This window comes from Nocardia uniformis NBRC 13702 (assembly GCF_001613345.1).
Classification (GTDB): Bacteria; Actinomycetota; Actinomycetes; order Mycobacteriales; family Mycobacteriaceae; genus Nocardia; species Nocardia uniformis.
In genome coordinates, this window is record NZ_BDCE01000045.1 from 1 (window position 1) to 56,461 (window position 56,461).

Sequence of the window (56,461 nt, forward strand, 5' to 3'; positions counted from 1 at the left end):
AGGGCCTCCGCTCATGCCGGGAGGGCGCAGCATGAGTGAACGTATGATGTCCGAGGGGCTGGAAGAGGTTGCCGGGCAGGAGAATTCGGCACCCCGGGAGACAATTGTCGATCGTGGGGCAGGGGAGCCCGATCGCCTGCAGCGACTCTGGACGCCGTACCGCATGTCCTACATCACCGGTGCGGCCGCCGAACGCGAAGCGCGCACCGAGGATGCGCCCAAGAAGTCGGGCCACCCCTTCACCGATATCCCGGAGATGGCCGATGACGATGGGCTGATCCTGGCGCGGGGTCAGTGGGTGTACGCGGTGCTGAATCTCTACCCGTACAACCCCGGCCACATGATGGTGGTCCCGTACCGCCGGGTGGCCAACCTGGAGGACCTCACGCCGGAGGAGAGCGCCGAACTGATGGCGTTCACCCAGCAGGCGATTCGGGTCATGAAGAAGGTGTCGCGGCCCGAGGGTTTCAATGTCGGCCTGAATCTCGGTGGCGTGGCGGGCGGTTCGCTCGCCGACCACCTGCATCAGCACATCGTGCCGCGCTGGAGCGGGGACGCGAACTTCATCACCGTTGTCGGTGGCGTGAAGGTGATGCCGCAACTGCTACGGGAAACACGGGCGTTATTGGCGGAGGCATGGAAGGACACCGACTAGCGTGCTGAGCTTCTTCGGTCGCGAAACGTTCGCCAAAGCGACTGCGCCAGTAGGTAGAGCGCTGGTGAGTACGGGGCTCACGCCGGACGCGATGACGCTCATCGGCACGACCGCGACGATTGCCGCCGCGGTCACCCTCTTCCCGGCCGATCACCTGTTCTGGGGAACCATGGTGATCTGGCTGTTCGTCATGTTCGACATGCTCGACGGGGCTATGGCGCGCGCCCGCGGCGGCGGCACCAAATACGGTGCGGTGCTCGATGCGACCTGTGACCGGGTGGCCGATGGCGCCATCTTCGGCGGGCTGGCCTGGTGGGCGGTCTACAGCGAAGGCAGTCGGGAACTGTTCGCCGCGACGCTGGTGGTGCTGGTGACCTCGCAGGTCATCTCCTACGCCAAGGCGCGCGCGGAGGCCAGCGGACTGTCCGCCGATGGCGGGCTCATCGAACGCCCGGACCGCCTGGTCATTGTGCTCGTCGGCGCTGGGCTGACCGGTATCGGTGGGCATTTCGACATCGAGTGGCTCTCCTACGCGGTGTACGCCGCCATGTACATCCTGGCGGTGCTGAGCATCATCACGGTATTCCAGCGGGTCCTCGCCGTGCGCAGTTCGCCCGGCGCACGCGACATCATCGGCCCCACAGTGCACACGCCGGAGGAACCGCAGCGGTGAGAGTCCCCGATTTCACGTCCGCGATGACCGATAAGGCGTACGCGGCCGGGTGGCGGCTGGTGCGCGCCCTGCCGGAGCACACGGCGCGACGGCTGTTCGACGCCGGTGCCGACGCGGTGGCGCGGCGTGCCAATCGCGAGGCGCGTGCCGGTCGCCCGAATCAATTGCGGCGCAACCTGGCTCGTGTGCTGGGTGTCACGCCGGAACAGGTGCCCGATGAACTGATTCGCGACAGCGTGCGCTCCTACGCCCGCTACTGGCGCGAAGCGTTCCGGTTGCCGACCATGGACCATGCGGCACTGGCCAAGTCGTCGCGGCTGCCGCTGGACGGCCGCGAGCACCTCGACGCCGCGCTGGCGCAGGGCCGCGGTGTGGTGTTGGTACTGCCGCACTCCGGGAACTGGGATATGGCCGGAATGTGGTTGGTGCAGAACTACGACACCTTCGCCACCGTCGCCGAACGGCTGCAGCCGGAATCGCTGTTCGAGCGGTTCGTCGAATACCGGGAGAGCCTCGGCTTCGAGGTCTTCCCGCTGACCGGCGGCGAGCAGCCCCCGTTCCCGGCGCTGGCGGAACGCTTGCGACAGAACAAGGCCGTCTGCCTGATGGGGGAGCGCGACCTCACCGGTAAGGGTGTGCCCGTCGACTTCTTCGGGGAACGCACCTGGATGCCCGCGGGCGCGGCCAAACTCGCCATCGACACCGGAGCGCCGCTCATCCCGGTGCACTGCTGGTTCCGGATCGACGAGCAGGGACAAGAAGCCTGGGGTATGCAGACCGGTGCCCCGCTGGACGTTTCGGCCGGGGTAGCGGCGGCAACCCAGGCATTGGCGGACGCCTTCGCGACCAATATCGCCGCACATCCCGCCGACTGGCACATGCTGCAACCGCTGTGGGAAGGCGATTTGTCACAGGCCCGGCTGGACCGAATCGCTGCGGTGCGGCGCGACAGTGCCGCGGGGCACAAGGGGGACAGCGCACTATGAGAATCGGCATGGTCTGCCCGTACTCGTTCGATGTACCGGGTGGAGTGCAAGCCCATGTCGTGGAACTCGCGCAGGTGCTGATCGAGCGCGGACACAAGGTGAGTGTGCTCGCCCCCGCCGCCGATGACACCCCGCTACCGGATTTCGTGGTCTCGGCCGGTCGCGCGGTCGCCATTCCCTACAACGGGTCGGTGGCGCGACTGTCCTTCGGCCCCACCGCCTATACGCGTATCCGGCGCTGGATCGCCGAGAACGATTTCGATGTGCTGCACATTCACGAGCCGAACGCACCCAGCCTGTCCATGCTGGCATTGAAGATCGCGGAGGGGCCGATCGTCGCCACCTTCCACACCTCGACCACGAAATCATTGGTGCTGAGTACTTTTCAAGGCGTGCTGCGGCCGTACCACGAGAAGATCACCGGCCGGATCGCGGTGAGCGAACTGGCGCGACGCTGGCAGGTGGAGGCACTCGGCGGCGATGCGGTCGAAATTCCGAACGGCGTGGACGTCCCCGCCTTCGCGCACGCGCCGCTGCTCGACGGATATCCGAGAGCCGGTGGCACCGTCCTGTTTCTGGGTCGCTACGACGAACCGCGCAAGGGGATGGACGTGCTGCTGGGCGCACTGCCGCATCTGGTGCGCCGCCACCCCGATGTCGAGGTGCTGATCGTGGGGCGCGGCGATGAGGACGACCTGCGCCGCGAAGCCGGTGCGCATGCCGGACACCTGCGTTTTCTGGGCCAGGTGACCGATGAGGAGAAGGCGTCGGCCATGCGCAGCGCCGATGTGTACTGTGCGCCGAATATCGGCGGCGAGAGCTTCGGCATTGTGCTCGTGGAGGCGATGGCCGCCGAAACCGCCGTGGTGGCCAGCGATTTGGATGCCTTCCGCCGGGTGCTGCGCGATGGCACAGCGGGCATGCTGGTGCCGGTGGGGAATTCCGAGCGCCTCGCCGAGGCCCTCGACACCATGCTCACCGATACCGCGCGCCGCGAAGAGTACGTCCGCACCGCCAATCAGGTGGTCGGCGAATACGACTGGCCGGTGGTGGCCGAGCAGATCCTGCGCGTCTACGAAACCGTCACCGTCGGCGATACCCGAGTACGGACCGCCGGATGATCACTTTCTCCGCGACCACCATTCTGGTCCTGGCGCTCGTCGCCGCGCTGATCATCTCCCTCGGCGTCTGGGCCTACACCACCGCCAATCGCCTCGACCGGCTGCACGTGCGCAGTGATCAGGCCCGGCTCGCCCTCGACGCGGCGCTGGACCGACGCGCGGTGGTCGCGCGGGCGGTGGCCACCAATATCGGCCGCCCGCAAGCCGATCCGGAGCTGTACGACCAGGCGCGCCGCCTCACCACGCTGGCCGATCGCGTCGAACGCGCCAATTGGCGAGAGCGCGAAACCGTGGAGAACCAGCTCGCGGCGGCGCTTTCCGCGATCGATATCGCCGATCTGCCGCCGCAGCTGGTCGCCGAACTCGCCGATGCCGAAGCGCGCGTACTCATTGCGCGCCGCTTCCACAATGACGCCGTCCGAGACACCCTCGCCCTGCGTACCCGCCGCTCGGTGCGGCTGCTGCACCTGGGCGGAACCGCCCCGCTGCCCACGTATTTCGAGATCGCCGAACGTGTCACCCCCGCCGCCTCCACCGGCCTGGAGGTGAACACCGTGCGCACCTCCGCGCGCATTGTCCTGCTCGACGAGAACGACCGCGTACTCCTGCTGCGCGGCCACGACCCGCAGGTTCCCGACGTCCCGTTCTGGTTCACCATCGGCGGCGGCGTCGAGCCGGGAGAATCCCTGCGCACCGCCGCGATTCGCGAACTGCACGAGGAAACCGGGTATCGCGCCGACCCAGCCCAGCTCCGCGGACCCTTCTGGCGGCGCGTAGCGGTATTCCCCTTCAACGGCGAACTCATCCGCTCCGAAGAACTGTTCTTCGCCCTGCGCGTCCGCACCTTCACCCCCGAACCCGCGAACCTCACCTTCCTCGAACGCCGCTGCATAACCGGCAACAAGTGGTGCACCCCCGCCGATATCGTCGACCTCGACCGCATGGGCGAAACGGTGTATCCCTATCACCTCGACCAGCTGCTGCCCGAGGCCATCGCGGCGGTAGCGACCGACATCGAGCCGGAGGTCCGCTCCATCCGCTGACCTTCGACGATCGCGATGCACCCGAGCGGCGCGCTTTTGGCCGGAATCCACCTCTGATCAGTAGTGGATCCCGGCCAAAAGCACGCCGGGATGACAGGGTTGTCGACATCGCACGGAGAATCTCAGTTGCTACGAACAGTGCTGCGTTCAGAGACTCCGGTGCTGCCGTGCGGTGTGGCCACCAGTTCCCAGCACGGGGCCGTCAGTGGAAGTAGCTGCTGCGCACCGGCCCGGGGGAGCGGATGGCGAAGCGGGGGCCGGTCGGCCAGGCACCTCGGGTCGCGGCTACGAAGGATGTGAAGACGTCGTCGGGGTCGGGTGGGGCGTCGCCGTCACCCGGATCGGGTGTGCCGTCGGCGCGGCGGATTTCGGCCGCTATCTCGGCTTCGGGCCGCTCGTCGGGAGGCGTGGTTTCCGGGCCGTTATCGCCGATTCGCAGGCTCTCACCCCAGGGTTCGACATTGGTTTGGTGCAGGAAGCCGCTGATATCGGCATTGAGCAGGGGTGGGGTGGTCCAGCAGGTGGCGTGTTCATAGAGGATGCGGCCGTCGGCGCGTTCGCGCAGGGTGGGTTCGAGGGTCTCGTCCAGGGTGCGCAGGTCGTAGGCGACAACCAGGGTGTCGGTCGATTCCGGGGTGTAGGGCACGGCCGGGATCCCGAGCAGGTCGGCCGCCGCCAACCCGACAATGCGGTCGTCTCGGCCGGGCAACAGCGCGACGGTGCGCGGATGGCGATCGGTGGCGGCCAGGACCAGCGCCAAACGATCCAGGGTCTGGCCGATTCGCTCGACACTGTCCTGGGTGTAGGCCCACCGGCCGACCATTCCCGCCGTGAATCCATACGGTGACAACGTTGCCAGGTAGCCGCCGGTCAGGACGAAATGCCAACCCCGCAGATCCTGCTGGTCCAGCGCGGTCGCCCCCGCCGCGATCTCCGCGCGCCGCAACATATCGCGCACCCGCTCGTACGCCGGTTGCCACTGCGCATCCTCCGGCTCCGGAAGCCGCGAGAACTGCTCGCGCGCCCGTGCGATATCCCCGGCGAGCACCGCGTTGAAGACCAACAGATAGCGGTGCGGCCATGGCCGCAGCGCCGAATCATGTTCGGCGAGTAGATCGACCGCCTCCCCGTGGCGGTACTCGCATTCGAGCGCGTAGGCCAGCTCGGTGAGTACGGCCGGAGCGCCCGGCGCGTAGCCCAGGGCGGTGCGCAGCACCGGAACGGCGAGGAAGGAGAGCCCACGCTCGCCGCATTCGGACCCGAAATGGAATAGCGCCACCGGATCCTCGGGTGCGGATACTGCACCGTGGGCCGCCGCCGCGAGATCATCGAACCCGATAATGGTGGCCGCGCGCTCCACGACCGCGGCGAGTTCGGACAAGGGTGCGGTTTCGGCTGCCGGACGCAGGGTGCGCACGGCCCCCGGCGCGTCACCCTCGGCCAAGAGACGGTGGGCTTCATCGAGTTCGAGTGTCATCGTGATCGATCCTGAGTGAGAAACACCTTCGGTGCAACCGGGACAGCGACCGGCGGAAATATCGACTCGCCACATTTTCAGGTCGGGCGTCCAATAGGTGGGACGGGCGGCCGATAGTGCGCGAGCGGACGCGGTGACCGGATTACGGTGAGCCCGATCAATGGTGCCGGGACAAGGATGTCGATATGAAGCTGATGTATGCCCTGTGGGGAGCCGGCCTCGACGAGCGGTTGCACGCGGTGGAACTGCGACGGCGGCTGGCCGATATCGGGGCGACCCAGTTGCAGCTGAATGTGCGTGACGCGGAGGTGGCGCAGGCGCAGGCGCGGCACAGCACCTACGAGGAGCCGATTTCCGCGATTGTCAGCATACGCACCCTCGGCGGACACGAATCTGTTACCGCCACAATGCTTTCGGTGTCCGATCAGGCGAACGGCTGGATTGTCGACGAGCGCACCCCCATTGTTCCGCCGCCGCTCGACAGCGGTGCCCGCGCCGAGGCCCTCGCCAATATCGCCCTGCTGCGCATCCCCGCCGACCTCACCCGCGAGGAATGGCTGCACCGCTGGCACGACCTGCACACCACCGTGGCCATCGAAACCCAGGCCACCTTCGGCTACGTCCAGAACACCGTGCTCGAGCCGATAACCGCCGGCAAGCGGGTGGATGCCCTGGTCGAGGAGCTCTTCCCCATGGCCGCGATGAGCAGTCCGCACGCCTTCTACGGCAGCGGCGGTGACGACGCCGAACTGCAACGCCGCGTGAGCCGCATGATGGACAGCGTCGTCAGCTTCGGCGCACACCTCGATCTGGACCTGGTTCCGACGAGCCGCTACGTCTACGCTCTGAGCTGAGTTCGAGTGTTTCCGTGGGGGATACGGGCGTGCAGGTGCTCGGCGGTGCCCACGCTCGCCCGCGCGCGCATTGCCGAAACGGGCGGGTCCGCTGTAGGCCGCCCGTACTCGACAATCCCGACGCCCTCCTCGCCGATGCCGAAAGGTATGCGGCCCTGGGTATTACGCAGTTCGATATCTCGCCCGACCGCGACCCGGTCGAGTACACCGAACAGGTCGCCGAGCGCATCATTCCGCGACTGGGGGTGTAAGCCCAGCCACCTCTCCGCTATGGTCGGACGCGGCCCGCCGTGTAGAGGATGCGGTGAGCCACGTGTGGAGGTGAATGGTTCTTGTCCTATCTGCTGTACGACTTTCTACTGCCGTATATGGGCCCGTCGGCCGCCGAATACTGGGCGACAATGTTCGTAGTCGGCCCAATCGCTGGATAAATACGTTCTCGCTGTTCAGCGGGCTGTTCTGGCCGGACACGCCGCGCTGAACGAATATACCGACATTTCGGATAACTAGTGGTTTGCTCCACTTATGCCGCACGCTATTGCGCGGGGGATTCGTTATATCGGAACGTCCACCATCGCCCTGGTGGCGATTTTCGCCACGGCAGTTGGCGTCGCGCCCGCCGCGAACGCCGACTGCGGGGTGGCCTGCAAGCAGGAGGCGGCCGTGGGGCTGCTGCCGAGCCTGCTCAGTACCGGCCTGGATGTGGCCGTCACCGCGTACGGCCTGGCTCCCCGGGCTATTGCCGTCGCCATCGTCCCCATCGATCAGTTCCCGGCCTTCGACGCCATCATTACGCGCGAAAGCAGTTGGAATATCTTCGCCGTCAACCCAACCAGCGGTGCCTACGGCCTGCCGCAGGCGCTACCGGCGCACAAGATGGCCACGCACGGCCCCGACTGGATGTTCAATCCGGTCACCCAGATCCGTTGGGCCTATGACTATATGAATGCGCGATACGGGAGTCCGAACGCGGCCTGGGCGTTCTGGCAGGCCAACCACTGGTACTGATCCGCCGGTATCCGGATCGACCGCTATCCGAGTGGCCCGTGTCCGAGCGATACATGCCCGGTGAACCGCAACTGCTTGGCGCGCGGCAGTGGGTGGAACAGGCAGCCGTGAATATCGCGGTACCACATCTCCAATGGGGTGGTTCGTGAATAGCCCAGGCCGCCAACGGTTTCGATGGCCAACCGCACGGTATCGATCAGCGCGTCGGCGGCCACGGTCTTACGGCTGAGGGTGCGCGCGGCATAGGCGTCGGTATTGGGGAAGCCCAGATCGTGGGAATCGGTGAACATGGCGGCGATCAGGTCGGCGGCCGTGGTGTGGGCGTTCATCATCTCGCCCGCCGTGGTGACGGTATGCGCGTCGGCGCGACCGGCGACCAGTTCGGTCGCCAATTCGACAGCGCTGTCGGCGATTCCGAGATAGGCGGCCATGACCAGGGGCAGTGCCGCCCCGATCACCACATTGAGGATCGGCGGCCATACCGCGACCGGGCGGATCATGGCGACGGCGGCATCGGGGACGAAGACATCCTCCAGCACAATGGTGTGCGAACCGCTGGCGCGCAGACCCAGGGTGTCCCAGGTCTTTTCGATCCGCACCCCCGCCGCGCTCAATGGGATGGCGCAGTGCAGCACCTGCGGACCGTCGGGAGCCTCCTCCCAGCGGATACTGGTCACCGCCACGGTGCCCACCTCGCAGCCGCTGGCGGGGGATTTGCGCGCGGTCACGCGGTAGCCGCCCGCCACCCGCACCGCCGCACCGTTGGAATCCACCCAGTCCGATGCCCCGGTGCTGATGAGAATCGCTCCCGCCGTGACCTTTTCGAAGACCGCGCTGGCGTCCATGCCGTGCTTGTGCCGCCAGAGCTGGGCCGCCACCAGATGGGAATGCATGGCGAACGCGACGGCGGTGGAGGGGTCGTGACTGCCCAATTCACGCAGGACGTCACCCAGGTGGCGATGGGTGGCTCCGCTGCCGCCGAATTCGGTGGGAACCAGCGCCCGCGACAATCCAGAGGAGCGCAGGAGGTCGAAGGCGGCGGTCGAGATTTCGCCGCTGCGATCGCGGTCGGCCACACCGTCGTGCAGGGCGGTGCCGACGGCGGTGGCCACGCCGACCCAGTCGATATCGGAGGAGGGTAGGGCTCGGGTGGAGGTCATGTCCGGAAGCTACGAACGTGTGCGCCGCGCGGTTCATGGGCCAGTGCGTTGATACCCGATCGTGGTCGAGGACGGGCACACCACCGGCAAGAGATGGGTCGGCTCACCGTGCGCGCAGCCGGATTGCCGGGCACTACCGTGGTGTGGTGCGCAGGGCCATCGGCCCCGTTCGCCTACGGTTCGCCAGGAGGTCGGCTTCCGCCCGGTCCGGGAGGTGTTTGCGCACCTGCCGCCCTACCTCTCTCCCGCGCACGTTCCGGCCGACTCCATAGCGGTGAGATAGCGGTGAAATGTGACCTGCGCTACTGGGCTGGAGGCTTGCGGTCCAGTCGTGTCCGACTGGCTATCTAGTGGCCTGATGGGGACGCCTAGAATCGGGGTTGTTCGATTCCGAGCGAGACCCGATTGGCCCAGATGACACAGGAGTTTGCCGTGACTACGTCCGACACCACCCCCTCCATCGGCACCGCCCGCGTAAAGCGCGGCATGGCCGAGATGCTGAAGGGCGGTGTGATCATGGATGTCGTCAATGCCGAGCAGGCCAAGATCGCCGAGGATGCCGGCGCCGTCGCCGTCATGGCCCTCGAGCGCGTGCCCGCCGATATCCGCGCTCAGGGCGGCGTCTCCCGCATGAGCGATCCGGACATGATCGACGGCATTATCGAAGCCGTCTCCATTCCGGTCATGGCCAAGGCCCGCATCGGCCACTTCGTCGAGGCGCAGATCCTGCAGTCCCTCGGCGTCGACTACATCGACGAGTCGGAGGTGCTGACCCCCGCCGACTACGCCAACCACATCGACAAGTGGAACTTCACCGTTCCCTTCGTCTGTGGCGCCACCAACCTGGGTGAGGCCCTGCGCCGCATCACCGAGGGTGCGGCCATGATCCGCTCCAAGGGCGAGGCCGGTACCGGCGACGTCTCCAATGCCACCACCCATATGCGCAAGATCCGCGACGAACTGCGCCGCCTGTCCTCGCTGCCCGAGGACGAGTTGTACGTGGCCGCCAAGGAGCTGCAGGCCCCCTACGAACTGGTCCGCGAGGTCGCCGAGACCGGCAAGCTCCCCGTCGTCCTCTTCACCGCCGGTGGCATCGCCACCCCCGCCGACGCCGCCATGATGATGCAGCTCGGCGCCGAGGGCGTCTTCGTCGGCTCCGGCATCTTCAAGTCCGGCAACCCGGCGCAGCGCGCCGCCGCCATCGTCAAGGCCACCACCTTCTTCGATGACCCGGATGTGCTGGCCAAGGTCTCGCGTGGTCTGGGTGAGGCCATGGTCGGCATCAATGTCGACGAGATCCCCGAGCCGCACCGCCTCGCCGAGCGTGGCTGGTAAACGGCAGCGCCGCAACGCTTTACCTCGAACCGCCGGATGGTCCTCGTGGCCGTCCGGCGGTTTTGCTGTTGTACGACAGCATGGTTGCGGGCCGGGTGCCGAACGTCAAGGGCGGCATACATGAAAGCTGTGGGTCGACTGCGGTCGGGCCCGGCTCCGCTACCTGCGCGCATACCTTCCAGCAAACTCAGCTAATTATCTAGGATTGTGCTGCGGCAAATTTACTACCTGCTGATTCCTCGCTAGTGTTCGGCTCAACCACCGGTGAACAGTCGAATCGATAGCTTCTGGCAAGGAGCCCGCATGCTGGAAATTGACCAATTCACCTATGGCTGGTTGACCCCCGTACTGGCCTATTTCATGTCGGTCACCGGATCGTTGCTAGCGCTGCGCTGTATGGTTCGCGCGCGATCCCAAGGCGGCCACGGCGGGTGGGTGGCGATCGGAGCCGTCGCCCTGGGTGGTACCGGCATCTGGGTCATGCATTTCATTGCGATGCTGGGTTTTTCGGTGCGTGATGCCGAGATTCGCTACGACGTGCCGGTGACCCTGTTCAGTGCCGCCGTCGCCATGGGGGTGGTGTGGCTGGGGCTGTTGATCGTGATACACCGGCACGCAGAGGCTTTCGCGGTCATTACCGGCGGCTCGATCACCGGACTCGGCGTCGCCGCGATGCACTACTCCGGCATGTATGCCATGAAAACCGATGTGGCCGTGCGGTACGACCCCTGGATCGTGCTGCTGTCGATTGTGATCGCGATTGTGGCGGCCACCGCCGCGCTGTGGTTCACCCTGCACGTGCAGGGCATCTGGGCCACCATCGGCGCGGCCCTGATCATGGGCATCGCGGTGTCCGGTATGCACTACACCGGCATGTTCGCCATGCACGCCCATCTCGCCGAACATATGCACGCGCCCTCGGGCGCACAGGCGGGGCAATTGCTGACGCCACTGATCGTCGCCGTCAGCATGGTCACCATGCTGACGCTGCTGCAGGTCGGCATCACCGAGGTCGACGAGCCTGATCTGAGCCGTATCCGCGGCCAGCACGCCAGCCGGTTCTGGCCCAGCCGCGGTGGTCTCGGCGGCCGTATTCCCCCGGATGACTTCCCTACCGAGAATTTCGCTCCGCGCCATCGGCTCTGACCGGAACGCCGGTTGCCAGGCTGCGCAGAGCCGCCGCGGTGAATTCGTCCAGCGGATAGAACAATTCGATCGCCAGCTCGGACAGGGTGACGTCGGAGGGTGCGCCGAAGGTGACCATGGTGCTGAACATTCGCAGGTCGCCCATGGGGGTACGGATATGTAGCGGGACCGCGAAAGGACTCGGTGCCGTCGCGGTGGACTCCGATTCCAGGTCGGGAGGTACCGGGTACTGGGAGACCTCGGCGTAGAGGTCACGCAGGATAGGGTCGCCGGTGGCTCGGACCTGGCGAATCAGGCGGTCCAGCAGGAATTCTCGGACCTGGCGGTGGTTGACCAGATGTGCCGTGGACGACGTGCTGCCCGGATGCAGGGCATAGCGATACATATTCGGGGTCGCGGTCAGCAGCTCGTCGGGAACCTCATCCTCGAACAGGCCCATCGCGCCGTTGGTGGTGACCACATTCCAGTACCGGTCCACCACCACCGCGGGGTACGGCTCATGGGCGATCAATATGGCATCCAAGGCGGTGCGCGCCGCCGCCAGTTCGGCATCGTCGAGACTGCTCTCTCGATACTCGGGCGCGAAGCCGCCCGCCAGAAGCAGGGTATTGCGTTCGCGCAGCGGGACTTCCAGGGCTTCACACAGCTTCAGCACCATGGCGCGACTCGGCTGCGCCCGCCCGGTCTCGACACACGACAGATGCCGCGCGGAACTGTCGGCGCTCAGCGCCAGATCGAGCTGACTCAACCGCCGCCGCTGCCGCCACTCCCGCAGCAGGCTGCCCACCGGGGACTGCTGAGCTGATCGCGTCATCCACGCAGGATATCCAGTCGCAGGTGAGGGCTGCCATGACCTCCGAGGTCATTGAGGCCTTGACCGCGGTTCGGCAGGGTTGTCACCATGACGACCACAACGACCCCGACCCCGACGCAGCGCGATACCGGACCGCGATTCCTGCGTACCGCATTGCGGGTAGACGGTTGGGGAACTGGCGTATTCGGTGTATTCCTGCTGGCCACCGCGCCGCTTCTGCGCGAACCGCTCGGCCTGCCGCTGCCCTGGTCCATCCCCTTCGGCATCGCCATGCTCGCCGGTGCGGCGGCGATCCTGCGTATCGCGGTCCACGCCGAGATCCCAACGCGATTCGTGAACACCGTGGTGGCAGTCAATGCCATGTCCGCCCTGGCGATGGTCGTCCTTGTCTTCGCCACCGTGATCCCCCTGACCGCCTGGGGCATCGCCTTCATGCTCACCGGAGCCGCCGTCGTCGCGGTCTTCGCCACCCTCGAATACGTCGGCCTGCGCCGACAGAACAGGTGAACATCATGACCGACACCACCACCGCCGAAACCGAACTCGTCACGCTGCTGCGCGCCCAAGCCGATGCCTGGGCGGCGGGTGACGGCAAGGCTTTCGCCGCGACCTTCACCCCCGACGCGGACTTCGTCTCGGTTATCGGTGAGTTCATCCGCGGCCGAGAAGAACTCGCCCAGGTAATCCAGGAGGGCCTCGACGGCTTCATGAAAGGCACCCGCTGGTCCGAACCCCTCACTCGCACAATCCGGTTCCCCACCCCCGACACCGCCGTCATGGTCACCATCACCCCCCGCCCCGCCAAACCCGGTGTGAACTCCGAGGAACGCTCCATCCAAACCCGAGTGGCGGTGCGCACGAACGGAACCTGGTTGTTCACCAGCTTCCACAACACCCACATCCAGCAATTCCCCCCGGCCTGACCCGCCGATATCGAAATCCCGCGACGGCAGAGCGTCGACGCCGTCGAAAGCTACGCCGCCGCGAGGGGGGCGGCGGCGAGACCGCGAGAACCCGCCACGAATCCCGGCTCGCCGACTTGGGTTCAGCGGACCACGAGATGTTGTCTGTCGAGCGCGAATTCGTCGTCTACGACAGTGACGAAACGATCGACGCGGGCTGGATCAGCGGGGGTGGGGAGCCTGAAAACCCGCCGCCCGGCGCTACGCCGTCACCCGCACCGCCGGGCGGTCGGGATGGTCCCACGCGATCAGGATGTCGGGTTCGATGTCGCGCGACCGCTGATGCTCGCGCAGCGCCTCGATGGTGAAGTGGTCGTCCGGATCGGTGCGGCGGCGGAGCGCGCCGTCGGACATGCGCAGGCCCACCGTCAGGTCGAAGTCCAGGTCACGACCGATGAGCATGGGTCCGGCGATCAGCAGCACCGTATTCAGGGCCGCGGTGCGGATTCGGGCTCGGGCGGAGCGGTCGGTGCGTTCGTCCCAGAGGGCGGGAAGCCAGCGGCTGTGTAGTCGAAGCGGGGTCAGGACTTCGCGTTTCAGGGCGGCGTAATCGAACCAGGCGGTGCGGTAGGTGAATTCGTCGGCGCGGTCGTATTCGAAGCGCAGGGAGGCGGGGCGTACGTAGTCGTGCAGGGAGATGACGGCGCCGGGGCGGCCCGCAGCGCGCAGGCGGTCGGCGATGGCGCGGGCGAAGGGGACCGGGGCGGCGGCATCCGCGCCGTCTATTGCGATCACGGCCGGTTCGGGGAGGGTGCGGGCGCGAGTGGCGACCAGGTCGAGCAGGGCGTCCGGGGTGACGGCGGTGAACTCGGGCACCGGTTCATCATGATCGATGCGGGGGCGCGGAGAACACGCCTGGGCGGCGGCACCGTGTGGCTATCGGCCTCTCGCCGGTTGTTAGCCTGAGCCGGACAAAAGGGAAAGGGCGAATATGGCGACGATCGAAGAGGCCCTCGAAATCGAGCACATCGAGCGCGACATCTTCCGAGGTGCGTCGACCAAGACGCAGCTGCCGCGCACCTTCGGCGGGCAGGTCGCGGGGCAGGCGCTGGTTTCGGCGGTGCGCACGGTGGAGCCGCGGTACCAGGTGCATTCGCTACACGGATACTTCCTGCGGCCCGGTAATCCGGTGGAGCCGACCGTATATCTGGTGGACCGGATTCGCGAGGGGCGTTCCTTCTGTACCCGGCGGGTGACGGGCGTGCAGAACGGCGAGGCCATTTTCACCATGTCGGCGTCCTTCCATGTCGGCGATGACGGCCCGGAGCATCAGGACCAGATGCCGAGCGCGCCGCCGCCGGAGAATCTGCCCGACGCCAAGACGACCATGAGCCCGGAACGCCTGTGGGCCATGCGCGAATGGGAGCACTGGGATATTCGCACCGTGCCGCAGGAGCAACTGTCGCGCCGCGACGGCGCGGCCGCGCAGCAGCAGGTGTGGTTCCGCTACCGGCACCCGCTGCCCGAGGATCCACTGTTCCATGTCTGCACCCTCGCCTACATGAGCGATATGACCCTGCTCGGCTCCTCGAAAGTCCCGCATCCCGACGATCCCACCCAGAACGCCTCCCTCGACCACGCCATGTGGTTCTTCCGTCCCTTCCGTGCCGATGACTGGCTGCTCTACGACCAGCAGTCCCCGTGGGCGGGCTTCGGCCGCGCCCTCACCGGCGGCCGCATCTGGAATCGCGACGGCCAGTTGGTGGCCGCCGTCGTCCAGGAGGGCCTGATTCGCAATCTCCGTGATCCCCACGGAGATTCGCACCCGCACGGCACCAACTGAGGCGATTGTCCGAGATCCCTGACTATTTGCTGGCGACTGGTCTTGGTCAGGGATCTGCCGGGCAATACCATCCATTGGGATGCTAAATGTTTGCCGAGGGTGGGAATTGGGCACTCCGGGGACCGTGTGTACACAATTTGAAAGTGGTGGGGTCCGATGGCGATAGCTGCCGACCATGAATCTCACGAAGCAGATGATATGGCCGAGGGGGTCGTCGGAAGGCCGCCCACAAAGCTCGGACTGGATCGACTGGTCTTCGGCGTCACCGCGATCGGGTCACTGGCCTTCGTGGCCTGGGGCATTCTCGATTACAAGGGTCTCGGCTCCGCGGCTTCCGACGCGCAGTCATGGGTGATCACCAAGACCGGTTGGCTGTTCGTACTGATCGCCTCGATCTTTGTCGTCTACATCATCTGGTTGGCGGCGAGCCGATACGGCAAGATCCCGCTGGGCGCGGACGACGAGGCGCCGGAGTTCCGCACCGTCTCCTGGATCGCCATGATGTTCAGTGCGGGCATGGGCATCGGTCTGATGTTCTGGGGTGTTGCCGAACCGCTGTCGCACTACATGAGCCCACCGCCGGGGACCGCCGAGACGGGCACGACCGAAGCGGTCGAGGTCGCGATGGCGACATCGCTGTTCCATTGGACGCTGCACCCGTGGGCCATCTACGCGGTGGTCGGACTGGCAATCGCATACGGCACCTTCCGCAAGGGCCGCTCCCAGCTGATCTCGTCGATGTTCCGGCCGATTCTCGGGCGGCATGCCGACGGCATCGGCGGGCGCGCGATCGACATGATGGCGATTTTCGCGACGCTCTTCGGTTCGGCCGCATCGCTCGGCCTGGGCGCCCTGCAGATCGGCGCGGGCATGGAGTTCAACGGCTGGATCGATTCGATCGGCAAGGTCGGTCTCGTCGCCATCATCGCCTTCCTGACCGTCGCCTTCGTGGTATCGGCCGTCTCCGGAATCGATCGCGGCATCCAGTGGCTGTCGAATATCAATATGGTGCTCGCCCTGGTGCTCGCGGCATTCGTCTTCGTCCTGGGTCCCACCCTGTTCATGCTCAATATGCTGCCCACCGCGGTCGGTGACTACATCTCGATGCTGCCCGAGATGGCCTCGCGGACCAGCGTGAGCGGCGACTCAGATATGCAGGCGTGGCTGTCGAGTTGGACCATCTTCTACTGGGCGTGGTGGATTTCGTGGACACCGTTCGTCGGAATGTTCATCGCCCGGATCAGCCGCGGCCGCACCATCCGTCAGTTCGTCACCGGCGTTCTGCTGGTTCCGAGCATGGTCAGCCTGGTGTGGTTCGTCGTCTTCGGTGGAGCCGGTATCTATCAGCAGCGCGCGACCGGTGACCTGACCGAGCCGAGCGGAGCCATCGACTCGAACTTCACGCTGTTCCATCTGCTCGAGCACTATCCGATCACGTCGGCGACCGCGGTCTTGGTGATGATCCTCGTCGCGATCTTCTTCGTGTCCGGCGCGGACGCCGCATCGATCGTGATGGGCACGCTGTCGGAGAAGGGCGGTATCGAACCGTCCAAGGCGACGGTGGTCTTCTGGGGTACCGCGACCGGCGCCGTCGCCGCCATCATGCTCGTCATCGCGGACTCCGATGATCTCGGCGGCGCACTCAGTGGATTGCAGGCCGTGACCACGGTCGTGGCGTTGCCCTTCGTGCTCGTGATGGGATTCCTGTGCGTCTCGCTCTACCGGGATGTGCGCACGGATCCGATGATCCTTCGTGAGGAACACGCCGCTCTGCTCATCTCGAGCGCGGTGGTGCAGGGCACCGAGCGTCACGACAGCGATTTCGGGCTCGTCACCGAGCAGATCGACGAGGTCCTCGTGGTGGAGCCGGAGCAGGTAGTCGATTCCCGCACGGCACTGCCGGACAAACCTGTCGACTGATGTCGTGGTGGCCCTGGGTGAGCAGGGCCACACCGCACCCGAATCGTAGGATCGAGGGCGTGAAACCGACCATTGGTGTGCTGGCCTTGCAGGGCGATGTCCGCGAGCACCTGCACGCGCTCGCCGCATGCGGTGCCGAGCCGGTGCCGGTGCGCCGGGAATCCGAACTTGCCGCGGTGGACGGCCTGGTGCTGCCCGGCGGCGAATCGACCGCCATCAGCAAGCTCCTGGAAGTCTTCGATCTGCTCGAACCGTTACGCCTGCGTCTGCGCGACGGCCTGCCCGCCTACGGCTCCTGCGCGGGCATGATCCTGCTGGCCTCCGAGGTGCTCGATACCCGCCTGGATATGCGGGCGCTGTCCGGTATCGATATGACGGTGCGCCGCAATGCCTTCGGGCGTCAGGTCGATTCCTTCGAAACGGATCTGGATTTCGCCGGGCTCGACGGCGGCCCGGTGCGCGCGGTATTCATCCGAGCGCCCTGGGTGGAGCAGGTCGGCGATGGCGTCGAAGTATTGGCGACCGTGCCGTCCGGACCGGCCGCGGGCCGTATTGTCGCTGTTCGGCAGGGCAATGTCATGGCCACCTCCTTCCATCCGGAGGTCACCGGCGACCTGCGCGTGCATCGCCTGTTCGTCGACACTATGGTCCGCCCCCGCGCGCGGGTGTGAACGCGCGTTAGTCTGAACGACAAGTGAACACGTCCCCTGAAAAGAGGAAGTAGGGAATGAGCGGCCACTCCAAATGGGCCACCACCAAGCACAAGAAGGCTGCCCTCGACAGCAAGCGCGGCAAGCTCTTCGCGAAGCTGATCAAGAATATCGAGGTGGCGGCGCGCACCGGCGGTGGTGACCCGGACGGCAACCCGACCCTCTACGACGCCATTCAAAAGGCGCGTAAGACCTCGGTGCCGCTGGACAATATCGAGCGCGCCCGCAAGCGTGGCGGCGGTGAAGAAGCAGGTGGAGCCGACTGGCAGACCATCATGTACGAGGGCTACGGCCCGAGCGGGGTGGCGGTGCTGGTCGAGTGCCTCACCGATAACCGCAACCGCGCCGCGGGTGAGGTCCGGGTCGCGATGACCCGCAATGGCGGCAATATGGCCGACCCGGGTTCGGTGTCGTACCTGTTCTCCCGCAAGGGTGTCGTCACCTTGGAGAAGGCCGGCCGGTCCGAGGACGACATTCTCCTGGCGGTCCTCGATGCCGGCGCCGAAGAGGTCAACGATCTGGGTGAGGAATTCGAGATCATCTCCGAGCCGGGTGATCTGGTCGCGGTGCGCACCGCGCTCCAGGAGGCCGGAATCGATTACGAATCCGCGGAATCCGGTTTCCAGCCCTCGGTGACGGTTCCCGCCGACGCCGAGTTGGCGCGCAAGGTGTTCAAGCTCGTCGATGCCCTCGAGGACAGCGACGATGTGCAGAATGTCTACACCAATATCGACATCTCCGATGAGGTGCTGGCCGAGCTCGACGCCTGAGCCGACGCGGTCTCCACCGGCCCCACAGCTCGCGCTGTCGGGGCCGGTGGCATATTCGGGCATCCGCGATTGCGCGCGCGGCCGTGCGGTAATGTCCGAACCACATGACCAGTGGGGGTCCGGGCTACACCGAGAGGGCGGCTGATGGCTGTGCAGGTACCGCCGACCGCGGCGAAGCCGCCCGTCATGCCGCCGCACGGACGCCGAAGATGGCCGTGGATCGTGCCCGCCGTGGCGCTGTTGCTCGTCGCCGGATACCTCGCCCTGGCCAGCCTCGCCGACAGCCAGGTGCGCAATGCGGGGGGCCGGGAGACGATGGTGCACTACCTGGTCGTCGGTGGCGGTGCGGGCGGATCGGTCACCTACACCATCGGCGATTCCGAGGTCGCCCAGGACGTCGAGGTCACCCTCCCCTGGTCCCGGGAGGTCGCCATCAAGGGCATGCACAGGGTTCCCACCCTAACTGCCCAGAACGGCTCGGAGAACACCAGCATCAGTTGCCGAATTCGCCACGGCGAGACCGTGATCGCCGAGAATTCCGTGCACGGCCCGTTCGCGGTCGCCAGCTGTAGCGGCCCGGTCGACAAATAGGCCGATACCCCGAACGGCCGATTACCCGCACGAAGGCCGCCTTCGCGCGCGAAGGCGGCCTCGGCATTTCGGATTACCGTCGGGCGGTCCGCCCCGAGTAGCGCCGGGCGGCGGGCGCTGGTCGCCATCGGGCCCGGTCGGTGGCAGAATCGCGGCCATGGTCGAGTTGCTCGCGGTGCGGGGGGATATCACCGAACAGGATGTGGATGCCGTGGTGAACGCGGCGAATTCGTCGCTGCTGGGTGGTGGGGGAGTAGATGGGGCCATCCACCGCAAAGGTGGTCCGGAGATTCTTGCCGAATGTCGGTCGCTGCGCGCCTCGAAATATGGTCGTGGATTGAAAACCGGCCAGGCGGTGGCCACCACCGCTGGAAAGCTGCCTGCCCGTTGGGTGATTCACACCGTGGGACCGGTGTGGTCCGCCACGGAGGACCGCTCGGAGCTATTGGCCTCCTGCTATCGCGAATCTCTGCGGGTGGCCGATGAATTGGGGGCGCGTACCGTGGCGCTTCCGGCCATTTCGACCGGCATTTTCGGTTGGCCGATCGACGATGGTGCGCGGATTGCCGTCGACACCGTGCGCGCCACCGAAACCTCGGTTCGGCAAGCGTATTTCGTGCTCTTCACCCCGGACGCCTATGCGGCGTTCGCCGCTGTTCTCGGCGGAAAGGGTTGACCGACCAGTCGTTTACTCCGGTCCGGGATGGCGATTGCGGTCGTGTCGGTGCCCGAGCGGTATGAGCCGGTCCGTTAGACTCTCGAACAGTTGTTCGTGTGCGGCGAGAAAGGTGGTACCCGGGTGATCGCGTCGGTACGCGGTGAGGTGCTCGAGATCGGACTCGACCACGTGGTGCTGGAGGCCGCGGGTGTCGGGTACCGGCTCAACGCCACCCCCGCCACCCTGGCCACCCTCACCCGCGGCGTGGAATCTCGGCTGTACACGGCCATGATCGTGCGCGAGGACTCCATGACCCTGTTCGGGTTTGCCGATACCGAGGCGCGCGATCTGTTCGGGCTGTTGCAGACGGTGTCCGGTGTCGGACCGAAGCTGGCCATGGCGGTACTGGCGGTGCTCGAGCCCGAGGCGTTGCGCAAGGCCCTCGCCGAATCCAATATTGCCGCACTGACCCGAGTGCCCGGTGTCGGCAAGCGTGGCGCGGAACGCATGGTGGTGGAGTTGCGCGACAAGGTGAATCTCGTTCCGGTGCAATCGGGTCCACCCGGATCGCCGGTACCCGACATCACCCCGGTGCGCGATCAGGTGATCGAGGCGCTCGTCGGCCTCGGCTTCCCGACCAAACAGGCCGAACCTGCCGTGGATGCCATTCTCGCCGAACAGCCCGATGCCGGAACCTCACAGGCGCTGCGGGCGGCGCTGAACGTGCTGAGCAAGAACCGGTAGGGCGTGGATATGTTCGACGACGACACCGAATACGGCGAGCACGACGAATCTCCGGTCACCGCAAGCCTTTTGCGTACTGATGGCGATATCGAAGCCAGCCTGCGACCGAAATCCCTCGATGACTTCATCGGGCAGTCGCGCGTGCGTGAACAGCTCGCCCTGGTCCTGCGCGGCGCGAAACAGCGCGGCGGGACGCCCGACCATGTATTGCTTTCGGGCCCTCCGGGTTTGGGTAAGACCTCGATGGCCATGATTATCGCCGGCGAACTCGGCACCGCACTGCGGATCACCTCCGGTCCGGCGCTCGAACGCGCCGGAGATCTGGCGGCCATGCTCAGCAATCTGGTCGAGGGCGATGTGCTGTTCATCGACGAGATCCACCGCATGGCCCGCCCCGCAGAGGAAATGCTCTACCTCGCCATGGAGGACTTCCGCGTCGACGTAGTCGTCGGCAAGGGGCCGGGGGCGACCTCGATTCCACTCGATATCGCGCCCTTCACCCTGGTCGGCGCCACCACCCGCTCCGGTGCGCTCACCGGCCCGCTGCGCGACCGCTTCGGCTTCACCGGCCATATGGACTTCTACGATCCGCAAGAGCTGCAACGAATCCTGCTGCGTTCGGCGCATATCCTCGGCGTCCAGATCGAAGAGAACGCCGCCGCCGAGATCGCGGGTCGCTCCCGGGGCACGCCCCGTATCGCCAACCGGCTACTCCGCCGAGTCCGTGACTACGCCGAGGTGAAGGCCGACGGTCTCGTCACCATCGATATCGCCAATGCCGCCCTGGCCGTCTACGACGTCGACGCCCTCGGCCTCGACCGTCTCGATCGCGCCGTCCTCAGCGCACTGGTCCGCAGTTTCAATGGCGGTCCGGTCGGCGTCTCCACTCTCGCCGTCGCGGTGGGTGAGGAGCCCGCCACCGTCGAAGAGGTCTGCGAACCCTTCCTCGTCCGAGCCGGTCTGGTCGCCCGCACCCCACGTGGCCGGGTCGCCACCGCTGGCGCCTGGGAGCACCTCGGTCTGGTGCCGCCGCCGGACCTGGTCTTCGGCTCCATCGAGGTCCGCGCCCGCGAAAACCAGCCCACCCTGGACCTTTTCGACTGATCCTTCTCGTCGTCCCGGCGGCCCGGCTCCGGTCACACGGCGCGCCTCGTCCCCGTCATTCCGGCGTGCTTCTGGCCGGAATCCACGCTTGTCTCGAGAGTGCGGATCCCGGCCGAGGACATGCCGGAATCGCGGGTGGGGTCAGCGTGCCGAGATGGGGGGTTGTCGCGCCGGGAGGTTCAGTCGATCGTCAGGTCGAGTTCGCCTGCGGTGCAGCCGATCTCGGCCAGCCCGGCAGCCCGGTGTGAAGCACAAGATCTTCGCCCGTGATTCGCCAACTTGCTGCGGGTGGCGGTATGAGCCTGGAAAATGGTCGCGTCAACTGCACGCCAGTGAGTTAGCCGTTTGATCGCCATCACCTCGGAACGACGACCATTCAGGAGCGACCATGGACAGCATCGATAAGAGCCCACTGTTGCGAACGAGTATGCGGGAGTGGCGACTGGCATTGGTGGTGTGGCGAACCCTGGTGCTACAGACGTCGCATCCGGTGGTGGCCGCCGGGGTGGCGCGGCACTCGACCTACCACGGCCATCCATGGCGGCGCTTCCAGCACACCCTGGTCAGTACCGGGCGACTCGCCCTCTCCGACAAGGACACTCTCCGTCGAGAGGTGGCCCGACTGAACCGTTCCCATCTGCGCATCAACGGTCGCGACCACACCGGCAAACCATATTCCGCGCAAGATCCGGCCGCCCGGGGCTGGGTGCTGGTAACCCTGTACGACGCGGTCCTCACCATGCGCCGCCTCGCGGGCGAGCCGTTCACCCCGGCGGAGATGGACCAGCTGTATTCCGAGTTCGGGGAAATCACAGCCGCTTTCGGCCTGCCGCCCGGTTGTCTCCCCGCCTCCGCCGCCGAGGTGCCCGCCTATATCGACAAGGTCATTCGCGATGAACTCGTCTACGACGAACAAACGCACTATCTGTTGCGGCACATGTTGCGGGATGCGCCCGCGCCCGGGCGGATACGTTATCTGGGACCGGCCTGGCGACCGATCCGAGCGGCCATTGCCCGGTTCGTCACCGCACTGACTCTCGCCGATTTGCCGGTCGCTTATCGGGAGCGGTTCGGGCTGCGACGAAAGTGGCGGCACGCGGTGGTTTCGTATGTGGCGCATCGCGGAACTCGCGTGATTGCCACACGGCTGCCGGACCGCTGGCGATACCAGCCGATACCCGACGGCTCCGGCCCCGTCGCGGCCCCGTCCGGGCGCCTGGTGGCGCTGCCCGCGTTGCTGCCGCGGAACCGGGATGCGCGCAAATCGAAACTGAACCATTTCTTCGCGCAGGTGCTGGACCAGACCGGCGACGGTTTCATCGAGCGCAAGGCCCTGCAGACCATGGCGCGCAATGTGTGCCAGCAACTGGAGTTGAGCGAGGAACGCGAAGCGCGGGTTCTCGAGGCTTTCAATGGCTGGTGGGAGCAGATGAGCTCGACGATGGACACCAATGGCGATGGCCGGATCAGCCGTGACGAATTCGTCGACGCGACCATCCGAGGCTGCGATACCGACCCGACCTACCTCGACCGCGGCGTACACCAGGCGATGCGCACCGTATTCCGGGCCGCCGACACCGACAGCAATGGTGTGCTCGATGTCGACGAGTACCGCGTCCTCTTCGGCAAACGCGTTCACCCGGCCGAACTGACGCACGGTTTCCGGCAACTCGATCGCGACGGCGACGGCACCGTCACCGAGGACGAGTTCATTATCGGGTTCACCGAATTCTTCACCGCCCGTACGCGGCTCGCTGCGGGCAACCACCTGCTCGGCGCCCCGTGAGCGCCGTGGACTGAGCGAATCCGGGCGCGTACGGAGACCGCGGCGCACCCGGTGCTCTGTCGACCAGGAATCCTGCCGACACCATCGCGGACCAGCCGATCCCTCCGTCGAGCGTGCGGACCGGTGTGCCGACGGTGCGGTCGGTTTCACCGCGACACGCCGTCCCTCGTGGTTGTACTCGCCGCAAGGGGGTATCCGGCCAGCGATAAGGGAGGTTCACCATGTTGGCTATCGCGGCCGCTGTGTCATTCGGACTCGCATTGCTACTCAATCTGACCGATGCGTCGTTGGGCGACACGTTCGGTGAGAGCACGTTCGTGGTCATCGGGCTAATACTCATCGCATTGCATCTGGGCGGGATCGGCTCCGGTACGCGTGCCGGTATCGGTGGCGGTGGCGGCCGCTCGTGGAACTGGCGGCGCACACGTAGGTGATCGCGCGGTCGTGATCGCGCTCGACGCGGGCGGGGTCACTGTCGGCCATTGACCGAGACGTGATGTCTCACTACCGTGAGTGAGACATCACGTCTCAGTTCTCCTGGAGAACATGGCTAGGGAGCCAGGGCTATGGCCGAGAATGTCGATTCGAAACTACATCCACCGAAGTGGACACCGACCTTCATCCGATGGCACCGCACATCGGTCAGCTGGCGTGAGTCACTGCGTATGTCGCTGGGAATCATCCCGCGGGTGCGCGACCACACCGTGCTCGACTATGTCGCCAACCTGCCCGGTCAGGACGACGTTCTGGTGGCGCGGGTGCCGTTCGCGAAATTCGTCGTGGTGCGCAGCCCGGAGCTGGCGCGGCACGTGCTGGTGAACAACCAGAACAACTACATGAAGAGCCCCGAGTACGACATGCTCGCGGTCGCGTTCGGACGCGGCCTCGTCACCGATCTGAATGATGAACAGTGGCAACGCAATCGGCGTCTGGTGCAGCCGATCTTCGGCAAACGCAATGTGGACGGCTTCGCACCGCTCATGACGTCGGCGGCCCGCGATGCCGTCACCCGCATTCGTGACCTGGCCGAAGCCGACGGCACCGTCGATGTCAGCGCCGAAATGAACCGTCTCACACTCGATATCACCTCGCGGACCATGTTCGGCACCGATATCACCGGGCCCATGTCGGAGGTGGTGCTGGCGCGCCTGCTGCGGTTCTTCGGCCGCGGCTTCATGACCAATGCCAGCCATCCGCTGCACAATGTCGCGACCTGGCTGCACAAGCGCAGCGGCCGCGACGGTATCGCCGAGAACTCACGCTGGCCCATGCGCATCATGCGGGTCGGCGGCTGGCTGGTCGAACCGCGGGCCATGCGCGATCTGCGGCATGCCGAAAGCGTGGTGGACGGCTTGATCGCCGACCACCGCAGCGGACGTATCGATCGCAAGGACAATCTGCTCGCCCTGCTCATCGACGCCTCCGATCCCGAAACCGGCTACCAGTACAGCGATCAGGAGATCCACGACGAGCTGATGACCTTTATCGGTGCCGGAATGGAAACCACCGCAACGGCTTTGAGCTGGGTGTGGCAGTTGCTCGCCGAGCATCCCGAGGCTCGCGACCGGCTCTACGCCGAGGTCACGCGGGTGCTCGGGGACCGGCACGCGACCGCCGCCGATCTCGACAACCTGCCGTGGACCCAAGCCGTCGTCGCCGAAACCATGCGGGTGCTGCCGCCGGTGATCGGGCTCGCCCGCACCGCCAAAGCGGCCGATGTACTCGGCGGCTACCCGATCGAACCCGGCACCACCGTGGCCATTGTCATTCACGGCGTCCACCACCACGCCCGGGTGTGGGACCGGCCCGACGAGTTCGATCCGAGCCGCTACCTGCCGGACAACCTGGAGCGCCCCCAGAAGCGGGCCTCGATACCGTTCGGCGCGGGTAAACGCATGTGCGTCGCGTCGGGTTTCGCGAGTATGGAGGCGGCGCTGGTGGTGGCCACCTTCGCCCAGCACCTGCGCTTCGACGCGATATCGGAACACCGTGTGCGCAGGCAGGTCTCGTTCACCGGCGGGCCGGACGGGCCGCTGCCCATGCGGCCGGTATTCCGGTCCGACCCGAAGTCACTCGGTCGAGCCATCTAGTCTGGCGGTGTGAAGCGGCCTCCCGATCTGCGGCACCGTCGCCGACGCGGTGGTGCCGGACGCTGGCAGGAACACAATTCGACCCGGCAGCACCTCATCCTCGAATCGGCGGTAGCACTGCTCGAGGAAAACACACCGGGACAAGAGGTTTCGGTGCAGCAGATCGCGGCCCGCGCCGGGCTTGCCCGCTCGGTGATCTACCGGCACTTCGACAATCGCGAGGACCTCGACGCCCATATCCGCGCCTTCATTCTGCGCCGGTATGTCGAGCAGTTCGAGTCCGCGCTGGTCCTCGATCCGGCACAATCCGCCGTCGATGCCATCCTCGCGGTAATGCGCACGGTGGTGCGTTGGGCCGGTGCGCATCCGACGCTGTACCGGTTCGCGCGCAGCGGCGCGGTGGCCGGATACGAGGCGGGGGAGTCCACGCTCACCATCGCCCGGCACCGGGTGGCCGACACGATGTGGCAACGCTTCTCGTCGTGGACCGCGGTGCGCGGTATCGATGTCGAGCCATTCCACCCGCTGGTGTACGGCGTGATCGGTCTGGTCGAGGGCGTGGTCACCGAGTACATCGAGTCCCCACGGAATTCGGCGTTCGCGGATCCGGAGCTGATCGCACGCCTGCTCGCCTCCTCGATCTGGCATCTATTCGCCGGTCACGCCGCCGATCTCGGCTACCACTTCGATCGCTCGGCGAATGTGGCCGCGGTACTCGGGGAGCTGTTCGCCGATGCGGCAGGCACCTGCCCGCCATCGACCGCTGAGTGACATCGCCGATGCGGTGTGGGCTGCCGCTCTCCGCCATCCCGGCGTGCGTTCGGCCAGAAGTAACCGAGAACGGCTGTGGCGCTCGCTGGCTGTGTGGATCCCGGCCAAACGCACGCCGGGATGAGGGGGATAATCGACGCCTCGAACTCCGGTAGCGCTGCGGACTCGGAATCCGGAGCGATACAAAGGGTTACTTCCCGAGCGGTCGTCGGGCCTCGAGTCGCGCCCGATCGGCGGCTGTACGGCCCGCATCCCAGCCCTCGGCGCTGCGAATGGTGACCCCACGGCTGCGCGTACGCGGAAACAGCGTGTCGAAGGCCGCGTCGACCGCGATCTGATGCGAAGCCAATACCGGCAATAACCGTTGTGGCTCAGCGGATTCCGCGATGGTGGTCGCGGTGGCCGCCGCCAGTCGCTCGCCGATGCGGGTCGCGTAGGAGACCAGGAACGCCTTGCGGAACGCGCGGCTGCGCGCCTCATCGCCGCGTGTTTCCCGATTGCCGCTCGCGATCATCGCGCGGGTGGCCTGCACGAGCAGGGAGGTGGACAGCAATTCGACCGCGTCCAGATCCGCTTCGTCGCCGACAACGGTGACAAAGCCCCACTCCGAGGCGAAGATGGCGCGGCCGCGATTGGCCTGGGTGACCACATCGATCAAGAGCGCCTTGGCGTCCAGGTACGGCGTTTCCAGCCAAATCCGCCGCGCTCCAGGCAGATCGGCGACGGAGCTATCGGCGTCAACCAGCACCCGATCGAGTGCGTACTTGGTCATCAGCTCCTGCGCCTTGGCCGACAGGGCCTCCGCCTCATCCGGATAGGACGTCGACTCGGCCTTGGCGAGCAGGCCGCGAACGCGACCGAGCACCTTCTCGTCGACGTGATGGCGCACTTCGGCCTGCGGTCGTGCGGTACCGGGCAATGGCGTAATGAGTTCGAGCTTCGGCAGCACGATCAGCACGGCCAGGGCCTCGATTACGGCGGTGAGCGCTTCCGTGCTGGTGAGCATGTGCTTCGCCGCCCATTGGCCCAGATGCGGTGCCGAATCCGACCACCAGGTGTCGGCCGCCAGTTCGCGCAGCTGCGCGAGCCAGGTCTCATCGACGGTGGCGGGCGCGAAGGGTGCGAGATAGGCGGCCATGACGTCGGTCAGGAAGCTGACCGCGAAGGTATCGACGCGGCGGTGCGCGGCGCGAACGACATCCGCGGGCAGCCAACCGTTCTGAAAGGCCCGCGCGATGAGATGCCGACCCGCTGAGTGCGCGCCGAGCTCCACTGCCGAAACGATCGCGTCGACACCGGCGAGCTGGGCGGCGAAGCGGTTCGCGACAGTCGAATCGCCCTGTGCGGTCTCCCCGGCCGCGGCCATGATCGCGTTCGCGATCTGCTCCACGGTCGGTTGCGCCGTGCCGGACACACCGTGTATCGCCCAGAAGTCGGCGCCGCCCTGTCCGGCCCGCCGCTTGGCCGCCCGATGCTTTCGATTCGGCTTACCCACGGCCGTCGACCCCATCGAGCATCGAGCCGCCATCGCCTGTCACGATCACCGACGATATTTCACCGGGGCCCGCATCGGCCTCGGCAGGGCCACTCGACACCCGTTACACGATGGCGACGGCCGAGGCGCACGCCGGTGGTCCGGGTCATCCCTGGTCCGGTCGCCGTCGAAATGAGGGACACCTCCGGATGCGCCGGACCGATTCTCGGGCCTACCGTCGAGCCGCGGAGGTCCCCATGAGGTCGGCAACAATCCCACCGACGGCTATCGGGGCGTACGCCGTGGTCGCGAGGTTCGCCTTCGCGGCTGTGGCCGTGCGCGACAATCCTGTTCGACGAGCTATCGCAACATGCGCTCGCCGAAATCGAGCGCGCCGCAACGGAATTCCAGATAGGCCAGGTCGCCCGAATCGTGGCGGCATTGGCGACGGCGGTACTCGCGACGGCCGCCGCGCTGACCTCTTACCGCGCCCGGGTGCTGACCGCCGATTCGCAATGAGCGGAGTACCTCAAAGAAAGTGGTCGAGCTGGTGGGCGACCAGGTCGAGAAAGGCGTCCACCTCTTCGCGGTGGTAGGACGACGCGCCCTCCGCCGCGATATGAAACGTCATGTGCCGCACATCTTCTGCGGTGAGCCTACTCGGGCCGTCGTGGGCGAGGGTTGCGGCCAAGCGATCCAGGAACGCGCCGACCTCCTCCACCGCGTAGCCGGGTAGGCCGAATGGCGGGGAAGAGAACTGGATACGCAGGACATCGTCGTGGGTGAGGGTCTCCGAATCGTTCACCCCTGGAATACGTCGACGGCCGCGGCGCAGGTACTCCAGTTCGATGCAGACATGATCGAGGAAATCGTCGACCTGCTCCTGGTCGTAGCCGCGATGGCCGAACGGCGGTGTGCCGAAATGAGCTTGGCGGATATCGGCGGCCGATAGGTGATCGCGGCCGAGGAGCGTATCGGCGATGCGCTCACGAAACGCATCCACCTCGGCCGGGTCGTACCCGTGGTGGCGCGCTTTGCCGAATCGTTTGCGGCGGACTTCCTCGGGAGTCACGCGGGCAATTGTGCAATGCGGCCCGCGACCGGCTGTGGCCGAGGTCGGATAACGCCGATCGGTCGCTCAGTCCTTGCGCACGCCATCGATGAGCAGACGCCGAATCGCTTGCGTCATATCGGACATCGCGTTCTCGTCGGGATCGCGCATACCGTGCAAAATGGCCGCCAGAATCATACCGGTGACGGCTCTCGCGGTATTGCGGGTGTCCAGATCGGCGCGCAGGTACCCCATATCGACGCCGTGCTCGAGGTAGCCCGCGGTGAGCATATCGGCGGTATCGAGCAGCCCGTACAGCCGCATTGTCAGTTCCTTGTCGATACCGGTGGCCTGGAACAGCAGCAGCTGTGCCACGCGCCGGTCCTCCAGGAAGATCACGTTCAGCGCCCTGCCGATGCGCTCGATCTGCATCCGGTACTCGGCGAGGCTGGTGGCCGCGTCGGGGGCGTTGTCGGTGCCCAGTGCCTCGACGATGCGCGCGGCCAGATCGTCGATGACGTGATCGATGATGTCGCGCTTATTGGAGAAGTAGCGGTAGAAGGTGCCGTGCCCGATGCCCAGCTCAGTGGCGATATCAGCGATTCCGGTGGCGTGGTAGCCCTGCTCGGCGAATAACGCGAACGCGGCGTCGATGATCTCCTGGCGGAGTTCGGCCTTGCGGCGCTCGATTCTCGAGGATGGCTTCGTCACGAAGCCGATGATACGGTGTTCACAAACGGAATGAGATGTCATTTCGTGATACGTACATCAGTTTCGTGACAGGACCAGCTAGGGAGGTTCGGCGTGGCACCTCAGTACGACGCCATCGTGGTCGGTGCCGGATTCGGCGGTATGGGTGCGGGAATCGAGTTGGATCGGCTCGGCCTGAGCAACTTCGTAATCCTCGAGCGCGAGAGCGATCTCGGCGGCACCTGGCACGTCAACCGCTATCCGGGCCTGGCCGTGGATATCGCCTCGGTCACCTACTCGTACTCGTTCGAGCCCAACCCGCACTGGACACGACTGTTCGCACCGGGCGCGGAGCTGAAGAAGTACGCCGAGCACGTGGCCGATAAGTACGACCTGCGACGCCGCATGCACTTCGACACCGTGGTCGGCGGCGCCCGCTGGGATGAAGAGCAGCAGCACTGGGTCGTCGCCGTCGAGAACGGCGCATCCCTCACCGCGCGCTACCTCATGGCGGCCACCGGCTTCCTCTCCCAGCCCTACACCCCGCCGTTCCCGGGTATCGACACCTTCGCGGGCAAGATCATCCACACCACCGCGTGGGACGACTCCTATGACCTGACCGGTACCAAATCCGCCATTATCGGTACCGGCGCCACCGCCGTGCAGCTGATTCCGGAGGTCGCCAAGCAGGCCGCCGCGCTCACGGTCTTCCAGCGCACCCCGATCTGGGTGGTGCCCAAGGTCGACGCCCCCATCTCACCGCGGGTGCAGTCGCTGTTCGAGCGAGTTCCGTTGACGCAGAAGGCCGCTCGCCTGGCGAACACCGCCATGCTGGAAGCCCTCATGGTCGTCGGCGTCCTGCATTTCAAGCAGGCCAAGCCGCTGAACAAGGCCGCGGGTGTCCTCGCCAAGGCCCATTTGCGGGCCCAGGTGCGCGATAGGGAAACCCGTAAGAAGCTCACGCCGGACTACGACTTCGGCTGTAAGCGGCCCACCTTCTCCAACACCTACTTCAAAACCTTCAACGAGCCGCATGTGCGCCTGGAGACCAACTCCATCGACCACATCGAGCCCGATGGCATCGTGACCGCAGACGGCCACAAGACCGAGATCGACACCCTGATCCTGGCCACCGGCTTCAATCTGTGGGATGTGAACTTCCCGGCCATCGAGATCATCGGCCGCGACGGACTCAACCTCGGAAAGTTCTGGCGCGACAACCGCTTCCAGGCCTACGAGGGCATCACCATCCCGAAGTTCCCGAACTTCATCTGCCTCAACAGCCCGTACTCCTACAGCGGCCTGTCGTACTTCACGACCATCGAGGCGCAGATGAAGCATATGGGCCGCCTGTTCACGGAGATGTTCCGCCGCGGCACTCAGATCTTCGAGGTCACCGAATCGGCCAATGCCGGTTTCCTCGACCGCGTCACCGAGAAGCTCGACTCCTCGGTCTTCTACGGCGGCCAGTGCTCGACCGCGCGCAGCTACTACTTCAACCAGCACGGCGAAGCCGCGCTGCTGCGCCCGACCAGCACACTGAACGCCCACCGCGAGGCTTCGAACTTCCCGCTGGACGACTACGAATACGAAGAAATCTCGGCGTAAACGCCCTAGGGGGTCGTGCGGGCGGCGGGTCGGCGCCGTCCGCACGGCGCGCCTGTGCGAAGAGTTGGGGCCAACCCGATGTGGCAGTGGCCGCGACAGCTGGCAGACTGTGTGGGAAACGCACCCATCCCACCACTTGACTAGGGGCTGACTTCGAGAATGGACCTTCTGCTTCCGCTGCTGTTGGTTGCGCTGCTTGTCCCGATGTTCCTCGGCGTCCGTCGCCAGAAGCGCGAGATGGCCAAGGTTACCGAGATGCAGGAATCCCTGAAGGTCGGCGACCGTGTCACGACCACTTCGGGCCTGTACGGCACCATCGTCGAACTCGACGAGACCACCATCGATCTGGAGATCGCCGAGGACGTCGTCACGACCTGGCTGCGTCAGTCGATTCGCGATGTCCGCACCGACGATGTCACCGACACCGTCGAGGAGACCGCGACCGAGATCGACGAGCCTTCGCCGAATGTCGTCGAGGCACCGGCCGACGAGACCACTCGCCTGACCAAGGACTGACCTTCATCGCGCCCCGTCGCCCCACCCGCACCGGGTGGGCGGTGGGGCAGCGGTGTGTTCACTCGTCCCAACCTTCGATTCCCGCCTAGGAGATACGAACCGTGCCACCTTCCCAAGGATCGGCGCGTTCCTGGCGCCTCCTCGGCGTCTGGGCCGCGCTGGTGGCCGTGATCTACTCGCTGATCTTTTTCACCGGTGATCACTCGCTCACCCCGAAACTGGGCATCGACCTGCAGGGCGGCACCCGGGTCACCTTGACCCCACGCACCCCCGACGGCGGAAAGCCCAGCCAGGACAGCCTGCGCAAGGCGCAGAGCATTATCGAGCAGCGCGTGAACGGACTCGGCGTCTCCGGCTCCGAGGTCGTCATCGACGGTGACAATCTGGTGATCACGGTGCCGGGTGACAGCGGCTCCCAGGCGAAGACCCTGGCCACCACTGCCAAGCTGAACGTGCGACCGGTGCTCGGACAGCCCATCGCCGCGCAACAGCAGGGTGATACGCCGAATCCGACGGAGCCACAGGCCCCGCCGCAGGACGGCACGCCACCGGCCGAAACTCCACCGGCCGAGACCCCGGCCACCGACGCTCCGGCGACGGACGTTCCGGTAGCGCCGGCCAGCGAGGAACCGGCCGCGCAGAACCGGATCTTCCCCGCGCAGAACCCGACACCCACTCCGACGCCGGAACCGGGTAACGGCACCGTTCAGCAGCAGGTGCAGCGGGAGATCGCCGAAGCGAAGGCATTGCGGCAGAGCACCGATCCGCAGACCCAGCAGCTGGCCATGCTCACCATGGACTGCACCAAGCCGGATCCCCTCGCAGGTAATGACGATCCGAACCTGCCGCTGGTCACCTGCAGCACTGACGGAGAGTCGGTATACCTGCTCGACAAGACCCGCCTGGACGGCCAGGAGATCAAGGACGCCACGCCGCAGATGGATCAGGCGCGCTGGGTCGTGAATATCGAATTCAAATCCGCCGGTGGCGAGACCTGGGGTCAGCTGACCAACGAGTACTACCAGAAGCAGCTGGCCTTCGTCCTCGACTCCCAGGTCGTCAGCGCACCCGTCGTACAGGCCGCCGGTCAGTTCAGTGGTTCGACGCAGATCTCCGGATCCTTCAACAAGGACACGGCGACCGAACTGGCGAATACCCTGAAGTACGGATCGCTGCCGCTGTCGTTCACCACCTCCGAGGCCGAAACCGTCTCGGCGACATTGGGTTTGTACTCACTCAAGGCCAGTCTGATTGCCGGTGCCATCGGCATGATCGCGGTGCTGCTGTACTGCCTCCTGGTGTACCGACTGCTCGGCGTGCTCGCCGGATTCTCGCTGCTCATGGCGGGTGCCGCGGTGTACGGGCTGATTGTGCTGCTGGGCCGCTGGATCGGCTTCACCCTCGACCTCGCGGGTATCGCCGGTCTGATCATCGGTATCGGTTTGACCGCGGACTCGTTCGTGGTGTTCTTCGAACGAATAAAGGACGAGATGCGTGAGGGCCGTAGCTTCCGCTCGGCCGTGCCGCGCGGTTGGCAGCGCGCGCAGCGCACCAACCTGTCCGGTAAGACCGTCAGCTTGATCGCTTCGGTCGTGCTGTACTGGCTGGCCGCCGGTCAGGTGAAGGGCTTCGCGTTCACCCTCGGCGTCACCACCGTGCTCGACGTTATCGTGCTGTACCTGGTGACCGCGCCCATGCTGCTGATGGCCTCGCGTTCGCCGTTCTGGGCCAAGCCGTCGGTCAATGGTCTCGGCGTGATGTCGGTGATCGCCCGGGAGCGCAAGGCCGCTGTCGCCGCCGCCGCGGTGAAGGAGGCGTGAGGATGAGCAAGTCGGGTATGGATACCGAAATCGACTACGTCGAACCGACCGACGCGCCGCGTCACGGATTCTTCGAGCGGCTCTACACCGGTACCGGCGGTTTCGAGATCGTCGGTCGCCGGAAGCTCTTCTACTCGATGGCCGCCGCCTTCGTACTGATCTCGCTGCTGAGCATTGCGGTGCGCGGCTTCACCCTCGGTATCGACTTCGCCGGTGGTTCGCGCATTCAGCTGCCGTCCGCGGGCGTCAGCGTCGAACAGGTGGAGACGGTGTACAGCGACACCATCGGCCACGACCCGGTGACGGTGCAGCGAGTCGGTTCCGGCGAGTCGGCCACCATTCAGGTGCGCTCCGACACTCTGGACGCCGCGCAGGCCGATGCCCTGCAGGGTGCGCTGTTCGAGGCGTTCCACCCGGTGGACAACACCGGGACTCCGAGTATCGCGTCGATCAGTATCGCCGAGATCAGTGAGACCTGGGGCGATCAGGTCACCAGGCAGGCGGTGATCGCCCTGCTGGTATTCGTCGTTCTGACCATGATCTACATCGCGATTCGCTTCGAACGCGATATGTCGGTCGCGGCCATCGTGTCACTGTTCTTCAACCTGATCGTCACCGCGGGTGTCTACTCGCTCGTCGGTTTCGAGGTGACCCCGGCCGCCGTTATCGGTCTGCTCACCATCCTCGGCTTCGTGCTCTACGACAACGTGGTTGTCTTCGACAAGGTGGAGGAGAACACCCGCGGTGTCCTGCACCTGAACCGGCGCACCTATGCCGAGCAGGCGAACCTGGCGGCCAACCAGACGATCATGCGCTCGATCAGCACCACCGTCATCGGCATTCTGCCGATTGTCGGGCTGCTGATCATCGCGGTATGGATGCTCGGCGTCGGCACCCTCAAGGACCTGGCACTCGTCCAGCTCGTCGGCATGATCGTCGGCACGTACTCGTCGATCTTCTTCGCGGTGCCGCTGCTGGTGTCGATCAAGGAGCGCTGGGGTCCGGTGGCCGCGCACACGCGGAAGGTGCTCGATAAACGCTCCGGTGTGGCGACCACTCGGGTCGGTACGGCCGCGGCACAGCGCGCGGGTACGGCCGCTCGCTCCGCGGTGCCGGTCGGCGGGGCTTCGGCTCCGCGCTCGCGGACCACGGAGGGGCCGCGCCCAGGAGCGCGCCCGAGCGGGAAACGAACCAAGAGACGGCACTGAGGCCCGGGGGGTTTGCATAGCGTGGGACCGTCCGGAACCGAAGCGACGGAACAGGATAGGGGCGCGCACCGGGCAACGGATGCGGTGCGCGCCACCCAGGTGGGCGGGAGCGAAGTGGTACTGAGCAGTCCAGCGGTCCGTCCCGGTCGGCTCGCGCGCGGTGTGGCCCTCGTGGCGGCGGGCGCGCTCGCGGCCGGTGCCCTGGCGGGTTGCGCCGGGAAGAATCAGGTGCCCTCCATCGGCTACGGCGTCGACGCGGTGGTCGCCAGTTACAACGGCGGCACCACACTCGGCGCGAGTAGTGGTGCGGCAGCGGTGTTTCCGCGGGTGCTGACCGGATTCTTCTATACCGGTCCGGACGGCCAACAGGTCGCCGACACCGATACCGGCACCGCCAAGGAGGTGCCGGGCGAGACGCAGACCATCCAGTACCGGCTCAATCCGGACGGAATCTGGTCCGACGGCACCCCCACCGCCTGTGACGATCTCGTGCTGGCATGGGCGGCGCGCGGCGGTCGTTTCACCACACCCGGTCCGGGCGGGCCGGTTCCGCTGTTCGGCACCGCCAGCACAGCGGGTTACTCCGATATCGAGCGGGTGGAATGTCAGCCCGGCTCCAAGGACGCCACAGTCAGCTTCCGGCCGGGTCGTAAATACGCGGCCTGGAAGACGCTGTTCGCCGCGGGTGAGCTCATGCCCGCGCACGTGGCGGCGTCGGCGGCCAACGTGTCGGACGTGGTGTCCGCGGTGCAGGGCGGCGAGCCGGGTGCCGTCGAGCGCATCGCCGATTTCTGGAACAACGGCTGGACGCTGACGCCCGGCAAGCTGGATGCCTCGGTATTGCCCTCCTCGGGGCCGTACCGGATCGAATCCTTCACCTCCGACGATGGTCTGGTACTGGTGAAGAATGAGAAGTGGTGGGGTAACGCGGCTAAGACCCCACGTATTGTGGTGTGGCCCAAGGACTTCGATCTGAAATCCAAATTGTCGGATAATGCCGTCGGCGTCCTGGATATCGGCGCGGGCTCCCTGGCCGACGCCGAGCTGGGCGGCTTCAGCGTGCAGAACCTGCCCGGTCGCGGTGCCGAACAGTTGGTGCTCTCGACCGGCGGCGTATTCAGCTCCGCCGAGGCGCGCCGCGCCCTGGCGCTGTGCACCCCGCGTCAGGATCTCTACGACAAGCTCGGGCATCCGGACTTCGAGGCCAGTGGTGGGCTCGGTTCCGGACCGCTGAATTCGCGAACCCTGCAACAGGATTCGCTGTACTACCCATCGGTGACCGGTGCTGCGAACCGCTACCTCAATAGTGATGTGGCGGCGGCGCAGCAGGCCCTGGGCGCGGCCCGCGTGCAGAACCCGACGATTCGGATCGGCTATCTCGCTCCGGACGCGCGCCGCGCGCAAACCGTACAACTGATCGCCGACGCCTGTCGGCCCGCCGGTATCACCGTGGTGGATTCCGGCGGCCCGGACTTCGCTCCGGCGCAACTGGCCGAGGGCAGGGTGGACGCTCTGCTGGGTGGGACCGCGTCCCTGCCGGGCCCGTCCGGTTCGCTGCCTGGTGTGGATGCCGCCGCGGCACTACGGGGTGGTCAGGGCCTCAATTTCGGCCGATTCGATAATCCCCGTTACGATGCCATCTCGGATCAGCTTGCGACGGAGGAAAATTCGACGACAGTGCTGAATCTGCTGACCGAGCAGGAAAACCTGCTGTGGAACGAGATGCCGTCGATTCCGCTACTCGCCACGCCGCGCACGATTGCCTTCGGTGACGGTATGGAGAACGGAATCGCCAACCCCGCCAAGGCTGGTGCGGGCTGGAATATGGACCGCTGGGTATTGCAGCGATGAGCCGCGGCGAGGTGATGAGGAGTGGGTGGATTGAGCAAGCATGAGTTGGTGGAGTCACCGGAGTTGGCCGGTGAGCGTGCGGCCCGCGCCGAGGATGCGGTACAGCGGCTGACCCGCTGGCACGATGATTTCCCCACCCCGGGAGTGCGTTTCGCGGATCTGACCCCGGTATTCGCTGATTCCGAGTCCTTCCGCACGGTGCTGGACTGCCTCGCGGGCTGCGCACCGGAGGCCGATCTGGTGGCCGGTGTGGATGCGCGCGGATTCCTGCTGGGCGCGGGTGTGGCCGCATTGCTCGGCACCGGTGTGGTGGCGGTGCGCAAGGCGGGCAAGCTGCCGCCGCCGGTGATCTCGCGGGAGTACACCCTCGAATACGGTTCCGCCGCACTGGAAATCCCGGCCGACGGTATCGACCTCGCGGGCCGCAATGTGCTGCTGCTCGACGATGTACTCGCCACCGGTGGCACCCTGGCCGCGGCGGCGGCGCTCTTCACCGACGCCGGGGCCCACGTGGTCGCCGCCGCCGTGGTGCTCGAACTCGGCTTCCTCGGCGGCCGTGACCGTCAGGGTGATTACCCCCTGACGTCGATCGTCAAGCTCTGACGACGTTATCGTGCGTGACACGGACTGGGATCAGGACACGATACGCGCGATAATTCCGGTGACGACCAGCCAGAATATGGCGGCCAGACCGTAGTTGACGATGATGTCCAGGTCGGCGTTCCCGGTGTTGAACAGCCCCGGGAAGAACAGCGCCAGCGGTTCGGCCCATCCCTTGATAAGGGTGAAGAACCGATTGGTCTGGTCGGCATCGAAGACCAGCATCAGGATGTAGATGGCTTCGATGAGCGCAAACAGGGCACCGATTCCCGAAATAATGCGGGCGCCGGTGCCCCGGTATGTGGTTTGGTACGCGTAAGGCATGTGGTGGGAATGCCCTTCTCTCGACGGTCGAAACTGTCGGGGTCGGGCCACCATCAGGCTGAGAAGCTGGTCATGACCGGCTCGAAGATCGCGCTGTCGGTGAGTCGGAGCCGGATCGCTCCGGCCGCGGGGTGGGTCACGAAAATTCCCCTTGCGCCCTCCCGGTCCGGTCGTTACCTTGGGTAAGTCCCATTGCCGTTGATCGGAGACACACACTTGATTTCTTGAGGTTGCGCCCCTGACGTGGCCCGCGTTCGCGCGCCACATCTTCCTGCGTACCTCCGGGAGTGTGTATGTCTAGTACGTTTGTTATCGCTATTTCCGATCTCACCTTTGTATGGCCCGATGGCACCGGAGTCTTCGACGGTCTGAATGCCGCTATCGGCCCCGGTCACGTCGGCCTCGTCGGCAGCAATGGTGCGGGGAAATCCACCCTGCTCCGCGTCATCGCGGGTGATCTGCACTCGGTACGCGGGTCGGTCACCGCCCCCGAGCGGCTCGGATACCTGCGTCAGGACCTCGGTTTGGCCGCGGGCCAACGCGTCGATGAGGTGCTCGGTATCGCCTCCGTTCGGAACGCGTTGCATCGCATCGAATCCGGTGCGGGAACCGATGCGGAGTTCGATATCGTCGGCAGCCGCTGGGATGTCGAGCAGCAGGCGGTGGCGCTGCTGGGGAAACTCGGATTGCACTATGTCGCCGGTGATGTCGCCGCGCTGGATCGTCGCCTCGATACGCTGTCGGGCGGGGAGACAGTGCTGCTCGGTCTGGTGGCCGAACTGCTCCGCGAACCCGAGGTGCTGCTCCTGGATGAGCCCACCAATAACCTGGATCAGGTTGCGCGGCAACGGCTCTACCAGGTGATCGACCAGTTCTCCGGCACTGTGGTCACGGTCAGTCACGATCGTGAACTGCTGGAACGGGTTTCGACCATCGCCGAACTGCGCCACGGCGAGATCCGGTCCTTCGGCGGTAATTTCAGCGAGTACGAGCGGATCGTCGACGCCGAGCAGGAGGCCGCCCGGGCCGCGATCCGGGATGCACGCGGTGATGTGCGCAAACAGGCACGCGAACTGGTGGAGACGCGTATCAAACTCGACCGGCGCCTGCGGTACGGCCAGAAGATGTGGGATCAGAAGCGGGAACCCAAGATCATTATGAATGAGCGCAAACGCCAGGCCCAGGTGTCGGCGGGCAAACTGCGCAACAATCACATCGGCAAACTCGACGATGCGAAGGATCAGCTGACCCAGGCGCAGGAGCAACTGCGTGATGATCGCGAGATTCGCGTCGACCTGCCCGATACCCGGCTCTACCCCGGGCAGGACGTCATCGATCTCGAGGAGGTGACCCTGGCGTGCGGACCGACGGTGACCCTGAAAATCGCCGGACCGGAACGTATTGCGCTCACCGGCCGCAATGGCGTGGGTAAAACCACGCTGCTGCACCGCATTCGCACCGAACCGCCCAAGGTGCCGTGGCGAATGCTCCCGCAGCGCCTCGATATCTTCGACGAGGAGAAGTCCGTCTTCGAGAACGTGGCGGCCACCGCGCCGCACGTGACGGCGGAACGGATCCGAGCACAATTGGCCCGCTTCCTGTTCCGCGGCGCGGATGCTGACATACTCGCCGAAGCACTATCGGGCGGTGAACGTCTGCGGGCCGCGCTGGCCATGCTGCTGCTGGCCGATCCGGCACCGAAACTGCTCCTGCTCGATGAACCGACCAACAATCTGGATCTGCCCAGCCTGCGACACCTCACCGAGGCGCTGGCCGGGTTCCAGGGAGCGCTCATCGTGGTCAGTCACGACCCGCGTTTCCTCGCCGATATCGGCGCGACCCGCGAGGTCGAGCTGTCGGCGCAGGGGCTCGCCGAAATCCCGTTCGGGTAGCGGGATTTCACCGGCACCGGCGGTGTGTCGTGGTCGCGCGAGCGGTGCGGCGTGGCGGCCGGAGCAATCCGGACGCAACGCCGCACCGAACACGGTAGAAATGGGGGAGGAGTCGCGGTACCGGGCTCATTCGAGGCGACGGCGCACACCGTCGGCGACCCCGACGCGAAACCAGGATTAAAGTTGGTGGTCCGGGCAGTTGCACGGGTCCGATAGGGTGGTCCGATCGCGGCCGGGAGAGGTGGTGTTGCATGACTCAGCATTTGGATCAGGCGAATGCCGAGCAATCGAGTACTGGCGACTCCGCGACCCCGCCTACGCCCAATGTGATGCCCGGTGCCCGCCAGGGCGGCGGGCCGGCCGCCGTTCCCACCTCCGCCTCCCGGCGTGTGCGTGCCCGGCTGGCGCGGCGAATGACCGGTCAGCGTGGTATCGCGGCGGTCAAGCCGGTGCTCGAGCCCCTGGCCAGCGTGCATCGTGAGCTATACCCCAAGGCGAACCTGCAGCTGTTGCAGCGCGCGTTCGACGTGGCCGATGAGAAGCATTCGCACCAGTTCCGCAAGTCCGGCGATCCGTACATCACCCATCCCCTCGCGGTGGCCAATATTCTGGCCGAGCTGGGTATGGACACCACCACGCTGGTGGCGGCGCTGCTCCATGACACGGTCGAGGACACCGGTTACTCGCTCGATGAGCTGACCAACGAGTTCGGCCAAGAGGTCGCGCACCTGGTCGACGGCGTCACCAAACTCGACAAGGTCAACCTCGGCGCGGCCGCCGAGGCCGAGACCATTCGCAAAATGATCATCGCCATGGCCCGCGACCCCCGCGTGCTGGTGATCAAGGTCGCCGACCGGCTGCACAATATGCGGACCATGCGGTTCCTGCCGCCGGAGAAGCAGGCCAAGAAGGCCCGCGAAACCCTCGAGGTCATCGCGCCGCTGGCCCACCGCCTCGGTATGGCGACCGTCAAATGGGAGCTGGAGGACCTCGCCTTCGCGATCCTGCACCCCAAGAAGTACGACGAGATCGTGCGACTGGTCGCCGACCGCGCGCCGTCGCGTGACACCTACCTGGCGAAAGTGCGCGCCGAGATCGTCAATACCCTGGCCGCGAGTCGGATCAGCGCCATTGTCGAAGGCCGCCCCAAGCACTACTGGTCGATCTATCAGAAGATGATCGTCAAGGGTAAGGACTTCGACGACATCCATGACCTGGTCGGTATCCGCATCCTCTGCGACGAGGTGCGCGACTGCTACGCCGCCGTCGGCGTCGTGCATTCGCTGTGGCAGCCCATGGCGGGTCGTTTCAAGGACTACATCGCCCAGCCCCGCTACGGCGTCTACCAGTCCCTGCACACCACGGTCGTCGGCCCCGACGGTAAACCCCTGGAAGTGCAGATCCGCACCCAGGACATGCACCGCACCGCCGAATTCGGTATCGCGGCGCACTGGCGCTACAAGGAAACCAAGGGCAAACACTCCAACGACTCGACCGAAGTCGACGATATGGCGTGGATGCGGCAGCTCCTCGACTGGCAGCGCGAAGCCGCGGACCCGGCCGAGTTCCTCGAGTCGCTGCGCTTCGACCTCAAGTCCCCGGAGATCTTCGTCTTCACCCCCAAAGGTGACGTGATCACGCTCCCGCAGAAGTCGACCCCGGTCGATTTCGCGTACGCGGTCCACACCGAGGTCGGCCACCGCTGCATCGGCGCCCGGGTCAACGGCCGCCTGGTCGCGCTGGAACGCCAGCTCGAGAATGGTGAGGTCGTCGAGATCTTCACCTCGAAGGCTCAGAACGCCGGACCCAGCCGCGACTGGTCCAATTTCGTGGTCTCCCCGCGCGCCAAGGCCAAGATCCGCCAGTGGTTCGCCAAGGAACGCCGCGAGGAAGCCCTCGAAGCGGGCAAGGACCAGATCTCCAAGGAAGTCCGCCGCTCCGGCCTGCCGCTCCAGCGGCTCATGAGCGCGGACGCCATGAGCAACCTCGCCCACGAACTGCACTACACCGACATTTCCGCGCTGTACGCGGCCGTCGGCGAAAGCCAGGTCTCCGCGCAGCATGTGGTGCAACGCCTCATGGCGCAGCTCGGTGGCGTCGGTGACGTGGAAAACGAACTCGCCGAACGCTCCACGCCGTCGACCGTGCCGTCGCGTCAGCGCGGTCCCGGTGATGCGGGTGTCGAGATTCCGGGTGCTCCCGGCACGGTCGCCAAACTCGCGAAATGCTGCACTCCGGTGCCGGGCGACGAGATCATGGGCTTCGTGACCCGAGGCGGCGCGGTCAGCGTCCACCGCACCGACTGCACCAACGCGGATTCGTTGCGCACGGAACCGGAACGCATTATCGAGGTGAAGTGGGCACCGTCCCCATCCTCGGTCTTCCTGGTGGCGATCCAGATCGAGGCCCTGGACCGCACCCGCCTGCTGTCCGATGTCACGAAGGTGCTCGCGGACGAGAAGGTCAATATCCTCTCCGCCTCGGTCATGACCTCGGGCGACCGGGTCGCGATCAGCAAGTTCACCTTCGAAATGGGCGACCCCAAGCATCTGGGTCACGTGCTGAACGTGGTCCGCAATGTAGAGGGCGTCTACGACGTCTACCGCGTCACCTCGGCGACCTGACCTGGTACGGCCGTCACGAAATTCGAACCGGTCTTGCTAGTCTGGGCCGTCCGTTCGAATCCGAGGAGAGTCTGTGTTCAAGGTCAACGAGTACTTCGACGGCACCGTCAAATCGGTCGCCTTCGAAGCCGAAGCCGGTCCGGCGACTATCGGCGTCATGGCCCCCGGCGAGTACGAATTCGGCACCTCGTCGCCCGAGATCATGCATGTGGTCTCCGGTGCCCTGACCGTCAAGCTCCCCGGCGCTGCGGAGTGGGAAACCTTCACCGCCGGTTCGCATTTCAATGTCGCGGCCGATAGCAAATTCAATGTGCGGGTTTCGGTCGACACGGCGTACCTGTGCGAGTACCGCTGAGCCAGCGGGCACGAGATTTCGGACGCGGTCAGGCAGCGGTGCCTCGACCGGGTCCGTTTCTCAGCCGTACACCCACCACCCGGTGCGGTGATCGACGCGAGGGGAGTCGGCAGTCCAGTTGAGCGATACCCGGAAATGCTCCTTCCCACCGCTCCCGGCCTCGACCTCCGATCCGGACGTCATCCGAGCCAACGACTGGACCGCCTTCCGCGAGGTCGATTCGCTCCATTCGCACTGGGCGGTGAAGAACTGGCCGCCTGGGCGTTCCGGGCTCTACTGGTACCTGACGTTCGACAACCCCGAGCTGACATCCCTTGCCGCCCGGTGCCAGGGGCATCTCGAATCGAGCGATATCGACCCGGTTCCGCCCACCGGATTGCACATCACCCTGCTCGGTCTCGGTGACACCGACTCCCTCTCCACCGAGGAACTGGTCACCGTCGCCGATCTGACCAGCGAAAAGCTCACCGACATAGACCCATTCGAGCTGCACATCGGCCCGATCACCGGATCTCGCAGTGCCATAAGGCTTTCCGTCGCTCCATGGGATCCGCTACTGGACCTCCACCGAGTGCTGCGCGAGTGCGCCGCCCGCGTCCTGCCCGGAATCCGTCTGTCGGAGACGTCGTCGTTTCGCCCACATATGGGAATCGGATATCTGAACCGTCGGCAGGGCGCCGCGGATCTCATAGCCGAGGTGTCGCGACTGCGGGACCTGCCCCCGGTGCCGGTGCTGGTACGGCAGGTACATCTGGTCGAGCTGTGGCGTGCGGGACACCGGTATCGCTGGTCCGACCGCGCCGTCGTGCCGCTGCGGGATCGGCCGCACACCACCTGAAGGGCCACATACCCGCCCGGCGTCGCCCATCGTCGCCGTTTCGCGCGGTAGTGTACGACCGCTACCGTCGGAGCCGCCCGAAGTATGTGCCTGGGAGAGATCCATGTCTGTGTCGCGTCGCCGATTTCTGGCCGGGTCCGCGCTGGGGACGGCTGCGGGTGCGCTGCGGCTGCCAGTGGCGGGGGCTTCGGAACCGGGGGTGGTCGGGGTCGGTGATGCCGAGTACGCGGCGCTGACACAGCGCGGGTACAACCGTCGGTTCACCGCGCGACCGCGAAAGATCTTTGTGCCAACCAACGCTGAGCAAGTGCGCACCGCTGTCGCGCGCTCGGTGGGTGATGGGCTGCCGATCGCGGTGCGGTCGGGTGGGCATGGGTTCGACGATTTCGTCGATAGCGAGCGGACGCAGGCGATTATCGATCTGGGCCGAATGGACGCGGTGTCGTGGGACGCGACGCATCGCGCGTTCGCCATTGACGCCGGTGCGGATTTGGGCGCTATCTACGAGCGTTTGCTCAGTGGCTGGGGTGTGACGGTTCCGGCGGGGATCTGTAAGGGGGTCGGCGCGGGCGGACATGTGAGCGGCGGGGGATACGGGCCATTGTCGCGGCGGCTCGGATTGGTCGTCGACCATCTGTACGGTGTGGAGGTCGTCACTGTCGACAAAAGCGGTGCGGCATCGACGGTGGTGGCGACGAAGGACGGCCCGCATGCCGATCTGTGGTGGGCGCATACCGGCGGCGGTGGCGGCAATTTCGGTGTGGTGACACGGTTTCTGCTGCGTTCGCCGGATTCCGATGGCACTGATCCGGCGCGGGCGTTGCCGAAACCGCCGGGCAGCATGCTGTCCACGCGCCTGATGTTGCCCCTGGCCTCCGAGGAATCGTTTCTGCGTTTCGTCGGCAACTACATCGCCTTCTTCGAGCGGCACAGCGCACCCGGTGATCCGTTCACCGGTCTGTACGCCCCGCTGCATCTCAAGCCGGGCATCGCCGGTTCCGATGTGCTGGTTCTGCTCGACGCGGACCGGCCCGACGCTCAACAAATGTTCGACGAGTTCGTCGCCGCGGTGTCGGACGGGGTCATGCCCGCACCGATCCCGCTGCCGACCACCCGGGCCTCCTACGCCGACACGGTCGCGAATGTCTACTACGCCAAGGGAATGCCCGGTTTCCGGGTCAAGGTCAAGTCCGCCTACCTGCGCAAGGCGTACACAACGGAACAGCTGCGAACCCTGTACCGGTATCTCACCGACCTCCGCTTCCTCGGCGAGTCACAGGTGGAATTGCTGCCTTTCGGCGGTGCGATCAATGCGGTGGCGTCCGACGCCACCGCCATGCCGGCGCGGGATTCATTCATGAAGATGCTCATCCACGCCGCCTGGCGCAACCCGGCCGACGACGAACGGTTCGTCGCGTGGGCCCGCGAGATGTTCCGCGAGGTCTACGGCGGCACCGGTGGTGTGCCCGTGCCGAACGAGTCGAACGGCGGCAGCTATATCAACTACCCGGATCCGGATCTGGCCGACCCGCGATGGAATACCTCCGGGGTGCCGTGGCACGCCTGCTATTACGGCGGCAACTACGAACGGCTGCGTGCGAGCAAGGCGCGTTGGGATCCGAATACCGTCTTCGGGCACAGCCTTTCGCTCGACCGACCGCAGTGGTGAGCGAGGTTCAGGTCAGCGCCAACACCCGGCACGGGCCACCGGTACCGCCCACATGTTTGGGAGCGCCCACAATCACCGTCGCGCCCGTCGGCGGCACCTGCGCCAGATTCGCCAACATCTCCACGCCATAGCGGCCCGCCCCGAGAAACGCCGTATGCGCACCGAAGTCACGGCTGGCCGCCGGATCCAAACTCAGTGTGTCCACGCCCGCACCGACGATATTGCGTCGCGTCACCAGGAATTCGGCCGCATCCGCCGCGAATCCCGGTGCGTGCGGACGCCCTTCGGCATCGAGGGCGAGGAATGCGCCCGGATCGGAGAGCCGCCGCTCCCATCCCGAGTACATCGCGACCAGAGCCCGATCGGGAATCTGTCCATGTACGGCCTCCCACCGCGCGATATCGGACACCGTCAATTCCGCGTCGGCATCGGCCGCCGCCTTCGCCGAGATGTCGACAACGACGAGCGGAGCCACCAGGTCGTCGGCCGCGAGCTGCTCGACGGACGCGCCGCCGCGCACCTGGTGCGACGGCGCATCGAGATGGGTTCCGGTGTGCTCCCAGAGCACCAGCGCGTTCTGACCGAACCCGCCATGGTCGTGCCATGCCACCGGCACCATGGTGAACGGCGAATTACCGGGCCATACCGGCAGCTGTGCGGACAGTACATGGGTGAGATCGATCACCGCATTGGCGCGGACCGGAATCGCTTGCGCCACAGCCGGGCCCGACGCCGCGGCAAGTGCTCCCAGGCCGGCCGCACCCAACCACGCGCGCCTGCTGATCCGCGACGTTTCCGCGGATTCGTGGGCAACCCGAACAATCCGAGGCGAACACATCTCGATCAATAACTCCCGCACAACCTCGGACGACGAAACAGCCAGGGGCCAATGCCCTTCGGGAGAAAGATAAACGATCGGTGTGGTGGCGCGGGTGCCGTACCGAAATCAGGGTTAGTCTGCAACGATGCTGATCGTTGCCGGCCACCTGCGAGTCACCGACCGCGCCCGATATCTCGACAGCTGCCGGGAGGTGGTCGAGCAGGCCCGTAGCACCCCCGGCTGCCTCGACTTCAGCCTCGGTGCCGACCTGGTCGCCCCGGATCGGGTCAATGTGTACGAGCGGTGGTCGACCCGGGCCGATGTGGAGGCGTTCCGGGGCGAAGGGACTTCGGGTGGGCTCGACGATCAGATCGTCGGTGCCGATGTGCGCGAATTCGAATATGGGACCGAAACCCGTTTGTAGCGGTGCGCTCCAGTCGTGGTCGCGACGTAAAGTCGCGTCCATGAGTGGTATCGAGATCCGCCCCGTGACCGTGCGGGACCTGCCTGCCGTGGTGGCGCTGCTGGCGGACGACCGGTTGGGGGCCAAGCGCGAGTCGCCCGACGATCTCACTCCCTACCTGGCCGCGCTGGAGCGGTTGTCCGCCGATTCGAATCAGTGCGCGGTGGTAGCGGTGCGCGACGGCGCGGTGGTGGGGACCCTGCAACTCACCGTCATTCCCGGATTGTCCCGACGCGGCGCGACCCGCTCGATTATCGAAGGGGTGCGGGTACACAGTGCCGAGCGCAATGCGGGCCTGGGGGCTGAGCTCATCCAATGGGCCATCGAAGAATCCCGCCAACAGGGCTGCACCCTGGTGCAGGTCACCTCCGACGCCTCCCGCACCGATGCCCACCGCTTCTATAAGCGCCTCGGCTTCACCCCGTCCCACCTCGGCTTCAAGCTCCACCTGTGAACCCGCGGCGCCGGGGTGGTCGACCTGGTTGTGACAGGCCAAGCGGCACGGTGGATTTCGGCTCCGGGCTCGGTGTCGTGACAACACCGCAGCGGTGTCTGCCCACAATCCTGGGTCCGGTGCCCGGCGTGCCGTGCGGCCGGTAGCGGTTCGGCATGTATTAATAGCGCGCATGATCGTTCGCTCGGTATTTGCCGCAGCGGCGGCGGTGATCGCGGTTGTGTTGGGACTGTGCACATTCGTGATTGCTCGCTTCCAGGTGCCGGACCCACTCCTGCGGCTATCGGTGGTGGTCAGTAACTATGGCCTCTATCTGATTCCGTTCGGATTGGTCGGGATCGGGTTGGCGATGCTGGCTCGATTGCGCGCGGGTCGGGTGGTTCGCGCGTTCGGCGCGCTGACCGTGCTGGTGTGCGTGGTCGGTATCGTCGCCGCCTTCGTGCCGGTGGTCGCGTCCTGGCGAGAGGCGCAGCGCCATGGTGCGACGCTGTCGATCGGCGACTACCTGAGCGGCGGATCGAATACCGGCAAACCGGACCCGCGACTCGCCGTCGGCTACCACACCATCGAGGGCGAGGAACTGCTGCTCGATGTGAAGCTGCCGATCAGCGAATCGGCGGCACTGCGTCCGGCGGTGGTGTGGGTACACGGCGGCGGCTGGACCGAGGGTGGCCGCGAGGACGCACCGAAATGGCATCGGTGGTTGAACGACAAGGGATATGCGGTCTTCTCCATCGACTACCGTTTATCCCCGCCGCCGCGCTGGGACCAGGCTCCCGGCGACGTGAAGTGTGCCGTCGGCTGGTTGAAACAGCATGCGGCGGACTACCTGGTCGACCCGAGTCGCGTCATGCTCGCGGGTGGTTCCGCGGGTGGCAATCTCGCATTGCTGGGCGCGTACTCCGACGAGCGGGTGCCGGCCAGCTGTCCGGTCACCGATACGTCGGTGGCGGCGGTCGTGGCCTTCTACCCGCCGACCGACCTGATCGCGGCGGTACGGGACCCCTTGTTGCTGAGTGAGTCTCATGAACTGGTGCGCGATTTCACCGGCGGCACCCTGGAGGAGGTGCCGGACCGCTACGCGGCCGCCTCTCCGGTCCACTATGTGCGGCCGGGGCTCCCGCCGACGCTGCTCATACACGGCACCCGCGACCACGTGGTGCCCTACGCCCAGTCGGTCGAACTCATCGATCGACTGGATGCCGTCGGTGTCCGGAACGAACTGCTCGCCATCCCCTACGGGGAGCATGCCTATGACATCGCCTGGGGCGATTGGGGAACCCAGATCTCCCGAAAGGTGTTCGGCGACTTCCTGAACCGCTACTTCCCGGTCAACTGACGGCGATCAGCGCCGCAGTCCGTGTGCCGCCGCGATGATTCGTTCCATGACCGCGCGCGGTAGCAGCCGCCGCACGGCGAACAGCACCGGGGCATTACTTCCCACGGCGTACAGGGGTTTCGGACGCTGCGTCTCGACGGCGCTGACGATGGTCCGCGCAACCCGTTCCGGTGTAATGCCTTTGGCCTGCTTTTCATCCAACGCGGCCATGAATTTCGTGAAATCCGCGGTGTGCGGCGATCCATCGTCGAGGTATTTGGTTCGACGTTCCCGCAAGCCGGTGTCGATCTGCCCCGGCTCGACCGTGGTGATCCACACGCCGAACGGCGATTCCTCGAACCGCGCCGAGGTCGCGAATCCGCGGATCGCCGCCTTGGTCGCCACGTACGAGGAGCGGTACGGCATGGGGAAGCTCGCCAGCATCGACCCGACCATGATGATCCGCCCCCGTCCGCGCTCCCGCATCCCGGGCAATACCGCCTGTGTAAGTGTCACGGCGCCAAGGACATTGAGCCGGAACAAGCGTGCGATCGCTTCGCGCGGTAGTTCGGCGAGCGGTCCCGCCTGACTCTCCCCGGCATTGTTGACCAGCACGTCGATCGCGCCGAGCCCGGCGACGAACCGATCGATGGAGTGGTCATCGGTGAGATCCAATGCCCGATACTCCACCCCGGGCAGTCGATCGGCTTCGGCAATGGTGTCCGGATTGCGGCTGGTTCCGATCACCTGATAGCCGCGGGCGGCGAGCGCCGCGGCGGTCGCTTTCCCGATACCGGACGATGCGCCGGTCACCACGGCCGTTCCACTCATTGTCGCGCCCCTGACATCAATGCGTATCCCCGCAACACGGTCTCCTCATTGTCGGTGCCAGCCTACCGAGGACGGCGGTCGAGACCAGCGGTAGTCGATTCGGATTGAAAGCTGCAAAACGAATTGTCTGGGCCACGGTGGTGGTGGTGGGTCGTAAATGGGCATCGTCCGGTGACCGCTCGCGTCATTGGGGGCACTTTTGTCTACGATATGACCTTCTATGGCGACATGTTCGGGAGTGTCTGTGACAGATGGCCGTTAATTGTGTACGTTCGGTCACGCCCACTGTGGGAAGTTGATATATTTCGCCAACCCGGCGGGTAGCTGTTCGACGGATGAGGGTACGGGTACATGGTCGACTGGGATTTGCTGAGAAATACCTCCAGCGTGCACATCATGACGCAGCTGGCGCAGGAGCGGGGGCTGTCTGCGAGCGCCTGTCTGGTGGGGACCGGACTACTGCCTGAGGCAGTTGTCGATCCCACCGTCGAGTTCACCGCGCGGCAGGAGCTGGCGGTGGTGCGCAACCTGCTCGCCCGCTGCGGCGGTGAACCCGGCCTCGGTATCGAGGCCGGTAGCCGGTACCACGTGTCCCGCTACGGGCCTTGGGGTTTGGCGTTGCTGAGCAGTCGGACGCTGCGCGAGGCGGTCGAGGTGGCGCTGCGGCATATCGAATTGGCCTTCGTCTTCGGTCGGCTGACCTTCGAGGAATCGAATGGTGAGGCGCGTCTGGTATTCGACGACCACGAGGTGCCCACGGACGTGCGGACGTTCCTGACCGAACGGGTCCTGACCGGTATCCAGATGCTCGGCAAGGAACTGTTCGCCGGGGGAATTCCCATGCGGCGGGTCGCTTTCCGGCATGCCCGTCCGGTCGATGCCGCTCGCCATCGGGAAATGTTCGGGGTGGAACCGGATTTCGGTGCCCCGGCCAACCAGCTCGCCTTCGACAGCGCGTTCCTCGATATCGCCCTGCCGCACGCCAATGAATGGGCGCGCAGTACCTGTGAGCAGCTGTGTCGCGACCTGCTCGCCCGTCGCCACGCGCGTGCCGGTGTCGCGGGCGCGGTCCGAGATCTCCTGGTGCGCAATCCCAGCGCGATCCCGGACCAGGCCGCGGTGGCGGCGGAGCTGTTCATGAGCCCGCGCACGCTGTCGCGGCGGCTGAACGAGGAGGGCACGTCCTTCCGTGCCCTGCTCGACGAGGTACGGCAGACGCTGTCGGAGGAGCTCCTCGACCGCACCGATATGACCACCGAACAGGTGGCCGCCCGGCTGGGGTACGCCGAGGCCGCCTCCTTCATCCGCGCTTTCCGCCGCTGGAAGGGGTGCCCGCCGCAGGAGTATCGTGGCCGCGCCGTCCGCGAGCGGACCCGAACACCCGAACTGGTGTGAGTCACCGCTGGCCGCTTCCGGCAATCAGGTCAAGTGCTGATAGTGCAGCGCTGTGTCGAGAATGAGTGCCACGCCGAGCACGATGAACACGATGCGTACCGACGGCGGCCCGTAGCGCGTGAACGCGCGCACCGCTCGCCGATAGAAGCGTTGAGCGCGGGCTGTTCGTCGGGTCGCGAGGCCGAGTACGAGCAGAGGTAACAGCAGTGCGAGGGCGCAGTAGGCGATAACGATCAGCGGCCACAGCGGTGGCAGCGGGTCGTGGGCGGACAACATGGCGAGGGCGGCCAGATAGGGCACGGCGGTCGGTGCCTTGCCCAACCCGATCGCGATTCCGGCCAGCCCGAGCACCCAGGGCCGACGTCGGATTGTCACGGTCCAGGCCGGTGCGGCACTGCGTGTGGTCGAGGGCAGGCAGGCCGCCATGATCAGCGCGACCCCTATACCCAGCTCACCCCAGTATCTGACCGCCGGTGTGACCCGAAAATCGATCAGCGTCGTCAGAAAGTTCAATCCGAGCACCGCGCACAGACCGAAGGCCGTGGTCACGGCGAATACCCCGGCAATAAAGCTCAGCCCACCGGGGACCGGAGAGCGGCGACCGAGCCGACTGTCGTAGACCACCGCCGTGGTTACTCCCACGAGCAGTACATCCAGGGAGTCCAGGAACGCGAAGAACAGCACGGCCAATAGGAGACTCAGCATGACGTATCGAACATACGCGAGTACCGACGGGTGTCTGCCCCGCGTACCGGCGTTCCGCGTCGCGCCGACATGCCCGGTTACTCCGGAAAGCCGAGTCTGAACACGGTGCCCTGTCCGGCTGCCGACGCGACGGTAATGCGCGCGTCATGGCCTGCGGCGACCTGCGCGACGATCGCCAAGCCGAGTCCGTGGCCGGGGGTCGACCGTGCCGTGGGGGAGCGGTAGAAGCGGTCGAAGACGTGCGGAAGGTCCTCGGCGGCGATACCGGGGCCGTCATCGTGGACCGAGAGCACCCGTCCGGTCAGCTCCACCCGCACGGTCGCCTGTGGCGCACTGAATTTGGCGGCATTGTCGAGCAGATTAGTGACTGCCCGGGCCAGGCGGGCGGGTACGCCGAAGACGGTGGTCGGCTCCATCCGCGCATCGAAAATGATTGCGGGCCAATGTCTGCGGGCGATGTCCAGACAGTCCGCGACCAGGGTGTCCAACCGCAGGTCCTCGCCCGTCTCCGGTACCGCGTCCGGATCGTCGGCCCGTGCCAGGTCGATGAGATCGGTGACCAGCCCGGACAATTCCTCCGCCTGCACCCGCAGTGCCGCGACGGTGTCATCGATCTGTTCCGGGGACAGTCGTCCCGCGCGGCGCAGCAGATCGATATCGGTGCGCAGTGCCGTGAGTGGAGTGCGTAGTTCGTGGGAGGCGTCGGCGACCAGACGCTGTTGTGCCGCACGGGAATCGCGTTCCGCCGATAGCGCCGTGTCGAGTTCGGCCAGCATGGTGTTGATGCTGACGGCGAGCCGGGCGAGTTCGTCGGAGCCGGTGACGGCGATGTGCTGACCGGGGTCACGGGTACGGGCCACCTGTTCGGCGGCGCGCGTCAGTGCCGTCACCGGTGCCAGCGCACGGCGGGCGAGGATCGTCCCCGCCGCGGCGGCCAGTAACGTCCCGGCGGCCGCGGCCGCCAGGAGGGCCCACCCGACCCGATGTAGTCCGGTATCGACGGTGTCCGAGCGCTGCGCGACCTGTACGGCGCTACCGGGGCGCAGCGGTGCGGTGTACATGCGCATCGAATGCCCGTCGACGGTGATATCGCGGAAGTGGGCCGATATCGAACCCGCTGCTACGGACCGTGTTTCGGCATCGACCGGCAGCGCTTGTTCCGGCTCGAACTCGGACTCGATCTGCCCGTCGGCGGCCACCACCTGTACACAACTCGGGGCGGCCAGATATCGACACGGTCCGGAAATGGACGCCACCGACGGTTCGGCCGTGAACTGCCGGGTAATGCGGGTGGCCTCTCGCCGGAGCCCGAGATCGAGCGAACTCTCGAGCTCGTGCCCGACCACCACATATGCCGCGGTGGCCATACCCGCCACCGCCACCGCCAGCGCCAGCACGAAATAGAGGGCGGTGCGTCCGCGTACACCGAGGCGTGTCATGGCGGTCCCAGTCGGTACCCCACACCGCGTACGGTCTGGATAAGTGTTGGCGCGCCCTCGAGTTCGATTTTGCGGCGCAGATAGCGGATGTACACCTCGAGCGAGTTCGACGAGGAATGGCGGCCCCACACGCGCTCGATCAAGGTCTCCCGGGGCAACGCCTGCCCGGTATTGCGCAAAAGCACCTCCAGGAGGGCGAATTCGGTACGGCTCAGCTCTATCGATAGATCGCCGCGCCGCACCGTGTGAGCGGCGCTGTCCAACACCAGATCCGCGCACGACAGCACCGCGCCGTCCTCGGGGTAGGTGCGCCGCACCAGGGCCCGCACCCGGGCCAGCAGTTCGTCGAGATCGAAGGGTTTGGCCAGATAGTCGTCGGCTCCGGCATCCAATCCCGCGACCCGGTCGGCGACGGCATCGCGCGCGGTGAGCAGCAGAATCGGCGTGCGATCCCCGCGTGTCCGCAGCGTCCGGCAGGTAGTGAGACCATCCATGAACGGCATCAGCACATCCAGCACCAGGACCTCGGGCTGCCAGCGGGCAACCTCGGCGAGCGCGGCGGCACCGTCGCCCACCCCGCGGGTCTCGTAGCCTTCACTGTCCAGCGCGCGCACCAGGGCGGCACGCACCGCCGCCTCGTCGTCGACTACCAGAACGCGCATCCCAGGATCATACGGATGACCGTGACCAGTGCCTTCTCATCGAACTCTCATCTCGGGCCGCGAGGGTGGCGGATATGAGATATCGGAGACCGCATCGAACCCGGGCCGCCGTACTACTTGTCGCGTGTTTGGCGGTCGGCGCCACGGCCTGTGATCGTGGCGCTGCACCCGCGCCACAGGTAGACGGCAATCGGGTGGTTATCCCGATCGGCGGGGGAGCGGCCGAGGTGGACACCACCTCGCTGGCCGTCACCGCCGACGCGGACGGACACCGCGTCGAACTGTCCGGCGCGGCCGATGGGCTCGGTACGGCCGGGCCGATTCGGATCGAGGGCGACGCGGCCCGATGGACCTATCCCGATCGGGCCCTGACCGCCACCGCGAGCAATGAGGACGGTCGACTGCGGGTCACCGTGCACAGCGACCGCGACGGGCGGCTGGAGTGGCCGGTCACCGGTGGCGACGCGACGGCGACGGCGCTGCAGATCCCGCGCGGCGAGGGCTTGTCGCTGCCCGTGCGCGACCGGTTCTGGAACGGCCCGGACTCGGGCCTGGTGGATAGCCCGCTCAGTCTGACCTCGGGCCTGACCATGCCGTTCTGGGGCTACAGCCTCGGTGAGCGCGGTGTCAGCTATGTGGTCGGCACCGATATCGGCAGCAGCCTCACCGTGCGCTCCGTGGACGGACGCCTACTTGCTCGCGCCGCACATGATTTCGATGAGCGTGGCGGGACTCGCGATTACACCGTAACCTTCGCCCTCACCGATAACTCCCCGGTCGCGCCCGCCGAGGACTACCGCGACCAGCTCATCCAGCACGGCGAATTCCGCACGCTGCGAGACAAAATCGCGCGTAATCCGGAAATCGAACGCCTGCTCGGTGCCTTCCACGCCTACCTGTGGGGCGACGGCCGCACTCCCGAGGCCATTGCCCAGATGCGGGATCTCGGGCTGAGCCGCATGTGGCTCGGCTATGACGCGGACGAACAGTCCATGTCCGCCGACGCCATCGCAGCCGCCCGCGCCGCCGGATACCTGGCCGGACCCTATGATTCGTGGGCCAATGCCCAAGATCCGGCCACCGCTGACAACCCCTCCTCGCGCTGGCCCGGCCGCACCTGGCCGGACGGTTGCGTGCACGACGCCGACAGTAAGCCCGAGTCCGGCTTCGGTGGACGCGGCTGCTATCTGAGTTCACAAGCTCTCGAACAGGATTCGCGACTGTTCCAGAACCGGTACGCGCAGATGACCGCCAATGGCGCCAACACCTACTTCCTGGATGTGGATGCCGCGGGCGAATTCTTCGACGACTACAGCGCCGACCATCCGATGAACCAGCAGCGCGACCGCGAGAACCGGCTCGCGCGCATGCGCTGGCTGGCCGAGGATCGCGAACAGGTACTCGGTTCCGAATCCGCCGGTGCCTGGTCGGCTCCGGTCCTCGCCTTCGACCACGGCTCCCAGACTCCGGTATCGGACCGGCTGTGGAAATTCGAGCGCGACAAGGAGGTATGGGGCGGTTACGCACCCGCCCGCGCGCCTCGAACCTTCTTCCAGCCCGTCGACCTACCCGACCACCTCGCCGGCGCCATGTTCGATCCGGCCTACCGCGTGCCGCTCTACGAGACGGTGCTGCACGATTCGATCGTCAATGCCGACCGCTGGGAACTGTCGTACTTCAAACTGCCGCAACAGCAGACGATGCGCGCGCTCACCGCGATCCTGAACAACACACCGCTGAACTTTGTCCTCGACCGCGCCACCCTCACCACCCGCGGTGCGGAAATCGCTCGGCTGCAACAGTTCTTCGCACCCCTGCACCAGGCTGCCGGAACCCTGCCGATGACCGACTTCCGCTGGCTGTCCGACGATCGCCTGGTGCAGCGCACAGTATTCGGTGACGGCGTGCTGACGGTGACCGCCAATTTCGGCGACCAGCCGCGGGACGGACTGCCCGGCGGATGCGTGGACGCCGAGTTGGCGAGTGACAGCGCACCACGCCGACTCTGTCCGGCACCGTGAACGAACGGGTGGGCCCCACGTCTCGGGTGCGGCACCCGGTCGGGCTCGACGGAATCATCCGGCTATGTGGGTGCTCGCCGGTGAGACAGCCCTTCTCGCCGTCCTTCTGCTCGGACACGATCGCGTTCCGGCCAAGGGCGGTCTCGGCGTAGCTCTGGATACCGCTGCCCATGGCTCGGTGCACCGCGACCCGTGCTCATGCTGACCTCGGCGCTGCCGCGCGGGAGCGGTCGCGGCCCCCGTGCCATTGCCCCACCGCCGCCGTGGTCCTGCGCATCCCGGGCGCGGACCACCGCGCCGTATCAGCGACTCTCGTCCCCGCTCGACGCGATTTCCGAGTGCGGCGCGGCAGGTGGCGGGGCACTGTGCGCGGTCGGGGCGGTCAGGATCAGGACGGCCGTGGCGGCCAGGACCAAGGAGGTGACGAGCACGGGGATGGTCCAGGGGCGCAGGGGCATCGGGTGGTCCGCCTTCCGGGTGTCGGCGGCGCTGGTCGGGCCGCGTCGATAAGCCGGCGGTGGGGCCGGACCATCGTGGTGACCTCGGCATCATCCACCACGGGACGCTGTCTTGGCTGGCGCATCGCCGATGCGAAACAAATTGGTGGAAGGGGCGACCCGGCGTTCTATACTGATCTGTCCAAAATGTATTAGCGTGGCCGTATGGCGCGACCGAAGCAGTTCGACGAGGAGCGGGCGGTGGATGCCGCCATGCGGGCGTTCTGGCGTGCGGGGTACGACGGGACCTCGACGGAGGCGCTCTGCGCGGCCACCGGGTTGGGACGCAGCAGTATTTACAACACCTTCAGCAGTAAGCACGACCTATTTCAGCGGGCACTGCGGCGGTATATGACCGATAAGAACGCCCATATCTTCGCGATACTCGAGGAACCCGGCTCGGTGCGGGACAGGGTTCGGGCCCTGCTGTGGCTGATCGTCGATGCGCCCGAGGATGATCCGCTGGGCTGCCTGGTGGTGAACTCGACGGTCGAACTGGGCACCCGATATCCGGAGATCGCCCGGCTGCTGCGTGCGGATCTGGACCGTCGGTTGGACGCGCTCACCTCGGCTTTTTCCGCTGGGCAGCGTTCGGGGGAGATCGACAAGCGCAGGGACGCCGCCGCTCTCGCGAATTTCGTCATCACCACCATCAGTGGTATGTGCGTCGCGGCGCGCGGGGGTGCCGATCGCGCGACCCTCGAATCGATTGCCGGGGTCGCGCTGAGCTGCCTCTGATCTCCGCACCGGCCGAGTTCGCGTAGTAGCGGGCTCGCTGTGTCAGGCCTTTGTGCGTGCTCGTTTTGAACTGAATGATACAAAACCGATGAAGGGAACCGTCCGATGCCGCTGGCCGTCTACGTTCTGGGCCTGTCGATCTTTGCCCAGGGCACCTCCGAGCTCATGCTCACGGGCCTACTCACCGGAATGGCAAGCGACCTGAGCGTTTCCATACCTCGCGCCGGTCTGCTCATCTCGGCCTTCGCCATGGGCATGCTCGTCGGCGCGCCGATACTGGCCATCGCGACGCTCCGCTGGCCCCGCCGCACCGCACTGCTCGCCTTTCTCGCGGTCTTCACCGCCGCCCATGTCATCGGTGCTCTGACCTCCGACTACTGGGTCCTGTTCGGCACCCGGGTGGTCGCGGCCTTCGTCTACGCCGGATTCTGGTCGGT

General features: G+C 66.0%; 56 protein-coding genes (1 of these 56 cut by a window edge). 42 read left to right on the plus strand and 14 right to left on the minus strand.

Translation table 11 applies throughout. The features are described 5' to 3' along the window. The first annotated feature begins 46 nt into the window (after nt 1-46). From NU1_RS13980 to NU1_RS14000, 5 genes are read left to right on the plus strand one after another with little or no spacing between them, the layout of a single operon-like run. On the plus strand, nt 47-655 hold the full coding sequence (locus NU1_RS13980) for an ATP adenylyltransferase (protein ID WP_067521692.1): 609 nt from the start codon (nt 47-49) through the stop codon (nt 653-655). Between the two features lies 1 nt (nt 656). Then, nucleotides 657-1,328, plus strand: coding sequence for a phosphatidylinositol phosphate synthase (pgsA, locus tag NU1_RS13985; protein WP_067521433.1), 672 nt, complete (start codon nt 657-659; stop codon nt 1,326-1,328). 23 nt (nt 1,329-1,351) lie between these two features. Further along, a complete protein-coding gene (locus NU1_RS13990; RefSeq protein WP_067521436.1) occupies nt 1,352-2,314 on the plus strand; it encodes a phosphatidylinositol mannoside acyltransferase in 963 nt (320 codons plus the stop codon). Next, nucleotides 2,311-3,435 carry a glycosyltransferase family 4 protein gene (locus tag NU1_RS13995; RefSeq protein WP_067521439.1) on the plus strand — a complete coding sequence of 375 codons (1,125 nt, stop codon included), beginning with the start codon at nt 2,311-2,313 and terminating at the stop codon, nt 3,433-3,435. Before NU1_RS13990 ends, NU1_RS13995 begins: the two co-directional genes overlap by 4 nt. Continuing rightward, nucleotides 3,435-4,478, plus strand: a complete 1,044-nt coding sequence (locus NU1_RS14000) for an NUDIX hydrolase (protein WP_067521694.1) — start codon at nt 3,435-3,437, stop codon at nt 4,476-4,478. Before NU1_RS13995 ends, NU1_RS14000 begins: the two co-directional genes overlap by 1 nt. Nucleotides 4,479-4,680: 202 nt before the next feature. Here NU1_RS14000 and NU1_RS14005 read toward each other — a convergent pair whose 3' ends face one another. Continuing rightward, nucleotides 4,681-5,955, minus strand: a complete 1,275-nt coding sequence (locus tag NU1_RS14005; RefSeq protein ID WP_067521442.1) for a hypothetical protein — start codon at nt 5,953-5,955, stop codon at nt 4,681-4,683. Between the two features lie 185 nt (nt 5,956-6,140). Between NU1_RS14005 and NU1_RS14010 the strand changes: the two genes are divergently transcribed. The 3 genes from NU1_RS14010 (at nt 6,141) to NU1_RS40305 (ending at nt 7,817) form a co-directional block, all read left to right on the plus strand. Further along, nucleotides 6,141-6,809 carry a hypothetical protein gene (locus NU1_RS14010; RefSeq protein ID WP_067521445.1) on the plus strand — a complete coding sequence of 223 codons (669 nt, stop codon included), beginning with the start codon at nt 6,141-6,143 and terminating at the stop codon, nt 6,807-6,809. Between the two features lie 14 nt (nt 6,810-6,823). Beyond that, nucleotides 6,824-7,060 carry a hypothetical protein gene (locus tag NU1_RS14015; protein WP_157552230.1) on the plus strand — a complete coding sequence of 79 codons (237 nt, stop codon included), beginning with the start codon at nt 6,824-6,826 and terminating at the stop codon, nt 7,058-7,060. 331 nt (nt 7,061-7,391) lie between these two features. After that, nucleotides 7,392-7,817 carry an aggregation-promoting factor C-terminal-like domain-containing protein gene (locus NU1_RS40305; RefSeq protein ID WP_245720118.1) on the plus strand — a complete coding sequence of 142 codons (426 nt, stop codon included), beginning with the start codon at nt 7,392-7,394 and terminating at the stop codon, nt 7,815-7,817. 23 nt (nt 7,818-7,840) lie between these two features. Here NU1_RS40305 and NU1_RS14025 read toward each other — a convergent pair whose 3' ends face one another. Beyond that, entirely contained in the window at nt 7,841-8,977 is a 1,137-nt protein-coding gene (locus tag NU1_RS14025) for an acyl-CoA dehydrogenase family protein (protein WP_067521450.1), read from the minus strand. Between the two features lie 432 nt (nt 8,978-9,409). Between NU1_RS14025 and pdxS the strand changes: the two genes are divergently transcribed. Both pdxS and NU1_RS14035 read left to right on the plus strand, forming a co-directional pair. Continuing rightward, on the plus strand, nt 9,410-10,312 hold the full coding sequence (pdxS, locus tag NU1_RS14030; protein ID WP_281221117.1) for a pyridoxal 5'-phosphate synthase lyase subunit PdxS: 903 nt from the start codon (nt 9,410-9,412) through the stop codon (nt 10,310-10,312). 303 nt (nt 10,313-10,615) lie between these two features. Then, nucleotides 10,616-11,458: an MHYT domain-containing protein gene (locus NU1_RS14035; RefSeq protein ID WP_067521454.1), complete on the plus strand. Its 843-nt coding sequence runs from the start codon at nt 10,616-10,618 to the stop codon at nt 11,456-11,458. Here NU1_RS14035 and NU1_RS14040 read toward each other — a convergent pair. Next, complete coding sequence (locus NU1_RS14040; RefSeq protein ID WP_067521457.1) at nt 11,424-12,272, minus strand: helix-turn-helix domain-containing protein; 849 nt, start codon at nt 12,270-12,272, stop codon at nt 11,424-11,426. The genes NU1_RS14035 and NU1_RS14040 overlap by 35 nt on opposite strands. 87 nt (nt 12,273-12,359) lie before the next feature. Here NU1_RS14040 and NU1_RS14045 point away from each other — a divergent pair, with 87 nt between their 5' ends. Both NU1_RS14045 and NU1_RS14050 read left to right on the plus strand, forming a co-directional pair. Beyond that, entirely contained in the window at nt 12,360-12,779 is a 420-nt protein-coding gene (locus NU1_RS14045; RefSeq protein ID WP_067521460.1) for a hypothetical protein, read from the plus strand. 5 nt (nt 12,780-12,784) lie between these two features. Further along, nucleotides 12,785-13,195, plus strand: a complete 411-nt coding sequence (locus tag NU1_RS14050) for an SgcJ/EcaC family oxidoreductase (protein ID WP_067521695.1) — start codon at nt 12,785-12,787, stop codon at nt 13,193-13,195. A 240-nt stretch (nt 13,196-13,435) separates the two neighbouring features. Here the strand turns inward: NU1_RS14050 and NU1_RS14055 are convergent, their stop codons facing one another. After that, the gene (locus NU1_RS14055) at nt 13,436-14,050 is read right to left on the minus strand and encodes a nucleoside/nucleotide kinase family protein (protein WP_067521463.1); all 615 of its coding nucleotides are present in this window, start codon (nt 14,048-14,050) and stop codon (nt 13,436-13,438) included. A gap of 115 nt (nt 14,051-14,165) precedes the next feature. On the opposite strand from NU1_RS14055, the gene NU1_RS14060 reads away from it, so the two are divergent. The 12 genes from NU1_RS14060 (at nt 14,166) to NU1_RS14115 (ending at nt 26,161) form a co-directional block, all read left to right on the plus strand. Further along, complete coding sequence (locus tag NU1_RS14060) at nt 14,166-15,017, plus strand: acyl-CoA thioesterase (protein ID WP_067521465.1); 852 nt, start codon at nt 14,166-14,168, stop codon at nt 15,015-15,017. Nucleotides 15,018-15,215: 198 nt separating this feature from the next. Then, nucleotides 15,216-16,937, plus strand: coding sequence for a BCCT family transporter (locus NU1_RS14065; RefSeq protein ID WP_245720119.1), 1,722 nt, complete (start codon nt 15,216-15,218; stop codon nt 16,935-16,937). Next, the gene (gene pdxT / locus NU1_RS14070; RefSeq protein WP_084521336.1) at nt 16,937-17,608 is read left to right on the plus strand and encodes a pyridoxal 5'-phosphate synthase glutaminase subunit PdxT; all 672 of its coding nucleotides are present in this window, start codon (nt 16,937-16,939) and stop codon (nt 17,606-17,608) included. Before NU1_RS14065 ends, pdxT begins: the two co-directional genes overlap by 1 nt. A 56-nt stretch (nt 17,609-17,664) precedes the next feature. Next, on the plus strand, nt 17,665-18,417 hold the full coding sequence (locus tag NU1_RS14075) for a YebC/PmpR family DNA-binding transcriptional regulator (protein ID WP_067521471.1): 753 nt from the start codon (nt 17,665-17,667) through the stop codon (nt 18,415-18,417). A 144-nt stretch (nt 18,418-18,561) separates the two neighbouring features. Next, on the plus strand, nt 18,562-19,008 hold the full coding sequence (locus tag NU1_RS14080) for an MmpS family transport accessory protein (RefSeq protein ID WP_067521472.1): 447 nt from the start codon (nt 18,562-18,564) through the stop codon (nt 19,006-19,008). Between the two features lie 157 nt (nt 19,009-19,165). Then, nucleotides 19,166-19,684, plus strand: a complete 519-nt coding sequence (locus NU1_RS14085) for an O-acetyl-ADP-ribose deacetylase (RefSeq protein WP_067521475.1) — start codon at nt 19,166-19,168, stop codon at nt 19,682-19,684. Nucleotides 19,685-19,807: 123 nt separating this feature from the next. Beyond that, complete coding sequence (gene ruvA, locus NU1_RS14090) at nt 19,808-20,410, plus strand: Holliday junction branch migration protein RuvA (RefSeq protein ID WP_067521702.1); 603 nt, start codon at nt 19,808-19,810, stop codon at nt 20,408-20,410. A 9-nt stretch (nt 20,411-20,419) separates the two neighbouring features. After that, the gene (ruvB, locus tag NU1_RS14095; protein WP_067521704.1) at nt 20,420-21,514 is read left to right on the plus strand and encodes a Holliday junction branch migration DNA helicase RuvB; all 1,095 of its coding nucleotides are present in this window, start codon (nt 20,420-20,422) and stop codon (nt 21,512-21,514) included. A gap of 388 nt (nt 21,515-21,902) precedes the next feature. After that, complete coding sequence (locus NU1_RS14100) at nt 21,903-23,300, plus strand: EF-hand domain-containing protein (RefSeq protein WP_067521478.1); 1,398 nt, start codon at nt 21,903-21,905, stop codon at nt 23,298-23,300. Nucleotides 23,301-23,521: 221 nt separating this feature from the next. Next, on the plus strand, nt 23,522-23,734 hold the full coding sequence (locus tag NU1_RS14105) for a hypothetical protein (RefSeq protein ID WP_067521480.1): 213 nt from the start codon (nt 23,522-23,524) through the stop codon (nt 23,732-23,734). A gap of 132 nt (nt 23,735-23,866) precedes the next feature. Continuing rightward, on the plus strand, nt 23,867-25,390 hold the full coding sequence (locus NU1_RS14110) for a cytochrome P450 (RefSeq protein WP_067521482.1): 1,524 nt from the start codon (nt 23,867-23,869) through the stop codon (nt 25,388-25,390). Nucleotides 25,391-25,399: 9 nt separating this feature from the next. Then, entirely contained in the window at nt 25,400-26,161 is a 762-nt protein-coding gene (locus tag NU1_RS14115; protein ID WP_067521485.1) for a TetR/AcrR family transcriptional regulator, read from the plus strand. A 190-nt stretch (nt 26,162-26,351) separates the two neighbouring features. On the opposite strand, the gene NU1_RS14120 is transcribed toward NU1_RS14115, so the two are convergent. The 3 genes from NU1_RS14120 to NU1_RS14130 all read right to left on the minus strand — a co-directional run bounded on the left by NU1_RS14120 (nt 26,352) and on the right by NU1_RS14130 (nt 29,439). Next, nucleotides 26,352-27,656, minus strand: coding sequence for a DUF2786 domain-containing protein (locus NU1_RS14120; RefSeq protein ID WP_245720120.1), 1,305 nt, complete (start codon nt 27,654-27,656; stop codon nt 26,352-26,354). Nucleotides 27,657-28,164: 508 nt separating this feature from the next. After that, nucleotides 28,165-28,707 (minus strand): DivIVA domain-containing protein, encoded by a 543-nt coding sequence (locus tag NU1_RS42745; protein ID WP_067521487.1) that lies wholly within the window; start codon nt 28,705-28,707, stop codon nt 28,165-28,167. A gap of 66 nt (nt 28,708-28,773) precedes the next feature. Next, a complete protein-coding gene (locus NU1_RS14130; RefSeq protein WP_067521490.1) occupies nt 28,774-29,439 on the minus strand; it encodes a TetR/AcrR family transcriptional regulator in 666 nt (221 codons plus the stop codon). A 51-nt stretch (nt 29,440-29,490) separates the two neighbouring features. Here NU1_RS14130 and NU1_RS14135 point away from each other — a divergent pair, with 51 nt between their 5' ends. The 6 genes from NU1_RS14135 to NU1_RS14160 all read left to right on the plus strand — a co-directional run bounded on the left by NU1_RS14135 (nt 29,491) and on the right by NU1_RS14160 (nt 36,982). Next, nucleotides 29,491-30,984, plus strand: coding sequence for a flavin-containing monooxygenase (locus NU1_RS14135; RefSeq protein WP_067521492.1), 1,494 nt, complete (start codon nt 29,491-29,493; stop codon nt 30,982-30,984). Between the two features lie 159 nt (nt 30,985-31,143). Continuing rightward, nucleotides 31,144-31,500, plus strand: coding sequence for a preprotein translocase subunit YajC (gene yajC / locus NU1_RS14140; protein WP_067521493.1), 357 nt, complete (start codon nt 31,144-31,146; stop codon nt 31,498-31,500). A 101-nt stretch (nt 31,501-31,601) separates the two neighbouring features. Continuing rightward, nucleotides 31,602-33,320 (plus strand): protein translocase subunit SecD, encoded by a 1,719-nt coding sequence (secD, locus tag NU1_RS14145; RefSeq protein ID WP_067521495.1) that lies wholly within the window; start codon nt 31,602-31,604, stop codon nt 33,318-33,320. A gap of 2 nt (nt 33,321-33,322) precedes the next feature. After that, nucleotides 33,323-34,528, plus strand: coding sequence for a protein translocase subunit SecF (gene secF / locus NU1_RS14150; RefSeq protein ID WP_067521496.1), 1,206 nt, complete (start codon nt 33,323-33,325; stop codon nt 34,526-34,528). 114 nt (nt 34,529-34,642) lie between these two features. Continuing rightward, complete coding sequence (locus NU1_RS14155) at nt 34,643-36,379, plus strand: ABC transporter substrate-binding protein (RefSeq protein WP_067521709.1); 1,737 nt, start codon at nt 34,643-34,645, stop codon at nt 36,377-36,379. A 30-nt stretch (nt 36,380-36,409) separates the two neighbouring features. Beyond that, entirely contained in the window at nt 36,410-36,982 is a 573-nt protein-coding gene (locus NU1_RS14160; protein ID WP_157552232.1) for an adenine phosphoribosyltransferase, read from the plus strand. Nucleotides 36,983-37,012: 30 nt separating this feature from the next. On the opposite strand, the gene NU1_RS14165 is transcribed toward NU1_RS14160, so the two are convergent. After that, nucleotides 37,013-37,303, minus strand: coding sequence for a hypothetical protein (locus NU1_RS14165; RefSeq protein WP_067521498.1), 291 nt, complete (start codon nt 37,301-37,303; stop codon nt 37,013-37,015). A gap of 293 nt (nt 37,304-37,596) precedes the next feature. Between NU1_RS14165 and NU1_RS14170 the strand changes: the two genes are divergently transcribed. From NU1_RS14170 to NU1_RS14190, 5 genes are all read left to right on the plus strand, one after another. After that, a complete protein-coding gene (locus NU1_RS14170; protein WP_067521500.1) occupies nt 37,597-39,195 on the plus strand; it encodes an ABC-F family ATP-binding cassette domain-containing protein in 1,599 nt (532 codons plus the stop codon). 251 nt (nt 39,196-39,446) lie between these two features. After that, entirely contained in the window at nt 39,447-41,819 is a 2,373-nt protein-coding gene (locus NU1_RS14175) for a RelA/SpoT family protein (RefSeq protein ID WP_067521502.1), read from the plus strand. 73 nt (nt 41,820-41,892) lie between these two features. Beyond that, nucleotides 41,893-42,174, plus strand: a complete 282-nt coding sequence (gene ppnP, locus NU1_RS14180) for a pyrimidine/purine nucleoside phosphorylase (RefSeq protein WP_067521503.1) — start codon at nt 41,893-41,895, stop codon at nt 42,172-42,174. A gap of 118 nt (nt 42,175-42,292) precedes the next feature. Then, nucleotides 42,293-43,012, plus strand: a complete 720-nt coding sequence (locus tag NU1_RS14185; protein WP_067521505.1) for a 2'-5' RNA ligase family protein — start codon at nt 42,293-42,295, stop codon at nt 43,010-43,012. A gap of 103 nt (nt 43,013-43,115) precedes the next feature. Beyond that, complete coding sequence (locus NU1_RS14190) at nt 43,116-44,681, plus strand: FAD-binding oxidoreductase (RefSeq protein WP_084521342.1); 1,566 nt, start codon at nt 43,116-43,118, stop codon at nt 44,679-44,681. A gap of 7 nt (nt 44,682-44,688) precedes the next feature. Here NU1_RS14190 and NU1_RS14195 read toward each other — a convergent pair whose 3' ends face one another. Then, the gene (locus NU1_RS14195) at nt 44,689-45,519 is read right to left on the minus strand and encodes a cyclase family protein (RefSeq protein ID WP_067521712.1); all 831 of its coding nucleotides are present in this window, start codon (nt 45,517-45,519) and stop codon (nt 44,689-44,691) included. 127 nt (nt 45,520-45,646) lie between these two features. Here NU1_RS14195 and NU1_RS14200 point away from each other — a divergent pair, with 127 nt between their 5' ends. The 3 genes from NU1_RS14200 to NU1_RS14210 all read left to right on the plus strand — a co-directional run bounded on the left by NU1_RS14200 (nt 45,647) and on the right by NU1_RS14210 (nt 47,757). Further along, nucleotides 45,647-45,925: a putative quinol monooxygenase gene (locus NU1_RS14200; RefSeq protein ID WP_067521509.1), complete on the plus strand. Its 279-nt coding sequence runs from the start codon at nt 45,647-45,649 to the stop codon at nt 45,923-45,925. Between the two features lie 40 nt (nt 45,926-45,965). Continuing rightward, nucleotides 45,966-46,418: a GNAT family N-acetyltransferase gene (locus NU1_RS14205; protein ID WP_067521510.1), complete on the plus strand. Its 453-nt coding sequence runs from the start codon at nt 45,966-45,968 to the stop codon at nt 46,416-46,418. A gap of 172 nt (nt 46,419-46,590) precedes the next feature. Then, a complete protein-coding gene (locus tag NU1_RS14210) occupies nt 46,591-47,757 on the plus strand; it encodes an alpha/beta hydrolase (protein ID WP_067521512.1) in 1,167 nt (388 codons plus the stop codon). A gap of 6 nt (nt 47,758-47,763) precedes the next feature. On the opposite strand, the gene NU1_RS14215 is transcribed toward NU1_RS14210, so the two are convergent. Continuing rightward, nucleotides 47,764-48,567 (minus strand): SDR family oxidoreductase, encoded by an 804-nt coding sequence (locus tag NU1_RS14215; RefSeq protein ID WP_067521514.1) that lies wholly within the window; start codon nt 48,565-48,567, stop codon nt 47,764-47,766. Nucleotides 48,568-48,963: 396 nt separating this feature from the next. Here NU1_RS14215 and NU1_RS14220 point away from each other — a divergent pair, with 396 nt between their 5' ends. Continuing rightward, nucleotides 48,964-49,962: an AraC family transcriptional regulator gene (locus tag NU1_RS14220; RefSeq protein ID WP_212761564.1), complete on the plus strand. Its 999-nt coding sequence runs from the start codon at nt 48,964-48,966 to the stop codon at nt 49,960-49,962. Nucleotides 49,963-49,986: 24 nt separating this feature from the next. Here NU1_RS14220 and NU1_RS14225 read toward each other — a convergent pair whose 3' ends face one another. From NU1_RS14225 to NU1_RS14235, 3 genes are all read right to left on the minus strand, one after another. Beyond that, on the minus strand, nt 49,987-50,667 hold the full coding sequence (locus NU1_RS14225; protein ID WP_067521517.1) for a GAP family protein: 681 nt from the start codon (nt 50,665-50,667) through the stop codon (nt 49,987-49,989). Nucleotides 50,668-50,744: 77 nt separating this feature from the next. Further along, complete coding sequence (locus NU1_RS14230; RefSeq protein ID WP_067521519.1) at nt 50,745-52,106, minus strand: HAMP domain-containing sensor histidine kinase; 1,362 nt, start codon at nt 52,104-52,106, stop codon at nt 50,745-50,747. After that, complete coding sequence (locus tag NU1_RS14235) at nt 52,103-52,768, minus strand: response regulator transcription factor (RefSeq protein ID WP_067521521.1); 666 nt, start codon at nt 52,766-52,768, stop codon at nt 52,103-52,105. The genes NU1_RS14230 and NU1_RS14235 overlap by 4 nt, the downstream gene beginning before the upstream one ends. A 74-nt stretch (nt 52,769-52,842) precedes the next feature. Here NU1_RS14235 and NU1_RS14240 point away from each other — a divergent pair, with 74 nt between their 5' ends. After that, nucleotides 52,843-54,789, plus strand: a complete 1,947-nt coding sequence (locus tag NU1_RS14240) for a glycoside hydrolase (RefSeq protein WP_067521522.1) — start codon at nt 52,843-52,845, stop codon at nt 54,787-54,789. 302 nt (nt 54,790-55,091) lie between these two features. Here the strand turns inward: NU1_RS14240 and NU1_RS41395 are convergent, their stop codons facing one another. After that, nucleotides 55,092-55,247, minus strand: a complete 156-nt coding sequence (locus tag NU1_RS41395; RefSeq protein WP_157552234.1) for a hypothetical protein — start codon at nt 55,245-55,247, stop codon at nt 55,092-55,094. A gap of 204 nt (nt 55,248-55,451) precedes the next feature. Between NU1_RS41395 and NU1_RS14245 the strand changes: the two genes are divergently transcribed. After that, nucleotides 55,452-56,024 (plus strand): TetR/AcrR family transcriptional regulator, encoded by a 573-nt coding sequence (locus tag NU1_RS14245; RefSeq protein ID WP_067521524.1) that lies wholly within the window; start codon nt 55,452-55,454, stop codon nt 56,022-56,024. Between the two features lie 105 nt (nt 56,025-56,129). Next, on the plus strand, nt 56,130-56,461 hold the start of the coding sequence (locus tag NU1_RS14250; protein WP_067521526.1) for a Cmx/CmrA family chloramphenicol efflux MFS transporter. 871 nt of this gene lie beyond the right edge of the window; 332 of the gene's 1,203 nt are visible here — the first part of the coding sequence; the start codon lies at nt 56,130-56,132; the stop codon falls past the right edge of the window.

What these genes read in the sequence shown, in the direction of transcription:
- NU1_RS14245 (WP_067521524.1), top strand. Translation starts at nt 55,452, where the DNA reads ATGGCGCGACCGAAGCAGTTCGACGAGGAGCGGGCGGTGGATGCCGCC.
- NU1_RS14005 (WP_067521442.1), bottom strand. Translation starts at nt 5,955, where the DNA reads ATGACACTCGAACTCGATGAAGCCCACCGTCTCTTGGCCGAGGGTGAC.
- NU1_RS14050 (WP_067521695.1), top strand. Translation starts at nt 12,785, where the DNA reads ATGACCGACACCACCACCGCCGAAACCGAACTCGTCACGCTGCTGCGC.
- yajC (WP_067521493.1), top strand. Translation starts at nt 31,144, where the DNA reads ATGGACCTTCTGCTTCCGCTGCTGTTGGTTGCGCTGCTTGTCCCGATG.
- NU1_RS14065 (WP_245720119.1), top strand. Translation starts at nt 15,216, where the DNA reads ATGGCCGAGGGGGTCGTCGGAAGGCCGCCCACAAAGCTCGGACTGGAT.
- NU1_RS14210 (WP_067521512.1), top strand. Translation starts at nt 46,591, where the DNA reads ATGATCGTTCGCTCGGTATTTGCCGCAGCGGCGGCGGTGATCGCGGTT.
- NU1_RS14060 (WP_067521465.1), top strand. Translation starts at nt 14,166, where the DNA reads ATGGCGACGATCGAAGAGGCCCTCGAAATCGAGCACATCGAGCGCGAC.
- NU1_RS14235 (WP_067521521.1), bottom strand. Translation starts at nt 52,768, where the DNA reads ATGCGCGTTCTGGTAGTCGACGACGAGGCGGCGGTGCGTGCCGCCCTG.
- NU1_RS14200 (WP_067521509.1), top strand. Translation starts at nt 45,647, where the DNA reads ATGCTGATCGTTGCCGGCCACCTGCGAGTCACCGACCGCGCCCGATAT.
- NU1_RS14205 (WP_067521510.1), top strand. Translation starts at nt 45,966, where the DNA reads ATGAGTGGTATCGAGATCCGCCCCGTGACCGTGCGGGACCTGCCTGCC.
- NU1_RS14175 (WP_067521502.1), top strand. Translation starts at nt 39,447, where the DNA reads ATGACTCAGCATTTGGATCAGGCGAATGCCGAGCAATCGAGTACTGGC.
- NU1_RS14220 (WP_212761564.1), top strand. Translation starts at nt 48,964, where the DNA reads ATGACGCAGCTGGCGCAGGAGCGGGGGCTGTCTGCGAGCGCCTGTCTG.
- NU1_RS14035 (WP_067521454.1), top strand. Translation starts at nt 10,616, where the DNA reads ATGCTGGAAATTGACCAATTCACCTATGGCTGGTTGACCCCCGTACTG.
- NU1_RS14110 (WP_067521482.1), top strand. Translation starts at nt 23,867, where the DNA reads ATGGCCGAGAATGTCGATTCGAAACTACATCCACCGAAGTGGACACCG.
- NU1_RS41395 (WP_157552234.1), bottom strand. Translation starts at nt 55,247, where the DNA reads ATGCCCCTGCGCCCCTGGACCATCCCCGTGCTCGTCACCTCCTTGGTC.
- NU1_RS14130 (WP_067521490.1), bottom strand. Translation starts at nt 29,439, where the DNA reads ATGACATCTCATTCCGTTTGTGAACACCGTATCATCGGCTTCGTGACG.
- NU1_RS14215 (WP_067521514.1), bottom strand. Translation starts at nt 48,567, where the DNA reads ATGAGTGGAACGGCCGTGGTGACCGGCGCATCGTCCGGTATCGGGAAA.
- NU1_RS14190 (WP_084521342.1), top strand. Translation starts at nt 43,116, where the DNA reads ATGTCTGTGTCGCGTCGCCGATTTCTGGCCGGGTCCGCGCTGGGGACG.
- NU1_RS13995 (WP_067521439.1), top strand. Translation starts at nt 2,311, where the DNA reads ATGAGAATCGGCATGGTCTGCCCGTACTCGTTCGATGTACCGGGTGGA.
- NU1_RS14230 (WP_067521519.1), bottom strand. Translation starts at nt 52,106, where the DNA reads ATGACACGCCTCGGTGTACGCGGACGCACCGCCCTCTATTTCGTGCTG.
- NU1_RS14085 (WP_067521475.1), top strand. Translation starts at nt 19,166, where the DNA reads ATGGTCGAGTTGCTCGCGGTGCGGGGGGATATCACCGAACAGGATGTG.
- NU1_RS14025 (WP_067521450.1), bottom strand. Translation starts at nt 8,977, where the DNA reads ATGACCTCCACCCGAGCCCTACCCTCCTCCGATATCGACTGGGTCGGC.
- NU1_RS14105 (WP_067521480.1), top strand. Translation starts at nt 23,522, where the DNA reads ATGTTGGCTATCGCGGCCGCTGTGTCATTCGGACTCGCATTGCTACTC.
- secF (WP_067521496.1), top strand. Translation starts at nt 33,323, where the DNA reads ATGAGCAAGTCGGGTATGGATACCGAAATCGACTACGTCGAACCGACC.
- NU1_RS14100 (WP_067521478.1), top strand. Translation starts at nt 21,903, where the DNA reads ATGGACAGCATCGATAAGAGCCCACTGTTGCGAACGAGTATGCGGGAG.
- NU1_RS14165 (WP_067521498.1), bottom strand. Translation starts at nt 37,303, where the DNA reads ATGCCTTACGCGTACCAAACCACATACCGGGGCACCGGCGCCCGCATT.
- NU1_RS13980 (WP_067521692.1), top strand. Translation starts at nt 47, where the DNA reads ATGTCCGAGGGGCTGGAAGAGGTTGCCGGGCAGGAGAATTCGGCACCC.
- NU1_RS14045 (WP_067521460.1), top strand. Translation starts at nt 12,360, where the DNA reads ATGACGACCACAACGACCCCGACCCCGACGCAGCGCGATACCGGACCG.
- NU1_RS14225 (WP_067521517.1), bottom strand. Translation starts at nt 50,667, where the DNA reads ATGCTGAGTCTCCTATTGGCCGTGCTGTTCTTCGCGTTCCTGGACTCC.
- NU1_RS14075 (WP_067521471.1), top strand. Translation starts at nt 17,665, where the DNA reads ATGAGCGGCCACTCCAAATGGGCCACCACCAAGCACAAGAAGGCTGCC.
- NU1_RS13990 (WP_067521436.1), top strand. Translation starts at nt 1,352, where the DNA reads ATGACCGATAAGGCGTACGCGGCCGGGTGGCGGCTGGTGCGCGCCCTG.
- NU1_RS14080 (WP_067521472.1), top strand. Translation starts at nt 18,562, where the DNA reads ATGGCTGTGCAGGTACCGCCGACCGCGGCGAAGCCGCCCGTCATGCCG.
- NU1_RS14240 (WP_067521522.1), top strand. Translation starts at nt 52,843, where the DNA reads ATGAGATATCGGAGACCGCATCGAACCCGGGCCGCCGTACTACTTGTC.
- NU1_RS14010 (WP_067521445.1), top strand. Translation starts at nt 6,141, where the DNA reads ATGAAGCTGATGTATGCCCTGTGGGGAGCCGGCCTCGACGAGCGGTTG.
- NU1_RS14170 (WP_067521500.1), top strand. Translation starts at nt 37,597, where the DNA reads ATGTCTAGTACGTTTGTTATCGCTATTTCCGATCTCACCTTTGTATGG.
- ruvB (WP_067521704.1), top strand. Translation starts at nt 20,420, where the DNA reads ATGTTCGACGACGACACCGAATACGGCGAGCACGACGAATCTCCGGTC.
- NU1_RS14040 (WP_067521457.1), bottom strand. Translation starts at nt 12,272, where the DNA reads ATGACGCGATCAGCTCAGCAGTCCCCGGTGGGCAGCCTGCTGCGGGAG.
- NU1_RS14195 (WP_067521712.1), bottom strand. Translation starts at nt 45,519, where the DNA reads ATGTGTTCGCCTCGGATTGTTCGGGTTGCCCACGAATCCGCGGAAACG.
- pdxT (WP_084521336.1), top strand. Translation starts at nt 16,937, where the DNA reads ATGTCGTGGTGGCCCTGGGTGAGCAGGGCCACACCGCACCCGAATCGT.